This window comes from Pseudomonas sp. GM21 (assembly GCF_000282215.1).
Classification (GTDB): domain Bacteria; phylum Pseudomonadota; class Gammaproteobacteria; order Pseudomonadales; family Pseudomonadaceae; genus Aquipseudomonas.
The window spans coordinates 1-44,285 of sequence record NZ_AKJS01000097.1 but is presented as its reverse complement, the minus strand read 5'-3'; the positions used below and the strand labels follow the sequence as shown (position 1 = coordinate 44,285).

Below are 44,285 nucleotides of genomic sequence, written 5' to 3'. Positions count from 1 at the left end.
AGGCTCGGCAGCTGCTACGGGGTTGTGTTCGGTCAGTCGGTTTGCGGCAGAAGCTGAACACCGAGATACAGCGCAAGCATGCCGTCCAGTTTCAGCGGATCAACCCCACTCAACTCCGCAATCCGTTCCATTCGATACCGCAAACTATTGCGATGAATCCCCAGCGCATCGGCGCATGCCTGGCTCTGGCCATCGTGATCACACCAACTGCGCAAGGTCGCCAACAGTTGGCCGTTGCCGTCCTTGGCGATGACTTTGCGCAACGGGTTGAGCAATTCGTCCAGCGCGTCGTCGTTGCGATGCCGCCAGAGCATCACCGGTAATCGATAACGGGTCAGCGTCAGCAAGCGCGAACGCGGCAACACATCGCGCCCGTACGCCAGCAAGTCCCCGACACGTCGGTAACAGCGCCGCAGCCCCGACAATCCCTCGGCCTGGCCGCCCACCGCAATGCGCAGAATGTTCCAGCCCAAGCCATCGAGTTTTTCCAGCAGCCGTTCATTTTCGATTGTTTGTGAAGCCGGCCGGCACCACAGCAGCGACGACTTCGCCGAACTCACGCACCAACTGTCCGGGTAACGCGAGGTCAACCAGGCACTCAGCGCTTCAACGGTTTGCGCCGGGCCGTGTTCCATGCCCAATTCAAACAGATAAGGCACCCGCGTCATCTGCGGCTTGAGCCCCAACTGCTGCGCTTCATCGAGCAAGCGCGGCGAGTCCCCGGTTTCGCTCAGCAACAACGCCAGCAAATCATCGCAACGTTGACGCCGCCATTGCTGCTCGGCCTGCTGATTGCGCTGGCCGACCAGCATTTCCGCCGTCATTCGCACCAACTCGGCATAAGTGCGCAATGGCTCGGGCTCGCCGGTGATGCCTAGCACGCCAATCAAGCGCCCATCAAGCAGCAGCGGCAAATTGATGCCCGGTTGCACCCCCTTGAGATGGATCGCCGTCTGCGCGTCGATCTCCACCACCCGACCGTTGGCCAGCACCAGTTGCGCGCCCTCATGACGGGTATTGATGCGCTCTGGCTCGCCGCTGCCGAGAATCAACCCCTGGCTGTCCATGACGTTGACGTTGTAGGGCAGGATGGCCATCGCCCGGTCGACAATGTCCTGGGCCAGGTCGTGATCGAGTTCGAACATAACGGGGGGTCCTTGAAAACGGAGTGGAACGGGTTGTTCACCCGCACAGGCCTGGGTCTGAAACCCTGTGCTCAGGCACAAAGACAACGACCCGGAGCGTGACCGAGACTCTCTGGGCGATCACGTTACCCTCGCATCGCAAAAAATCATAATAAAGAGAGAGCCCGCCATGTCACAGAGCGCCGCCGCTACCCAGGCCATCGTTGACGAGAAAAACGCCGTCTACAAACGCATTACCCTGCGTTTGATCCCCTTCATCTTCATCTGCTACCTGTTCAACTACCTCGACCGGGTGAACGTTGGATTTGCCAAACTGCAGATGCTCGACGCCCTGAAATTCAGCGAAACCGTGTACGGCCTCGGCGCCGGGATCTTCTTTATTGGCTACGTGCTGTGCGGCGTTCCGAGCAACCTGGCCCTGACCAGATTCGGCCCACGGCGCTGGATCGCGCTGATGATGATCGTCTGGGGCACGCTTTCGACTTGCCTGCTGTTCGTCACCACGCCTACGGAGTTCTACACGTTACGCCTGTTTACCGGCGCCGCTGAAGCCGGGTTCTTCCCGGGCGTGGTGCTGTATCTCTCGCAATGGTTTCCGACCTTTCGCCGTGGCCGCATCATGGCGCTGTTCATGTCGGCAATCCCGGTGTCCGGCCTGCTCGGCAGTCCGTTCTCTGGCTGGATCCTCAATCACTTTGGCGCAGGCCAGGGCGGCCTGGCCGGCTGGCAATGGATGTTTTTGCTGCAAGGCATTCCGACCGTGATCCTTGGCGCCCTCGCCTATTTCCTGCTGAGCGACAGCTACGCCAACGCCAAATGGCTGACCCCGTTTGAGCGCTCGGTGCTGGAAGCGGATCACGCCCAAGACCTGGCCAACAAACCGAAAACCACCACCGACTCGCTGTCGGCGGTGTTCAAGAACCCGGCGATCTGGGCGTTCGGCCTGATCTATTTCTGCATCCAGAGCGGTGTGTACGCGATCAACTTCTGGCTGCCGTCGATCATCAAGAACCTGGGCTTCAGCGATAACCTTGTGATTGGCTGGCTGAGTGCGATTCCGTACCTGTTGGCGGCGGTGTTCATGTTGCTGGTCGGCCGCTCGGCGGACTTGCGCAAAGAACGCCGCTGGCATTTGGTGGTGCCAATGTTGATGGGCGCAGTGGGCCTGCTGATTGCGGTGAACTTTGCAACGACGCCGGCTATTGCGATTCTCGGCCTGACCCTCGCCACCATGGGCGCCCTCACCGGTTTGCCGATGTTCTGGCCAGTGCCGACGGCACTGCTGAGCGCAGGTGCGGCAGCGGGTGGTTTGGCGCTGATCAACTCAATGGGGCAGATGGCGGGTTTCCTCAGCCCTTACCTCGTAGGTTGGGTCAAGGACAGCACCGGTTCGACCGATGCTGCGCTTTATCTGCTGGCGGGTGTGATTGTGTGCGGCAGCTTACTGGCACTGCGCATGACGCGGACGTTGCGGGTGTAAACCTGTTCAATTTGCGGTAACGCAGTTTTTGTAGCAGCTGGCGGAGCCTGCGTTCGGCTGCGAAGCAGTCGTAAAACCGGAGCATGTGGTCTTCCTGAAACACCGCATTGTCTGATTTCACGACTGCTGCGCAGCCGAACGCAGGCTTCGCCAGCTGCTACAGGTTGCGTTATGGCTTAGCTGTGCGGGTCGACGTTATCCAGCATCCGGTTTACCGCCAGCTCACCCAGCATGACGGAGTGTTGAATGCCCAGCAGGGTATGGCGCTGCGTACCGTTCAGTTGCCCGGCGAAATCACTCAACATCACACTTGCTGACGCCAACGTCTCGCAGGCGTTGACCAGCAAGGTTTCGTTATCGGTCTCGGGGCCGACGAAGTAGATGGTGCTGGGTTTGCGGGGGGTGTCTTTGGGGATGACCGGTTTGAGGTAGTAGTCGAGGGCGCGGTCGGCGGCGGTGTTGAGTTTTTTGGGATCGGTGGATTCGTAGGGGGAAACGTCGTCGGTGTCGGTTTCTGGTGGGTTGGGTGTGATCTTGAACATAGATGTAACTCCAAATCAGAAAATAGGAGCCATCACTTTCGCTACCAAACGAAGAGGTGGTGACCATACGCGGGTTGGTAGACCGGTGACTTGGAAACCGGCGCGCTCGAAAGCGCCCTGCGCATGGCCACCATAAAGACACAGACCGCAGGGGCTGTATCAGGTGTGCTATGCACTAAGTCAACCGGGCTACCAAACCCGATCGCTGTTTTTCAGCGACGAGCAAACGATAGAGCCCAGCCCCAAGGCGCACAAGCCGGCGGATTCTGGCGCAGTCGTAGGCAACGGCGCAAGGTTATGTAGCCTCCAGCCCCATCGCTCCAGACCGTTTAAACATGTCTGTTTATTGCCGCCAATCCCCTGTAGGAGTGAGCCTTTCTCCCACAGGTAAAAGGATTTCCTCATGAGCTATCGCACGCTGGGTCATTCGGGTTTACAGGTCTCTACCCTGACCCTGGGCACCATGATGTTCGGCGAACAGACCAGCACCGAAGATTCCCTGCGAATCATCGACAAGGCCTGGGACCAGGGCATCAATTTCATCGACACCGCCGACGTTTACACCGGCGGGCGCTCTGAAGAAATCGTCGGCGAAGCGATTGCCGGCAATCGCCACGAATGGGTGCTGGCGACCAAGGTCGGTTTCGGCCCGGTCGACGGTGTGCCGAACCGCAGTGGCTTAAGCCGAAAGCACATTTTCAACGGCATCGACGCCAGCCTCACCCGCTTGGGCACTGACTATCTCGACATCTATTACCTGCACCGCGAAGACCACAACACGCCGCTGGAGGTGACGGTGTCGGCGATAGGCGATTTGATTCGCCAAGGCAAGGTTCGGTATTGGGGGTTGTCGAACTACCGTGGCTGGCGCATCGCCGAGGTGATTCGGGTGGCCGATCAACTCGGCGTAGACCGGCCGGTGATCAGTCAGCCGCTGTACAACATCGTCAACCGTCAGGCTGAAACCGAGCAAATTACCGCCGCGCACAATTATGGCCTCGGTGTGGTGCCTTACAGTCCGTTGGCGCGCGGCGTACTCAGCGGAAAATACGCGCCGGACATGAAGCCGGACGCCAACAGCCGGGCCGGGCGTGCAGACAAGCGCATTCTGGAAACCGAATGGCGGGTTGAGTCGTTGCGCATTGCCCAGCAGATTCAGCAGTACACCCAGGAACGTGGCGTGGGGATTGTCGAGTTTGCGATTGCCTGGGTGCTGAACAACGGTGCCGTCACTTCAGCCATTGTCGGGCCGCGCACCGAGGAACAATGGGATGCGTACACCAAGGCGCAAGCGGTGAAGATTACGGCTGAAGACGAGGCGTTTATTGATTCACTGGTGGTGCCTGGGCATTCGTCGACGCCGGGGTTTAATGATGTGAGCCATTTTGTGTCTGGCCGTAAACCCGGCACCAACTGAAGTAACACAATCCACTGTGGGAGCGAGCCTGCTCGCGATGGCGCCTTCACATTGATCGTTCCCACGCTCCGCGTGGGAATGCAGCCCGAGACGCTCCGCGTCCCTTCCTGGAGCTGGAACGCGGAGCGTCCCTTGAGGCATTCCCACGCAGAGCGTGGGAACGATCATTCACGGACAATATTTGATACGAAAACCACGTATCCTCTGCGCCCCGTTTTACGTTCAACCTCGCGAGGGCAGTTTGTCTAAAGGTATCGCTTTATCGGTTTCGGCCTCGGTGCTGTTTGCCGTCATGTATTACTACACGTCGTTGCTCACACCCCTGAGCGGCGTGGAAATTTTCGGCTGGCGGATGTTGTTGACCGTGCCCTGCATGACCGTGTTCATGGTGGTGTCCGGGGAATGGACGCGTGTGATCGAGATTGTTCGGCGCGCCACCGCACATCCGAAATTGATCGCCGCGCTGGTCGCCTCCTCGGCCCTGCTCGGTGTACAGCTCTGGCTGTTCATGTGGGCACCGCTCAACGGCTACAGCCTGGACGTGTCGCTGGGGTATTTCCTGCTGCCACTGACAATGGTGCTGACCGGGCGAATCGCCTACGGCGAGCGTCTGTCCTATCTACAGAAGATCGCGGTGTTTTTCGCCTGCCTCGGCGTGGCCAATGAGGTCTATCAGGTCGGAGGGTTTTCCTGGGCGACCTTGCTGGTGTGCATCGGTTATCCGACCTACTTCGTGCTGCGCAAGCGTCTGGCCACGGACAACCTTGGTGGCTTATGGATGGACATGGCTTTGACGCTGCCGTTGGCCTTCTGGTTTGTGCAGAGTGGTGAACAGGGCTTTGGCGTGTTCGATCAACACCCATGGCTGTCGCTGTTGATCCCGATTCTCGGGGTGATCAGCGCTTCGGCGTTGGTGGTCTACATCATCGCCAGCCGCTTGTTGCCGTTCAGTCTTTTCGGTCTGTTGAGTTATGTCGAGCCGGTGTTGTTGCTGGGTGTGGCATTGCTGCTCGGAGAAAGCATCAAGCCCGGGGAATGGTTGACTTATATTCCAATCTGGCTCGCGGTGGTGGTGCTGGTGTTCGAAGGCTTCAAACACCTGATGCGGCACCGCCGACCTTAAGCCACGCACAAAACCAAATGTGGGAGCGGGCTTGCCCGCGAAGGCGTCGTGTCAGTCAACTGATGTGTTGAATGAACGATTGCATTCGCGGGCAAGCCCGCTCCCACATTGTTTAGCGGTGTGGCGGATTAGTCGGTGGCGAGTACGCCACGACGAACCTGGTCACGCTCGATCGATTCGAACAATGCCTTGAAGTTGCCTTCGCCGAAACCATCGTCGCCTTTACGCTGGATGAATTCGAAGAACACCGGCCCCATCAGGGTTTCCGAGAAGATCTGCAGCAGCAGCCGTTTGTCGCCCGACTCGGACGAACCGTCCAGCAGAATCCCGCGCGCTTGCAGTTGATCAACCGGCTCGCCGTGGTTCGGCAAACGGCCTTCGAGCATTTCGTAGTAGGTTTCCGGTGGCGCGGTCATGAAGCGCATGCCGATGCTTTTCAGGTGATCCCAGGTCTTGAGCAGGTCATCGGACAGGAAAGCAACGTGCTGGATGCCTTCACCGTTGAACTGCATCAGGAACTCTTCGATCTGCCCGGCGCCCTTGGACGATTCTTCGTTCAGCGGGATGCGGATCATGCCGTCCGGCGCGGTCATGGCCTTGGAGGTCAGGCCGGTGTATTCGCCCTTGATGTCGAAGTAGCGAATTTCGCGGAAGTTGAACAGCTTCTCGTAGAAGTTGGCCCAGTAGGCCATGCGACCGCGATACACGTTATGGGTCAGGTGGTCGATGATCTTCAGACCGGCACCAACAGGGTTGCGGTCCACGCCTTCAATGAACACGAAATCGATGTCATAGATCGAGCTGCCTTCACCGAAACGGTCGATCAGGTACAGCGGCGCGCCGCCAATGCCTTTGATCGCCGGCAAGTTCAACTCCATCGGGCCGGTTTCTATGTGGATCGGCTGGGCGCCGATTTCCAGTGCGCGCTTGTAGGCGAGCTGCGAATCCTTGACCCGGAAAGCCATGCCGCAAACCGACGGGCCGTGTTCGGCCGCGAAGTAAGAGGCCACACTGTTCGGTTCGTTGTTGAGGATCAGGTTGATCGCGCCCTGGCGATACAGGTGCACATCTTTGGAACGGTGGGTCGCCACCTTGGTGAAGCCCATGATCTCGAAGATCGGCTCCAGGGTGTTCGGGGTTGGCGATGCGAATTCGATGAATTCAAAGCCCATCAGGCCCATTGGGTTTTCGTATAAATCTGCCATTTTGGCGCCTCATCATGCTTTTGGAATTAACAAATGTTAGTTATTAGCAATGCTGAGACCGGCGGGCGGCGCACAGGAAATGCCCCGCACACTGCGGGCGAGGAAGTCACCGTAGATCAATTGAAACCCGAAACTCTTCATTGTCGACCCAAGGCTCTTGCGGGCGAGGCTTCTGCTGCCAGAAGGCGTTTATTATTGTATGCGTAACCCGATTCTACACAGCGTAAAACGGTTTGTCCGCCTTCTGTATCAAATCCCCTATTTCCCTAATCGCGCAAGGGGTTTGTTGCAGAGGAAAATCCACGCCAGCATCAGCATGCCACCAAGGCACGATAGCGCCCCCCGTCAACCCGGCCTATGTCAAGCTGGCCATCAGATCAAACACCCGTTTAACGGCACAAGCGCCGAGGGCCGACTATTATGGCCATCAATTGAGCTTTTTTTGGGAGGCGTGTGGTCGTCCTGCCTGCATTATAGAGCCCTGCTTCTTCGTGAGAGATTTCCCGGATGCCATTGACAGCCAAAAGCCGTCGCCCGTTGCGCACCCGTATTATGGTGACCCTGCTGTGTGGGCTGCCCCCGGTAATACTGGGTTGTGCCATTCTATATATGCAGGCTGAACGGGCCCTTGAGCACAGCAGCCGACAGACCGCAGAGGAAGCCCTGCGCCAGTTCGATCTGATGCTCGACAATACGGCCCAGTCCGCTCGCGAACTGTTACCGCTGGCTGGCAAAAATTGCAACGACGTCAAGCTGGCCCTGCGCGAACAGGTCACCCGCCGCCCGTTCGTGCGCTCGGCCAGTCTGGTATGGGACGACACCATTTATTGCAGCTCTTTATTCGGCGATTCCCAGGAGAAGATCACTGCCGGCGACTATGCGCAAGGCAGGCTGTTACTCATGAGTGGCAACCCGGTCACCCCTAATACCGCATTGTTGGTGTATCGCCTGAGCGAGGGAAAACAGGGCGCACTGACGACCCTGGACGGTTACCACTTAAGTAATGTGCTGCGCCTGATTGGTCGCAAGACGTTGCTGCTATTGCAAGTGGGACCGAACTGGTTATCCGCCGACGGCCAAGTCCACAAAGCCCCCCTGCCCACCTTGCCCGTCGCCGAAAGCGAACTCACTTCCTCGCGCTATGGCTTTACCGTCGTCGCCGGTTACCCCGAGAGCGAAATCTGGCGCTACATGGCCGGCGAATACCCGCCGCTGTTCAGCCTGCTGATTTTTTTTGGTGTGGTCTCCGGCGCCATCGGACACGTCCTGCAGAAGCGCTCATGGTCGCCTACTCGCGAGATGCAGCGCGCCCTGGCCGCGGAAGAGTTTGTCCCGTATTTTCAGCCGGTTGTGCATGGCGATACCAGGAAGTGGTCCGGCACCGAAGTGTTGATGCGCTGGAAACACCCGAAGGAAGGCCTGGTACGCCCTGAGATGTTCATCCCGTTCGCCGAAGATTCCGGGCTGATCGTGCCCATGACCCGTTCACTGATGCGACAGACCGCCCAATGGCTGGGGCCTGTTTCCTCCTCCTTCAATGAACCCTTTCACATCGCCATCAACATCACCGCCAGTCACTGCAACGACCTGAAACTGGTCGAAGACTGTCGTGAGTTTCTCCGCGCCTTCGCACCCGGCTCCATCAACCTGGTGCTGGAACTGACCGAACGCGAACTGATCAAGCCGAGCGACGTTACGCTCCAGTTGTTCGAACAGCTTCATGCGCTGGGCGTTATGATCGCGATTGACGACTTTGGCACCGGGCACTCCAGCCTGGGTTATTTACGTCAGTTCAATGTGGATTTCCTGAAAATCGACAAAAGCTTCGTTGCCATGATCGGCATCGACGCGCTTTCGCGGCACATTCTGGATTCCATCATCGAACTCTCGGCCAAACTCGATCTGGGAATCGTCGCCGAAGGTGTGGAAACACAGGAGCAAAGTGACTATCTGAGCGCCCACGGCGTGAACTTCCTGCAAGGATATCTGTACGGTCGACCGATGCCCGGCGCAGAGTTCATTAACGCATTAACCCACCATTAACTAGTGACTTTAAGCGACGGGACATCGACAACCCGCACCAAATTGAATCAAAAGACTACGGTTGTTACATGAAGAAAACGTCAGGATTTACTCTTGGCCAATTAACTACTACAATTTTTCATGCCTGTGCAAATCTGGCAGGTGAGCCACTATCACCGAGTCGCTTCAAGGCTCTTGGCTTATAGCTTTGTTTGCGGTTGGTATCAGCCAAACACACTATTGGAGTAAAGATATTGTCCAGACTCGCTGAATTTCGCGCAGCTGAAAAGGCCCTTCAGGAACAGCTCAAGCAGCTGGAGTCGCTGAAGAACGATGCCGGGCTCAAGAAAGAAATCGAATTCGAAGAAAAGCTCCAGGGGCTGATGAAAACCTACGGCAAGAGCCTGCGTGACATCGTCGCCATTCTCGATCCGAACCCGGCAAAATCCGGTCTGCAACAAGCAAAAACACCTAAAACCCGCCGTGCTCGCGTGGTCAAGGTCTATCAGAACCCGCACACCGGTGAACTGATTGAAACCAAGGGTGGCAACCACCGTGGCCTGAAGGCTTGGAAGGAACAATACGGTGCATCCACTGTTGACTCCTGGCTGCGCAGCTAACAGCTAGCGGTTATAAAAAAGCCCTGCCAATGCAGGGCTTTTTTTATGGATGCCTTCTAAATGCAACGATCGGCGTGGATCAACTCGCAACTTGCCGATTAACTTTATGCTTAATGCCTTTGGGTATCTAAAAATGTCGAAACCCGCCCAAATCCGTCGCCACGTTAAACGCCGACACTAAAGTTTCAGGCTGTTACGGACTGCTTCAATTTCTTCCTGGCTTTCCTTATAAGCCTCGGCTTGCCCCGCGTACGAAAGAACATAGGCGTTATCGGCATCCACCGCCCCCACCAATGTTTGCGACAGCACATGTCGTCCGTTCTGAGTAATGGTGCAGGTAGTTTCCAGGGCCGACAGGCGGCTCAGTGTCGTGGGATGAACTTTGTTACAGACACTTTGGTAGCCGCTTTGAAAGAAGTCCTTTTGCACCGCTTTACGCATTTCAAGCAACACGCCTTGCACATTCACCTGGTGACCGCTTTCCACCTGAGTCATGGTCAATTCCATGACCATCACCGGCGTGCCGCTTTGATCGTTTTTGACCGCGCGCTGACGGGACACTTTAGCGCCGGCATCGTCCTGCGCAAGAGCTTCGACTTCCCAGCCACTGGGCCATATCACCTGAGGCACCTGTGCATGAGCGCTGGTAATCGCAGACAAGATGCCGAGCATGATGAACATCGAGTGACAGAATCGAACCATTGCAATAAACACTCACGGACTGAGCCGTAAAGTCTGAGCCTCGCCCGCCTGTCAGGCAATAGCTGACGGTTTTGGTTTGGTGATGTCTGAGGCGTTGCGTATCATTGTCGCCATTCGTTAGCCCCACTTATTTTCCGGAGGGCCCATGAGCCTGCACGAATTGAACACTTTCCCAGGCGTCACCGCCCAGCCTGACACCGCGACCCAGAAGTTCGTCTTCAACCACACCATGCTTCGGGTCAAGGACATCACTAAGTCCCTGGATTTCTACACGCGCATCCTCGGTTTCTCGCTGGTGGAAAAACGCGATTTCCCGGAAGCGGAATTCAGTCTGTATTTCCTGGCCCTGGTCGACAAAAACCAGATCCCGGCCGACGCCGCTGCACGCACCGAGTGGATGAAGTCGATCCCTGGCATTCTCGAACTGACCCACAACCACGGGACCGAGAACGACCCTGACTTCGCCTACCACAACGGCAACACTGACCCGCGTGGTTTCGGTCATATCTGCATTTCCGTACCGGACATCCGCGCAGCGTGCGAGCGTTTTGAAGCGCTGGGCTGTGATTTCCAGAAGCGCTTGAATGACGGGCGCATGAAAAGCCTGGCCTTCATCAAGGACCCGGATGCGTACTGGGTCGAGATCATTCAGCCTGCGCCACTGTAAGCCCCACTGAGCATTCCCCGATCGTTCCCACGCTCTGCGTGGTAACGCCTCCTGTGACGCTCTGCGTCACGCCTTTTTTGGACGCGGAGCGTCCCGGGCTGCATTCCCACGCAGAGCGTGGGAACGATCATGGGCAAGGCACAAAAAAACCCCATGATCACTCATGGGGTTTTTTTGTTCTCAGCGTCGGCGTTTACGCCGGGGCCGAGGTCCGGATCAGGTGATCGAACGCGCTCAGGGAAGCCTTCGCACCCTCGCCCACGGCGATCACGATCTGTTTGTACGGCACGGTGGTCACGTCACCGGCGGCAAACACGCCCGGCATCGAGGTTTCACCGCGAGCATCGACGATGATCTCGCCACGAGGCGACAACTCGACAGTGCCCTTGAGCCAGTCGGTGTTAGGCAGCAAACCGATCTGCACAAAGATGCCTTCCAGCTCGACCGTACGCAACTCGTCTGACTGACGATCCTTGTAGCGCAAGCCGTTGACCTTCTGTCCGTCTCCCAACACTTCGGTGGTCTGCGCACTGGTGATCACAGTGACGTTGGGCAGGCTGTGCAACTTGCGCTGCAAGACCGCGTCGGCGCGCAATTGCACATCGAACTCCAGCAGCGTTACGTGAGACACAATGCCGGCCAGGTCGATCGCCGCTTCAACACCGGAGTTACCGCCGCCGATCACCGCCACACGCTTGCCCTTGAACAGCGGACCGTCGCAGTGCGGGCAGAAACATACGCCTTTGGCTTTGTATTGCTGTTCGCCCGGCACACCCATTTCACGCCAGCGCGCGCCCGTGGCAAGAATCAGCGCCTTGGTTTTCAGCGTGGCACCGCTTTCGAACCGCACCTCATGCAACTCGCCGGGATTCTTCGCTGGAATCAACGCGGTAGCCCGCTGCAGGTTCATGATATCGACGTCGTATTGCTTAACGTGTTCTTCAAGGGCACTGGCCAGTTTCGGCCCTTCGGTTTCCTGCACGGAAATAAAGTTTTCGATGGCCATGGTGTCGAGCACCTGCCCACCAAAACGTTCCGCCGCCACACCAGTGCGAATGCCTTTACGCGCCGCGTAGATGGCCGCCGCTGCACCGGCCGGGCCACCGCCAACGACCAATACATCGAAGGCGTCCTTGGCGCTGAGCTTCTCGGCTTGACGCTCGATACCGCTGGTGTCGAGCTTGGCGAGGATCTCTTCCAGGCCCATGCGGCCCTGGCCGAAATTCACACCGTTGAGGTAGACACTGGGCACCGCCATGACCTGGCGCTCATCGACTTCGGCCTGGAACAGTGCACCGTCGATGGCGACGTGACGGATGTTCGGGTTCAGCACGGCCATCAGGTTCAACGCCTGAACGACGTCCGGGCAGTTCTGGCAGGACAGCGAGAAGTAGGTCTCGAAGCTGAACTCGCCTTTGAGTGAGCGAATCTGTTCGATCACTTCAGCACTGGCCTTCGAAGGGTGGCCGCCGACTTGCAGCAGCGCCAACACTAACGAAGTGAATTCGTGGCCCATCGGGATGCCGGCGAAACGCAGGCTGATATCGGCTCCCGGGCGATTGATCGAGAACGATGGCTTGCGTGCATCGTCACCGTTATCGAGCAAGGTAATTTGCGTGGAAAGACTGGCAACGTCTTTCAATAGTTCAAGCAATTCCTGGGATTTCGCACCGTCGTCGAGGGAAGCAACGATCTCGATCGGCTGGGTGACCCGTTCCAGGTACGACTTCAACTGGGCTTTAAGATTGGCGTCCAACATACGGGCGATTTCCTTTTGCTGTTTCATAAAAAGCAGGCATAAAAAAACGCCCGAGCGAATCTCGCCCGGGCGTTTTTGAGGGCGGTGCAGCTTACTGAGTAGGTGCGGCGTACCGCCCTGATGAAGCGCTCACAGACTTAGATCTTGCCGACCAGGTCCAGGGACGGAGCCAGAGTGGCCTCGCCTTCTTTCCACTTGGCTGGGCAAACCTGGCCCGGGTGAGCAGCGACGTACTGGGCAGCCTTGATTTTGCGCAGCAGCTCGGAAGCGTCACGGCCAACGCCGCCATCGTTCAGTTCAACGATTTTGATCTGGCCTTCAGGGTTGATCACGAAGGTGCCACGGTCAGCCAGGCCTGCTTCTTCAATCAACACGTCGAAGTTGCGGGAGATAGCGTGAGTCGGGTCGCCGATCATGGTGTACTGGATCTTGCCGATGGCTGGCGAAGTGTTGTGCCAGGCAGCGTGGGCAAAGTGGGTATCGGTGGAAACGCTGTAGATCTCGACGCCCAGTTTCTGGAACGCGTCGTAGTTGTCAGCCAGGTCTTCCAGCTCGGTCGGGCAAACGAAGGTGAAGTCAGCCGGGTAGAAGAAAACGACAGACCACTTGCCTTTCAGGTCAGCGTCCGACACGTGTACGAAGTCGCCATTTTTGAAGGCGTCAGCTTTGAATGGTTTAACTTGGCTGTTGATGATAGGCATCGATGACTCTCCGTCAGGGTTGAAAAGTTTGGTTAACAAGTTGATGGGGTGAATCCTACCCACTCGATCACCGGATGGCTCATTGGCAAACCTCATGCTGCTGATTTGTTTTCGCTATTAGCCGACGGTATTAATAGAAGAAAACGTGATCTACAGCGCCAACGGCTTTTCGGTGAGTCGAGCCATGCCGAGAAACGGGCTGGCTTCAACATAGCGCATGGCCGACTTCATATCCTTCCAGCCCACGTAACTCATCAACGACTTCAAGTCCCAACCGCTCTGATGCGCCCAACTGGCAAACCCGCGTCGCAAGGAGTGACTGGTGTAGTGCTCGGCGGGAATACCGGCACGCTCCAGGGCCTGCCGCAGTAGCGGGATGACGCTGTTGGCGTGCAGCCCCTCTTCGCTCAAGTGGCCCCAGCGGTCGATGCCTCGAAAGACCGGCCCGCGAACCAGGGCCGCTTCGGTGATCCACTGAATGTAGGCGTTCACCGGGCAAAGACGCTGTAAGGCTGGGGTCTGGTAGGTCTTGCCGAGGTTCTCGCGGTCGCTCTTGGTTCGCGGCAAATAAAGCGTGATGCCTGAGTTTGCGATCGCTTGAACGTGTTCGATCTGTACACGGCACAACTCATCACTTCGAAACCCGCGCCAGAATCCGAGGAGAATCAGCGCCATGTCGCGCCTTGCTCTCAGGAGAGTCGGTTGATCATCTTGAGATTTGGCGGTTTGTGCTTCCAGTTCCAGCCAGGCAACCACCTGCTCCAGATGCTGAAGCTGCAAGGGTGCGGCCTGTTTCTCCTGGGCCGGGTGCAACGCGCGAATGCCCTTGAAGACTTTACGTACCACCGGCGTTTTGGTCGGGTCGGGAAAACCCTGGCTGTTGTGCCACTGCGCCAGCGCCGACAAACGCAACTTCAGCGTGTTGATCGATAACTCCCCCGCATACGCCACCAGGTAGCGCGCGACGCTGTCGGCAGTCGCAGGCAGAAACCCGCCCCAACTAACTTCGAAATGCTCGATGGCCGCCCGGTAGCTGCGGCGGGTGTTGTCGCGCGTGGCGGCCTGTAGGTATCGATCCAGCTCGGTCATCGGTTCAACTCTCTAAAACGTACCGCTTTGGCGGGTGCAATCACATTGTACGGCTCATCACACGGGGTAATACCAGTATATCCCGCATGACAAACTGACATCATTTAACTTTATTTTTCAGATGGTACACTGCGTACTTTGGTGGCATGTACCACAGTACGAAATCGTAGGAGAACTCATGGCTCGTGGCGGCGTAAATAAAGCAGTGGTGCAAGCGGCACGGTTGGCGATACTTGCCCGAGGTGAAAACCCAAGCATTGATGCAGTACGGATCGAAATGGGAAACACGGGCTCGAAAACCACGATCCACCGCTATCTGAAAGAACTGGATGACGGCCGCGAGCGCGCCGAACCTGCGCCAGAACCTATCGATGACGAGCTGGCAGGCCTGGTGTCACGCTTGGCGCAACGTCTGAAGGAGAAGGCCCAGGAACCCATCGACCAGGCTCGCGAGGCATTCGAACAGCAGCGCAAAACGCTGGAAAGCCAGTTGGCAGAAGCGCAGGAGAGCAACACCGAATTGCATCAGCAGTACGAAATGCAAAGCCTGGCGCTGACACAGGAATCTGATTCGCTTCAAGAAACCCGCTCAATGTTGCAGACGGAACAAACCCGCAACGCCGGGCTGAATCAGGCGCTGGCCGGTTTCGAATTACGCTTGCAGGACAAGGACGAGCAGATCCGCTCGCTGGAAGAAAAACATCTGCACGCGCGCGAGGCATTGGAGCACTACCGTAACGCCGTCAAAGAACAGCGTGAGCAGGAACAAAGCCGCCACGAAAGCCAGGTGCAGCAGATTCAAATGGAGTTGCGCCAGGCGCAGCAAAGCGCAATGGTGCGCCAGGACGAGATCACTCAACTGCACCGCGACAATGAGCGCTTGTTCACCGAGAACCGTGGTGCCCAAAGAGAGTTGAGCCTGTTGCAGGACCAACTCAAGCAAACCAATAGTCGACAGGACCAATTGCTGGAACAGGTCCATCGCATCGACAGCGAACGCACCCTCCTCCAGGAACGTTTGCGCGTCGCACTGCTGGAAGGTCAGTCGTTGAAACAGAGTGTCGACGAACAGTCGCAGATAATCAAAGCGCTGGAAATCCAGTTGCTCAAGACTCAGGCAAGCCTGGATGAAAGCGTGCGCCTGGCGGCGGTCAGTGCGACAGCGCCAGACGCAGCGAAGGACGATTAACCTGCGACAGGTGTGCGCATGGTGACGAACTCTTCGGCGGCCGTCGGGTGCACGCCGATGGTTTCGTCGAAGTCGCGCTTGGTCGCCCCCGCCTTCAAGGCAATGGCCAGCCCCTGCACGATCTCGCCGGCATCCGGCCCGACCATGTGACAACCCAAAACCTTATCGGTCTTGGCGTCCACCACCAGCTTCATCAGCGTGCGTTCCTGGCATTCAGTCAAGGTCAGCCTCATCGGGCGGAAGCGGCTTTCGAAGATCACCACCTCGTGGCCAGCTTCGCGGGCATCTTCCTCGCTCAAACCGACAGTACCGATGTTTGGCAGGCTGAACACGGCGGTCGGAATCATCTTGTAGTCCACCGGACGGTATTGCTCAGGCTTGAACAAACGTCGCGCCACGGCCATGCCTTCCGCCAAGGCGACCGGCGTCAGCTGAACCCGACCAATCACATCGCCAAGCGCGAGGATCGAGGGCTCGGCCGTCTGATACTGCTCGTCGACCTCGATAAAGCCTTTCTTGTCGAGCTTGACCCCGGTGTTTTCCAACCCGAGATTATCGAGCATCGGACGTCGACCGGTCGCATAGAACACACAATCGGCCTCCAGCTCGCGACCATCCTTGAGCGTCACCTTCAGGCTGCCATCAGGCTGCTTGTCGATGCGTTCGATATCGCTATTGAATTGCAGGTCCATGCCACGCTTGGTCAGCTCTTCCTGCAGATGCTTGCGTACCGCCCCGTCAAAACCGCGCAGGAACAGCTCGCCGCGATACAGCAACGTAGTCTGGGCGCCCAGCCCGTGGAAGATGCCCGCGAACTCAACGGCAATGTAACCACCCCCGACTACCAGGACACGTTTCGGCAATTCCTTGAGGAAGAAAGCCTGATTGGAACTGATGGCATGCTCATGCCCCGGTATTTCCGGGATTTGCGGCCAGCCGCCGGTCGCAATCAGGATGTTTTTAGCCGTATGGCGTTCGCCATTGATCTCGACCGTATTCGGGTCGACGATTTTCGCGTGACCTTCATGCAAGATCACGCCGCTGTTGACCAGCAAATTGCGGTAAATGCCATTGAGGCGATTGATCTCGCGATCCTTGTTGGCGATCAGCGTGGCCCAGTCAAACTGCGCCTCGCCCAGCGTCCAGCCAAACCCGGACGACTGCTCGAAGTCTTCGGCGAAGTGGGCGCCGTAGACCAGCAATTTTTTCGGCACACAGCCGACATTCACACAGGTGCCGCCCAGATAGCGGCTCTCGGCCACGGCCACTTTCGCGCCAAATCCGGCGGCAAATCGCGCAGCGCGTACACCACCGGAACCTGCGCCAATCACATACAAATCAAAATCAAAGGCCATTTTCAATCTCCTCGGCAGTCCACAAGCATACCCGCAGACGTCCGCCGGGCAAGTACTGCAAACGATATGGGGCCAGAAAATGAAAAAGCCACCCAGAGGTGGCTTTTCAATACAAGCAGGTCAACAGCTATCAGTAAGCCTTGCCAGTCTTGTAGAAGTTCTCGAAGCAGAAATTGGTTGCTTCGATGTAGCCTTCGGCGCCACCGCAGTCAAAACGCTTGCCCTTGAATTTGTAGGCAATCACGCAACCGTTTTTCGCCTGTTTCATCAGCGCATCGGTGATCTGGATCTCGCCACCTTTACCAGGTTCGGTTTGCTTGATCAGCTCGAAGATGTCCGGAGTCAGGATGTAACGACCGATAATCGCCAGGTTCGATGGAGCGTCTTCCGGAGCCGGTTTCTCGACCATGTTGCGAACGCGGTACAGGTCGTCAGCGATCAACTCGCCAGCGATTACACCGTACTTGTTGGTTTCCTGCGGATCCACTTCCTGAATCGCGACGATGGTGCAACGGTACTGTTCGTACAGCTTGACCATCTGGGTCAGCACGCCATCGCCTTCGAGGTTGACGCACAAGTCGTCCGCCAGCACCACAGCGAACGGCTCGTCACCGATCAACGGGCGGCCCGTCAGGATCGCGTGGCCAAGGCCTTTCATTTCGGTCTGACGGGTGTAGGAGAACGAGCACTCGTCCAGCAGCTTGCGGATGCCGACCAGGTATTTTTCCTTGTCGGTGCCCTTGATCTGGTTTTCCAGCTCATAGCTGATGTCGAAGTGGTCTTCGAGGGCGCGCTTGCCACGACCGGTGACGATCGAGATTTCGTTCAGGCCAGCGTCCAGTGCTTCTTCGACGCCGTACTGGATCAGTGGCTTGTTCACCACCGGCAGCATTTCTTTGGGCATGGCTTTAGTCGCTGGCAGGAAGCGAGTACCGTAACCGGCTGCTGGGAACAAGCATTTCTTGATCATAAAAGTCCTTGAAAGGGCTGTGTGTACGAGTTCGGCGCAGTCTAATCAGGCGGCGCGCACCTTACAATGCCCCGCACTGGCTAACCGATGCCATCATAGAGAAATATTCCCGCAGATAGTTCCGCAGCGTCTAACAGATAGCAGATAACTTCAAACCTGCACTAGCAGCAATCGCACCACCATACGCCCATCGGCACTTCCCGAGTGCATTTGGCGCTATCATTGCCTAATTGAACCAGCCAACGAGGCAGATAGATGTCGGAAGCAAAAAGCGTCAACGGGTTCCTGATCAAACAGGCTGAAGACAGCCAGTGGTGGATACGCAACTTCGGCGATACCGAGAATATCGCCGGGCCTTTCACTACTGAAGCCACGGCGATTGAAGTGGCATCGGTATTGCAGCTTGAACACCCGCCCGTCGCACGTCGCGGAAAAGACAAAACTTGATCTGAACCCTTTGTGACCAAGCCCTGCCCCTGCGCAGGGCTTTTTTGTGTTTGTCTGCAATGACGTGGCCCTTCGCTATAACCTTTTGACGCCAGCGCTGTCACAGCGCTTAGCCCTATCATCCAGACGACGACAACAACATGACTAAATTTTTGCCATTGCTTGCAGTATTGACCTTGAGCGGCTGCGCCTCCTCGGAAACGACTTACCTGAATAATGGTGAACAGGGGCTGACCATCGACTGCTCCGGCGAAGCCAACTCCTGGGCCACGTGCTATGAAAAAGCCGATGCCTCCTGCGCTGGTACCGGCTACCGAATTGTCGGGACCGACGGCACGCCGGCACCCAAGGAAATCGACAAGACCCTGGGTGTCGACGTCGGCAATTTCAAGAACCGCAGCGTTGTTGTGGTCTGCAAGTAAGGCATCGACCTTACATGTGAATTTCAGCGAATTTGATCCCGAGGCCACGCACGGCCTCGATCAAGTCGTCGAGACGACTGAAAGATTCGACCTCATCGTTATCGTCCACCAGAAAATAACTGCGCCCGGCGCTTTTTTTGAAAAATACGATCCATTCGCCTGGATCCGCCGGATTCTGAATCACATGGGTGGCAGAGATGTGGCCCTCTGCATGGCGCTCCCGAACCTGCTCTCGCTTCATGCCTGACTCCAGAAATGACAATGCCGTCAAAGCACAGCTTTGACGGCATCAATGTTGTTCTTCGCTAGTCTATCAGCCGGAAATACAGGTATTGGCGGCTTTCTGTACGTCCATGGGCCGCACTGGCACATTGGACATCCGCTCATGCAGCTTGATGCTGCTGCCACTGGAGCGCTCTTCAATGTCAAAGACCGCGGCCGGGTCCGACGAGAACTTCGCCGGAACGATCACACGCATTCCGTCTTTTTGCGATTCCAACCGCAAGGCGCCACGACTCTCGGCCAATTGTACAACCAGGCACTGGGCGTATTCCTGGGGCTTCTTGCCTGAGATCACGCTCATGGTTGGTAGCGTCTTGTCGATCTCCGAAACATTCGCGCAGCCACTCACGACCAATGCTAACGGCAGCACTAACACACCCCACTTCATACAAAACCTCCGATAAAGACCCTCCGACAGCACAATGGCTGATTTTCTCCGAGGCTTATCACTTTTATCACTCATGGGAAGGCGAATAACCGGTTTTAATTGTCAAAGCGGAGCGCGACGACCGGATAATAACCTGTACGGGCTGATAAACTGCGCCCATCGCCCATGCTATCGTTTTGATTTTGTAGAAAAAGCCCTTCTGGAGGCGCCTCATGAAATTTATCCACCAGCGCGAGCACCTCAATGAAGACGACATCGTCGTCATCCAGTGCTCCCAAACGTGCAACATCCGCTTGATGAACGACGCCAACTTCCGCAGCTTCAAAAATGGCGGTCGTCACACCTACCACGGCGGCGCATTCGACACCTTCCCGGCTCGGATTACCGCACCGAGCACCGGTTTCTGGAACATCACCATCGACACGGTCAACCGCCGGCCGATCAGCGTGACCCGCAAACCGACCCTGACACACTCGATCAAGATCATCCGTCGCTCCAGCACGAAACTGAGCTGAGTAACGTCCGCACATGAAACAAGGCAGGTAAGACCGTGGCCCAAACGACCAAGTACGTCATCAAATACAAACTCAACGGTGAACGCCGCTTCGAGTTTGCCCACCTTGAAAACGGCACCGCCGAAGAAGCCAAGGCAGCGCTTGACGCCATTCATGGCCAGAGTGATGACGTCATCAGTGACATCAGCGTCAGCAAAGCGCTGTAACAGCCCGGAGCGACAGCATGGATGTCTGCTCCTGCTGCTGAAAATTTGACCGCAAGCACCGGAGTGTTCGCGCCTCCCCCGTCGCCTAGACTGCCCCATCAAACATCTGGTCAAGGCCTCAGAACATGTTGGAGCAACAACTCGATCAGGATGGCTGCGCCATAATCCGATCACTCCTGAGTGCCAAGGCCTGCGACGAAATCAGCGCCCTGTACGGGCAGCCTGAGCTCTTTCGCTCACAGGTGAACATGGCTCGTCACGGTTTTGGCCGCGGCGAGTACAAGTACTTCAAATACCCCCTGCCGGATCCTGTCGCCCGTTTGCGCAGCGAGCTCTACCCCGCACTGGTGCCGATTGCCAATCGCTGGTACGAATGCATGGACCTGCCGACGCGCTTTGCGGCCACGCACGAAGCATTTCTGCAACGCTGCCATGCCGCCGGGCAGGAACGCCCAACCCCCTTATTGCTGCAATATGGCCCTCAGGACTACAACTGCCTGCATCAGGATTTGTACGGCGAACACGTCTTCCCGCTGCAAGTGGCGATTCTTCTGTCAGCACCGGACGAGGATTTTACCGGTGGCGAATTCGTCCTGACCGAACAGCGCCCGCGCATGCAGTCACGTCCTCAGGTCATTGACCTGAAGAAAGGCGATGCCCTGATCTTTGCCGTCAGTCAGCGGCCGGTCAAAGGTGTTCGCGGCTATTACCGAGTGAACATGCGCCACGGTGTGAGTCGCGTGCACAGCGGAAAACGGCATACTCTTGGAATCATCTTTCACGATGCGTTATGACTCATGAGCCCCATCACCCTGGATTTGTTTGCCGACACAGAACCCGAGCAGCCACCCAGACGCGAGCAAATCGGCGAACAAGCCTGCGTCTTGCGTGGTTTTGCCCTGCCCTGGCTGGGTCCGTTACTGACCGCACTGGACGCGGTTTTAGCGGCCGCACCGTTTCGGCAGATGGTCACACCCGGCGGCTTTACCATGTCGGTGGCGTTAAGCAGTTGCGGAGACTTGGGCTGGACTACTGACCGAAGTGGCTACAAATACACGCGCAATGACCCACAGACCGGGCAACCCTGGCCCGCGATGCCTGAGGTGTTTTTCGAACTGGCCCAAGCAGCGGCGCGTGAAGCGGGATTCCCGGACTTCGTCCCCGACTCCTGCCTGATCAACCGTTATGTCCCAGGGGCCAGGATGTCATTGCACCAGGACAGAGACGAAGGTTCCTACGCAGCCCCGATTGTGTCGGTGTCGCTAGGATTGCCGGCGACGTTCCTGTTTGGTGGCTTTGAACGAAGCGATAAAAGCCGTCGCGTGCCGTTGCTGCATGGTGACATCGTGATCTGGGGTGGCGTGGACCGTTTGCGCTATCACGGCGTACTGCCGATCAAGGACGGTCATCATCCGAGACTGGGCGAACAAAGGATCAATTTTACGTTTCGCACGGCCGGATGAAGCGCTCGAATTTGACCGCAAGACCCGGAGTGCGATGCCCCTGCCGCCTGATTAATCTGAATGAAACGGGTCAATGGACATACAGACATGACAACTCATTCGACTAAAACAGCAACCGAGATCGATCCTCGCTGGGCCGCAGTCGTCGCCCGCGATCCGGCCGCGGACGGGCAGTTTGTCTATGGGGTAAAAACCACCGGCATCTACTGCCGCCCCAGCAGCCTGGCGCGCTTGCCGAAACCGCAAAATGTCGAATTTTTCGACACGCCGGAGCTGGCTCAAGCGGCGGGCTATCGTCCAAGCAAACGCGCCGCAAAAGATCAAAGTGACGTCACTGCCCAGCACGCGGCTACCGTTGCCGCCGCCTGCCGGCACATCGAATCCGCCGAAAACCTGCCGACGCTCAATGAGCTGGCAGAATCCGCGGGCCTCAGCAGTTTCCACTTCCACCGCGTGTTCAAAGCCGTCACCGGGCTGACTCCCAAGGGTTATGCCACGGCCCATCGCTCGCGCAAGGTGCGTGAACGCCTGATGGAGGGTGGCTCGGTCACCGACGCCTTGTATGACGCCGGCTTCAATTCCAATAGTCGTTTCTATGAAGCAGCAGATCATTTGTTGGGCATGAAGCCGGGGGACTACCGCGCTGAGGGGCACAATACCGACATCCGTTTTGCCGTCGGCCAATGTTCCCTGGGGGCCATTCTGGTGGCGCAAAGCGCACGCGGGGTTTGCGCGATTCTGCTGGGAGATGATCCGCATCAACTGGTCTGCGACCTACAGGACAAATTTCGCCGTGCCAACCTGATCGGTGCAGATCATGAGTTCGAGCAACTGGTCGCCCAGGTGGTGGGATTTATCGAAGCCCCAGCCGTCGGCCTGGACTTGCCGCTGGACGTGCGCGGCACGGCGTTTCAGGAACGCGTCTGGCAAGCCTTGCGCGAGATTCCCGCCGGCAGCACCGCCAGTTATGCCGAGATTGCCCAACGCATCGGCTCGCCAAAAGCCGTGCGCGCCGTGGCCCAGGCATGCGGCGCGAACAGTCTGGCGGTGGCGATTCCTTGCCACCGCGTGGTGCGTAGCGACGGCAACCTGTCAGGCTATCGCTGGGGGGTTGAGCGCAAGCGCCAATTGCTGGAACGCGAGACGCGCTGATCAGTGATTCACGTCGACCACCACCCGCCCGCGCAATTGCCCGGCAAGCAGACGCGGTGCCGCTTCGATCGCCTCGCTCAACCCGATTTCATGACTGATCAACGGCAACAACGCGAAGTCCAGATCCTTGGCCAGTCGATTCCAGGCCAGTACGCGTCTGGCCTTGGGCTGGGTCACGCTGTTGATCCCGGCCAATGTCACGCCACGCAAAATAAACGGTGCGACCGAAGCCGGGAAGTCCATGCCTTGCGCCAGACCACAGGCAGCGACCGTGCCGTTAGCCTTTGTACTGGCGCAGGCATTGGCCAGCGTGTGACTGCCGACCGAGTCTATGACCGCCGCCCAACGTTCCTTGGCCAACGGTTTGCCGGGTTCGGACAACGTGGCGCGGTCGATGATTTCACTGGCGCCTAGCTGTTTGAGGTACTCGTGCTCGGACGTACGACCGGTGGAGGCGACGACGCGATAGCCCAGCTTGCTCAGTAGCGCGATGGCGAAACTGCCTACACCACCGTTGGCACCGGTCACCAGTACGTCGCCTTGCTCCGGCGTCACACCGTTATGTTCCCGCGCCAGGATGCTCAGCATTGCCGTGTAGCCTGCGGTGCCGATGGCCATTGCTTGAGCCGTAGTAAATTCCTTCGGCAGCGGAATCAGCCAGTCACCGTTCAGGCGTGTCTTCTGCGCTAATCCACCCCAATGTCCTTCACCCACGCCCCAGCCATTGAGTACGACCTGATCACCGACCTTGTAGTCCGGGTGCTCACTGACTTCGACAGTGCCGGCCAGATCAATCCCCGGCACCATGGGGAATTTTCGCACCACCGGACTGCTGCCGGTGATTGCCAGACCATCCTTGAAGTTCAAGGTGCTGTACGCCACGCGCACCGTCACATCGCCCTCGGGCAGTTGATCGTCATTGATCTGTTGCAGTGTGGCCCGGTAACCGCTGTCGTCTTTATCGATCAAAATACCGTTGAACATCGTTGCCTCTCAATGGAATCAATCAGGATGTGGGACCCTTGAAATACCACAAACCAACATTTCGCCGTACAAGACTTTCAGCCAAACCGCAGGCCGGCCAAAAGTCGACTGGCCCTGCACCTGTGATAGCTGGTAAAAAACCGGTTCTACCGTCCCTGCCCTGTTTTGACGTCGGAGCATCAATGACATGAGCCAATGGCCAGACACCCGCATTCTCGACCTGCTCGGTATCGAACTGCCGATCATTCAGGCCCCCATGGCCGGCGCCAATGGATCGGCCATGGTCATCGCGACGAGCAACGCCGGCGGTCTGGGCTCGATGCCGGCTGCGATGCTCAGCGTCGAGCAACTGCGCGAAGAGTTGCAGACGATTCGCCAACATACCCAGCGCCCGTTCAACATCAACTATTTCTGCCATCAGGTTCCGGCTCCTGATGAGCAACGCGCTCGGGACTGGAAGGATCTGCTGGAACCTTACTACCGGGAACTGGGCGCCGATTTCGACGCGCCGACACCGGTTTCAAATCGAGCACCGTTCGATGCCGCTGCCTGCGAGGTCGTCGAAGCGTTTCGCCCTGAAGTGGTCAGCTTTCACTTCGGCCTGCCGGAAAAATCCCTGCTGGATCGGGTAAAAGCCACCGGCGCGAAAATTCTCTCCTCGGCCACCACGGTCGAAGAAGCCGTCTGGCTGGAACAGCAAGGCTGCGACGCAATCATCGCCATGGGTTACGAGGCCGGTGGTCATCGCGGGATGTTTCTCAGTGACCATCTGAGCAGCCAGGTCGGGACCTTTGCCTTGGTGCCGCAGATTGTCGATGCCGTGAACGTGCCGGTGATTGCAGCCGGCGGAATCAGTGATGCGCGGGGGGTGGCTGCCGCCTTTGTGTTGGGCGCCTCGGCGGTGCAGGTCGGTACGGCTTACTTGTTCACACCGGAAGCCAAGGTCAGCGGCTCACATTACAAAGCATTGCGCACCGCCAAAGAGAGTGAGACCGCCGTCACTAACATTTTCACCGGTCGCCCGGCGCGCGGCATCCTCAATCGGGTGATGCGCGAGCTTGGGCCGATCTGCGATAAAGCGCCGACCTTCCCACTCGCCGGTGGTGCGCTGATGCCGTTGCGAGCCAAGGACGAAGCGGATTTCAGCAATCTGTGGGCCGGGCAGGCATTCAGATTAGGCGCTGAAATGACGGCGGCAGAATTGACCCGACACCTGGCGGACGCCGGACTGGCCAAGCTGCTCCATCGATAACGCGATCCATGTAGCAACTGCCGAGCCCGCGAGGCTGCGTCCGGCGGCGCAGCCGTCGTAAACACTGTCTCCACGGTGTATCTGATACACCGAGTTGGCTGATTTTACGGCTGCTTCGCAACCGGACGCAGGCTTCGCCAGCTGCTACAGGTTTGTGCGCGTTCAGAACCAACACGTTCCGTTTGAAGGCCTTTCGCTATATATTTATTTATATAGCGTTAACCCCCCTTGCAGCACTTGCCTGTCACGGAGCCGTTTCATGACCATACGCGTCTCACGTTTTGCCCCTGCGTGCCTCGCCAGCCTGATCGCAACCTTCGCTCTCGGCACCGCCCAGGCGGACGAAGTCCAGGTTGCCGTCGCGGCCAACTTCACTGCGCCCATCCAGGCCATCGCGGCCGATTTCGAAAAAGACACCGGGCACAAACTGGTCGCAGCTTATGGTGCAACCGGGCAGTTCTACACCCAGATCAAAAATGGCGCACCGTTCGAAGTGTTCCTCGCGGCAGACGACACCACGCCGCAAAAACTTGAAGCTGAAGGCGACACGGTCAAGGGGTCGCGCTTCACTTACGCCATTGGCACCCTGGCCTTGTGGTCGGCCAAAGACGACTACGTCGATGCCAAGGGCAAAGTGCTCAGCGACAATCAATTTCAGCATCTGGCCATCGCCAACCCCAAAACCGCACCTTACGGCCTGGCCGCGACTCAGGTGCTGGCCAAGCTGGGCCTGACTGACAAGGTCAAGGCCAAAATCGTTGAAGGCCAAAACATCACCCAGGCCTATCAGTTCGTCTCCACCGGCAACGCCGAACTTGGCTTTGTAGCCTTGTCGCAAATCCTCAAAGACGGCAAAGTCATCGGCGGTTCGGCATGGATCGTTCCAGCCGAGATGCACGACCTGATCAAACAAGACGCAGTGGTCCTCAACAAAGGCAAGGACAACCCGGCCGCCCAAGCCCTGGTTGACTACCTTAAAGGTCCGAAAGCCGCCGCTGTCATCAAATCCTACGGTTACCAACTCTAATGACGCTGACGAGTGCCGACTTTTCCGCCATCTGGCTGACTCTCAAACTGGCGTCCCTGACGACGGCCATCCTGCTGGTCATCGGCACTCCGATTGCGTTATGGCTGTCGCGCACCCGCTCCTGGTTGCGCGGCCCGGTCGGGGCGATTGTCGCCCTGCCTCTGGTCCTGCCGCCCACCGTGATTGGTTTTTATTTGTTGCTGGCATTGGGTCCTCATGGCTTTGTCGGTCAGTTCACTCAATCACTGGGGTTGGGCACCCTGACCTTCAGTTTTGCGGGGTTGGTCGTTGGCTCAGTCCTGTATTCAATGCCGTTCGTGGTTCAACCGCTGCAAAACGCCTTTTCCGCCATTGGCACTCGCCCATTGGAGGTCGCCGCGACCTTGCGCGCGAATCCATGGGACACCTTCTTCAGCGTGATCCTGCCGTTGGCACGCCCCGGTTTTATCACTGCTGCGATCCTCGGCTTCGCCCACACCGTTGGCGAGTTCGGCGTGGTGTTGATGATCGGCGGCAACATCCCGGACAAGACTCGCGTGGTGTCGGTGCAGATCTATGATCATGTCGAAGCCATGGAATATGCCCAGGCCCATTGGCTGGCCGGGGCGATGCTGGTGTTCTCTTTTGCGGTGTTGCTGGTGCTCTACTCCGGCCGTAAAACCAAAGCGGGCTGGAGCTGATCGATGATCGATATGCGTCTGAAACTGAGTTATTCGGGCTTCGCCCTGGACGTGGACCTGCATTTGCCGGGCCGGGGCGTGACGGCGCTTTACGGACACTCGGGTTCGGGAAAAACCACCTGCCTGCGCTGCATCGCCGGTCTGGAACGCGCTGAACAGGGTTTTATCCGGGTCAACGATGAAGTCTGGCAGGACAGCGACAACAAGATTTTCGTGCCCCCGCATAAACGCGCGCTGGGTTACGTCTTCCAGGAAGCCAGCCTGTTTCCCCATCTGTCGGTGCTGGCGAATCTGGAGTTTGGCCTCAAACGCATTCCGAAACAGCAGCGTCGGGTGGACATGGGCCATGCCACGGAACTGCTGGGAATCGGGCACCTGCTGGAGCGTCACCCGCAGCACCTTTCCGGCGGAGAACGGCAGCGGGTCGGCATCGCCCGCGCGCTGCTCACCAGCCCGAGACTTTTGTTGATGGACGAACCGCTGGCGGCGCTGGACAGTCAGCGCAAAAATGAAATCCTGCCTTACCTGCAACGTTTGCACGATGAGCTGGACATCCCGGTGCTGTATGTCAGCCACTCACAGGATGAGGTCGCACGCCTAGCTGACCATATCGTCTTGCTGAGCGAAGGCAAGGCACTGGCCAGCGGCCCCATCGGCGAAACCCTCGCCCGTCTCGACCTGCCGTTGGCGCTGGGCGACGATGCAGGCGTGGTGATCGAAGGGCATGTCAGCGCGTATGACGCGCACTATCAGTTGCTGACCTTGCAGCTACCCGATACCGATCTGGGCATTCGCGTCGCCCACGCGCCCATGCCACTGGGCCAGGCACTGCGTTGCAAGGTTCATGCGCGCGATGTCAGCCTGAGCCTGCGAAGCATTGAGCAAAGCAGCATCCTCAATCGCTTGCCGGTGACGGTGATCAGTGAAATCGGTGCCGACAACGCCGCCCACGTGCTGATCCGCCTGAACGCCGCCGGCACGCCATTGCTGTCACGAATCACCCGCTACTCCCGAGACCAGCTGGGCCTGCATCCGGGCCAGCAACTCTGGGCACAGATCAAAGCAGTGGCAGTCCTGGCTTAAATCCGCTGGCACCACGGCAAATGCGTGCGGTCAATGGCTGTACTGGCCCTGATTTGTCGCCGAGGATGACTCGCCATGTCCGATACCGCGCTGCCCGATGTATTGCCACCCGACCTGCACTATGTCGATGACACGCAACCCGGAATCACCCGCAAACTGCTGCGTGGAAAGTTCTGCTACTTCGATCCTGCGGGCCAGCGCATTACCGAACCGGAGGAAATCAAACGTCTGAACGCCCTCGCCGTGCCACCGGCCTATACCAATGTATGGATTTGCGCTGACCCGTGCGGCCATCTGCAAGCCACCGGCCGCGACGCTCGCGGTCGCAAGCAGTACCGCTACCACCCGCGCTGGCGCGAAGTGCGTGATACCGACAAATACTCGCGTCTGCGGGACTTCGGCCTGGCGCTGCCGAAACTGCGCAAACAGCTGGAAACGCTATTGGCCGCGCCTGGCTTCAGTCGAGATAAAGTCTTGGCCACCGTCATCACCTTGCTCGACGCGACTCTGATCCGCGTCGGAAACACTCAATACGCCCGGGACAATCGCTCTTACGGCCTGACCACCCTGCGCAGCCGTCACGTGGAAGTCAACGGCAGTGCCATCCGGTTCCAGTTCCGTGGCAAAAGTGGTGTCGAGCACCAGATCACTGTGAAAGACCGACGCCTGGCCCGGATCATCAAGCGCTGCCAGGAAATCCCCGGACAGAACCTGTTTCAGTATCTGGATGAAAACGGCGAGCGACATACCGTCAGTTCCGCCGACGTCAACGCTTACCTGCAAACCCTCACCGGCGCCGATTTCACGGCAAAGGATTACCGCACCTGGGCGGGCAGTGTTCTGGCGTTGTCCGTGTTGCGCGAATTGCAGTGGGAACCCGAGTCTGATGCGAAGCGCCACGTGGTAGAGATGGTGAAGAACGTCGCCAGACAATTGGGCAACACGCCTGCGGTGTGCCGAAAATGCTACATCCATCCGGCGGTGCTCGACGCTTTTATGCTCGGAGCCTTGGCTGAGTTGCCTCGTCCAAGGTTGCGCAAAGGCCTCAAGTCAGAGGAAGTCGGACTGGCAATGTTCCTTGAGCGTATGCTCGCCAGTGCTGAAGCGACGAACTGACCTGCCTATTTTTTGCACGATTACAAAGAACTTCTATAGTTGATCTGAACACGTATCAGCTGCGGTGAAGCCATGGAAGACATTTTCGTTGTGAAGCGTTGCAACAAGATCATCATTCATGGCCGCCGAGCCGGAGAAACCGGTCACCCACCCCCTGACGCCACTGTCTGGTATCGCATTGCCGATACGCGCACGCAGGACTTCATCGGGGATGGTTTTGATGTTGAAGCAGATGCCAGACACGAATGCCAACGGCTGAACTCAACGTCGCAAGTGCTGGCCCGCCAAGGTTGATATTCACCTGTCGGCTACGGGTCTATACTGAAAAACAACTGAAGGAACAGCAACCCCAACGGCAAGCTCGCCTCACGCGGGCTTTTTGCTGCCTATGCCAGGTTTCTTCAACGGAGGTGTTTGCCATGTCCGAAAAAGAGTCCATCACCACCCTCCTCACCCTGCTCGACTCCCGGCAGGCTCGACTTGCCGCCGCGTGCAAGGAAATTGCCGACTGGGTCGATCATCAAGGGGGACACCCGACTGCCCTCAGGATTCGTGATCGACTGAACGACATCGAAAAAGACACACCGCTGATTCGAAACACGCTGTCGTCATTAAAACCTGTCGACCCGCCGCTCCCACGGTTCAGATGAGTCGATCCGGACACGCGAGGCAAGAACAGGGCCTGTTTCAGGCCCTATGAACGGTGACTCATCGTTACCGGGTTTGCGCATGACTGTCGATCTGCTGTTACCCCCCCAATCCGGCCTGATGCCGGGCTTTTTTGACACTCCTTTCACGTCGCGTTGACAACCCACGCCCTATAGTCAGTTACTCCTTTGAAGAATTACCTTGGTCTGCCCGCATGCAGGCCTTTTTTTTGCTCGCCAGGTAGCCAGCGAACGCTAGAGTTTACAGGGGGTCAAACGATTACACGTCGCGAAGGAGACGTTCCATGGTCACCCATTTCAAAGTCAGCGGGCATCTGGCCTGCGGTCACAAAGGCAGCAACCTCACGTCCACCCAAGAACTGAACCGTGTGAAATGCAGAAGTTGCCGAAACACCGATGCGTACAAGGAAGCGCGCAAGGCCCAGCGTAATGCGGCGCGCCGTGCCGCACGCAAAGCCAAAGCCACGCACACCGCCAATGACTGGCGTTCAGCCTGGACCGAGCGGCTTACCGCCATGGCGGGGTTGCAAAGACTACCTCGTGGATTTGCTGGCCAACCGTTTGTTTAAAAGGCTCAATCGACAGCTGGGTCGACTTCACTCGACCCACTGCCGATCAATGACTCAAGTGAATGCAGGCGCTCGGGCCGCATGATTTCTGCGAGCGATATGCGCTTGAACGCTTCGAACAATCGCCGCCCCTCTTCTGGTGCGCAGGTAATGGCCAATCGCATGGTCGCCTCACCCATTTGCCAAATCAGAAATGCGGTATCTGCGACCTGCTGAACCTCACTGCCTGGAAACACCCGAAGCATCGCATCGGCCAATAACCTGCCGGCGACACGACTCTCCTCCAACTCCAACGCCAGCAGTTGCTTGTCCGCCTGCATCCCCGACCAGATATCACGCATCACCGGCTCTGCCTGAACGATGTCGTAATACTGCTCGAGCAAGTCCGAATAGGCCGCACGCAATCCATGCGCGTCCTGGACCGCCACCAGTGCCGCTTCTATACACCGGCGGCTCTCGGCGTTATAGCGCTCGGCAAGCGTGCGAATCACTGAGCTCTTGTCTGGAAAGTATTGATAAAGCGACCCAATCGAGATTTCCGAGCGCTCGGCAATTTCACTCATCTTTAGCGAGTCGCTGCCTTTGCTCGCGATTAGCTGCGTCGCCACCGCCAGTATTCGCTCTTGCCGCTCGCGACTGCGTTGTTGCGTGGGGGTGCGTCGGGCAGGCTCTGAAAAGGGCTGTTCGCGCCCGGTGGTGGTTTTCTTCGGCACTGCATTTTCCCCGAAAAATAACATGACATGTACTCACCTTAGCACCGCCCTTTCTCGCACCCAAGGGGGCAATGCCTTACGTCGGTTTCCCCTTTGAGCTGGTTGACGGTAGAACATGAGCGTTTATCATCTTTTTAACGTGAGCATTACTCACCTTAACCCGATGGAGATGAACACGATGAACACTCAAGGCACCGTCCTCATTCTGGGCGCGACCGGTAAGACAGGGCGCAGGATTACTCAACGTCTTAAAGCCGCGGGACTGCCCGTGCGCCTCGGATCCCGGCAGGCGAATCCACCCTTCGACTGGGAGGATCGGACCACTTGGGAGGCAGCGCTGGATGGCGTTCACGCGATTTACATTTCCTACCAGCCGGACATCGCCGTACCGGGCGCAGTCGAAACGATTCAGGCGTTCACCGATCTGGCCGTCAAAAGCGGCGTCGGCAAACTGGTGCTGCTGTCGGGGCGCGGCGAAGTCGAAGCGGAACACGCCGAAAGCGTTATACAGAACAGCGGCATCGACTGGACCATCCTTCGTTGCAGCTGGTTCTCCCAGAACTTCAGTGAGGCGCATTTCCTGGAGCCCATTCTTCAGGGCGAACTGGCGCTTCCCGTCGGCAACATCGCGGAGCCCTTTGTCGATGTGGAAGACATTGCCGAAATTGCAGTCCAGGCGCTGACCCAACCCGGACATTCAAGCCAGCTTTATGAGCTGACCGGGCCGCGGGCGCTGACGTTTGCCGATGCTGTCGATGAGATCGCAAAAGCGGCCGGTCGCGATATCCGTTTCATCGCAGTCCCACCGAACGCATATCGTGCGGCGCTGGAGCAGGAACAATTGCCTACCGAGTTGATTGAGCTGGTGCACTACCTCTTTACCACTGTGCTGGATGGCCGAAACACACCCGTTACCGATGGCGTACAACAAGCACTGGGCCGGCCGGCTCGGGACTTCACTGACTATGCTCGACGGACCGCAAAAACGGGTATTTGGACGCCCGCCTAGAAACGCGCAGTGGGTTGGGCACGTTCGCACTTCGGCTCTCCAGCCTAGGGAGCCGTTCTTTACCAAAACCCCTGAATGAATCAACATGATGACTGAAGTCAAAATATTGACTATCAAAGGCAGGCAAACTTGTACGCGGTAGACAAAGAAATGGCTTTTAGCCAGACTCGCGACAATACGAGACCGCCTGTTGGTCGTTCACCGGTAGATCACCCTCAACTGAAGCCCCTATGAAAGACCCCATTCGTTACGCCGACTACTTGCATAAGATCGGAGCCGGTCGCCGCGAAATACCTATGCGTGATCTGGTATCCGCACCGGTTCGCAATGCCGAGGGCCGCTGGCAGGCCGCGCCGCACAAAGCTGCGAAATTGCGCGCAGGCGAGATCGCCGCCATCCTCAAGCCCTATCTCAATGTCCGGCTGATGGAGCAGCTTCGCGCCGTGGTACCGCTGGCCCTGTACCTGGTGCTGTTTCAGATCATCATCCTGCGCCAGTTGGTGGAGGACTCGCTGCTGGTCACGGGCGGCCTGTTCGCCGTGATCGTCGGACTGATGCTGTTCATGGAAGGGCTGAAACTCGGCCTGATGCCATTCGGCGAAATAATCGGCAGCAACCTTCCGCGCAAGTTATCCCTGCCGGTGGTGTTGTTGGTCACCCTGCTGCTGGGCATCGGGGTGACTTTCGCTGAACCCGCAATTGGCGCGCTGCGTGCCGCCGGGCAGAACGTTTCAGCGCAGAATGCGCCCTACCTCTGGGCGATACTCAACCAGTGGACGAGCGAACTGGTCCTGGTGGTGGGAGCCAGCGTCGGTCTGGCCGCTGTAACCGGCACGCTCCGTTTCATCTACGGCTGGAGCCTGAAGCCGCTGATCTATTTATCGCTGGCGCCCGTTCTGCTGCTGACGGTGTATATGAGCAGTGATCCCGAGCTTGCAAAGATAATCGGCCTTGCCTGGGATGCTGGCGCGGTCACCACCGGGCCAGTCACTGTACCGCTGGTGTTGGCGCTGGGCATCGGCATCGCGGCCGCCGCAGGCAAAGGCGGTTCCGGGCTGTCCGGGTTCGGTATTGTCACCCTGGCCTCGCTGTTTCCCGTCATCGGAGTCATGCTGCTGGGACTGTACGTGGCGGCTATCTCCTCGCCGGCGGAAATCATCGCCGCGGCGCAGGCCGCTTCCAGCGCCGCAGAGCTGGCTGCAGACTGGCACAGGGTCAGCCCCGGACTGGAGATTGTTTCGGGAATACGGGCCATCGTGCCTTTGGTGATCTTCCTGCTGATCGTACTGAAACTGCTGCTGCGCCAAAGCCTGCCCCGGCGCGGCGAAATCTTCCTGGGTATCGCCCTGACCGTGGTGGGCATGTGCGTGTTCAATCTCGGGCTGACTTATGGTCTGTCGAAGCTGGGTGGGAGCGCGGGCTCACTGATTCCGGCGGCCTTCATGCAGACTCCCGGCGTGGACGACTCCCCGCTCTACCTGTATCAGGTGGGGTTGGTACTGGCCTTGGCTTTCGCCTGGGTGCTCGGGTACGGGGCGACCGTTGCCGAACCCGCTTTGAATGCACTCGGTGTTACCGCAGAGACGCTTACCAACGGCTTCATCCGCAAGCGCAGCCTTATACGTGCAGTATCGATAGGTGTCGCCTGCGGTATTGCCGTGGGTGTGGCCAAGTTAGTGTTCGGCCTGCCACTGGTGTGGCTGGTGGTGCCGCCCTACCTGTTCGCGGTGGTACTGACGATTTTTTCGACCGAAGAGTTTGTCAATGTGGCTTGGGATAGCGCGGGTGTCACCACGGGGCCAATCACCGTTCCGCTCGTTCTGGCCATGGGGCTGGGACTGGGCAATGCCACCAACGCAGTCGAGGGTTTCGGCATTCTTTGTATGGCATCCGTCGGCCCGGTCATCAGCGTCATGCTCCTCGGACAGTGGGCGCGTTTCCAGTTGTGGAGACAGACAAAGGCCGCCACGAAACAGCCAGCGAATCAATTATTGGGCACGGGAGAAGCGGGATGAAAGCTGAAGGAATTACCTACCTTACTGACGTTGCACTGATCACCTGCATTGTCCCCGTCGGGCGCGCGGATCTGGTGATCCGGGCGGCCCAGGGCATGGGCGCGCCAGGCGCCATTGTCTATCACGCCAGCGGGCTTGGCCCCCGTGAGCGGCTTGGCCTGCTCAGCATCGCCATCGATGCGGAGAAAGAAGTGGTCAGCCTGCTGGTAGCTGCCGACTACCAGGATGCGGTACTCGAGGCCATCTATCATGCGGCCAGCCTGGATGTTCCCGGTGCCGGCATGATCTACGCGACACCGGTGGAAAAAGTGGCCACCTACATCCCCCGCGAAATGCTGGAACAAGGGAGATCCTCGTGAGAATGGTTGCACCGGGTATACCGGGCGGCGCTGCAAAACTCATTACCTGTGTGTTGCCCGACGATGGCACGGAGCGCAGGTTGCTGATGCTGTTGCGGGAGGCCCACGGCATTACGCGCGCCGACAGCGTCAACTGCCGCAGCGTGGCCATACTGCAGGCGGCCAAAGCCCCCCGCAACGAAGTGCCAGAGGCGGTTCTCTCCCGGGTGGTCAACGTGGTGGTGGATGAAACCCAGGCCGATGCGGTATTCGACTTCATCTGTGCACACGCCGGGCTGACCGAGCCGGGCCAAGGTATGGCGTACATGGTTGCCTTGAATTTCGCGACGCCACTGGCGATGCCCGCTGGCTTGACGCAAGAGCCCGGCGCGAAAAAAGTAGAGGGATAGGTGACAGCTCTGCCCTCCGAGCCCGGCAGCTTAGTTTGATTTCCCACCTATACTTATTGAGTCGCTCGGGTTTGCCATTCTTGGCGTGCCTCCCCTCGCACAATGTCACACCCGCAGTGACCACTCTCAAGAAAATCAATGATTTGCAACGATAAGGATCGTCATTCCATCACCGTTTTCGACCGCTGCCGGGAGAATCGTCGATGCGAACCGTAACTGTCCTGTCAACTGCCCTTGCTGTCGTTATTTCAAGTTGTGCCTCAGCCCAATCGGGTACGCACACGGAAACTTGCAAGGCAACCAATGAGCAAGAAATCTCGGCCTTGTTTGACCGATGGAATCGCTCGCTGCAAACCGGTGACCCACACCAGGTTGTCGCCAACTATGCCGAGCACTCGGTCCTTCTTCCCACCGTGTCGAACAAACCGAGACTAACCCCGGCCGAGAAGGAGGACTACTTCCAACACTTCCTGGAAAACAAGCCCCAAGGCGTGATCAACTCAAGGACAATAGAGATTGGTTGTAACTCTGCGGTTGACGCAGGACTCTATACGTTCACCTTTGGAACTACGGGTGCTCAAGTCAAAGCTCGCTACACATACACCTATAAGTGGGACGGAAAGCAGTGGTTGATTACTAGTCATCACTCTTCTGCCATGCCGGAGAAGAATTGAGGCGGCGATCACTTCGGCACTCACATCAAGGATGCCTTCGACTTGCTGTGGCAAGATGGCGCGCAACATCCGAAGATGATGAGCGTCGGCCTGCACGGCCGGATCAGCGGCCACCCAGCGCGCGCGATGGCGTTGGCGCGCTTTATCGATTACGTGCAAGGCCACGGCTCGGCGTGGATCTGCCGGCGAGAAGAAATTGCCAGGCACTGGATAGCTGAATTCCCTGCTTAGGGGACGCCTTGATGACGCACCGCTGTACCCTTGCTCTCATGATTGGGCCGGCATGCAATTTCGAGTTGCTAAGCAACCTTCTAGCTCGAACCTCCATAGTAAAAACGACGCCCTGATTCAAAGGGCGCCGTTTTTGGTTTAAAGCCCTATACCACGCCGACAAAATCGCTCGCTGTCAGGGCGACATGCCCGACCAGATCAATTTGAAAATCGGCGCCATTACCACTGTTGACATTGCCCTCCACATACGTGTGATCAACCCCGCCGACATTGGCGAAGTGGAACTTCAATTGCGCTTGGTTACTGAACTCAGTGCCGACGCCATTCCACTCGCCGAGGAAGGCAAAGTCCTGATTACCGGCAGAACCTGCGCCGGAGGTCCGGGCATCGATCAGCGATAGATCGATGTGGTCAGCTCCCTGCGCAAAGTCGGTGATTACATCGCGGCTTGCGGTCGAAGTACCGGAGTCGTTCAATGCGCTGAACATAAAGATGTCCGCCCCCGCCCCACCGGTCAAAATGTCGCGATTGCCATTGCCAGTCAGCGTATCCGCGCCGCCTCCACCGCTGAGGGTGTCGATGCCGCCTTGCCCGGTCAGGGCATTGTTGGCGTTATCGCCGGTCAAGCTGTTGGTGCCGCTGCTGCCGAGGACATTCTCGATGCCGCTCAAGGTGTCATTACCGGTTTGCGAACTGCTCGCCAAGCCAGTAGACAGGTTGACCGTGGCGTTGGCCGTGGTCCCCGACAGGTCGTAGGTATCGGTATCGCCACCACCGTCGTAGCTGTCATTGCCATCATTGACCGACGCCCGGAAGGTGTCGTTGCCAAGACCACCAAACAGGCTGTCCAGGCCTTGCCCACCTACCAGGATGTCGTCACCGCTGCCACCGTCCATCCAGTCGTTGCCGCCCTGGCCTTGTAACAGGTTGCTGACGCCGTCGCCCTGGATGTGATCGTCGCCAGAACTGCCGGTGACGTTCTCGATGCCGGTCAGGGCGTCATTGCCGGTCTGGGTGCTGGTTGACGTGCCGTCAAGCAAATCGACCGTGGCCGACGCCGATGTGGCCGATAAGTCATAGGTGTCAGTGCCGGTGCCGCCGTCATAGTGGTCGTTGCCGTCGTTCAGCGATGCCAGCAGCGTATCGTTGCCTGCCTCACCAAAGACGGTGTCGTTGCCGGCCACGCCGCTAAGTTGGTTGTTACCGCTATTGCCATGGATGACGTTGTCCAGCCCGTTACCCGCGCCGTTACTGTTGTTCGTCCCCAGCAATGTCAGGTTCTCGACGTTGGCACCCAAGGTGTAGCTGACCGAGGACATGACCGTGTCGGTGCCTTCGTTCAGATTTTCCTGAACCGCATCGCCATTGGCATCCACCCTGTAAGTGTCGTTGCCGGCGTTACCCCGCATCGTGTCGTTACCACTGCCGCCGTCCAGTAAGTCGGAGCCCAGTCCGCCGTTGAGGACGTCATTGCCCGAGTAGCCCATCAGGATGTCCTGATAGCTGGTGCCATTGAGCGTGTTGCCGAAGAAATTGGTGCCTTCGATGAAGCGCCCTACCGCTTCCGAAGGGGCGGACGTCAGTTGTTCCACTGTGCCGTTGTTGTCGGTGTAAGTGGTGATGACCCGTAGCTGCTGGCCGAATTGCGTCGAGGTGGGCGCAAAGGTCGAAGCATTCGCCCCGCCAATACTGATCCAGGCCGCGCCCACCAGTGCTTGCCACTGGAAGGTGAACCCGCTTGGCCCAGGCAAGCCGTCGGCATCCTGTATGGTCGAGATATTGGCGGTCAACCGGTATTGAGCCGGCACCGGACGGCCAGGTGGGGTCGGCGCAGTGGCAAAACCCGACAGTACCGCATTGCCGGTTGGCAGACTGTTGTTGATGTTCAGGTTGACTGTGCGGTCGGCGAAGCGCAGTTTTTCAATGCCAGTCACGATATCGGTGCCATCGACATTCGCCACCCCGACCCGCAAATCCACCACTTTGAACGCTGTGATCAACTCGCCTCCGGGGCGGGTATCGGTGAACTTGGTGATGCTGTAGTTGGCAAAATTGCCACTGTACAGCGCTTCATCGGCTGCGCCGTCGGCCGTGCCTGGGGCTGCGTGGTTGTCACCTATAATGAAGTCCGGACGGGTTGCTTGCAGGCCAACAAAGTGCTGAGCGAACCCCTGACTGGCGAGCAAGTGATTCAGATCGGCGAGTTTGATCGAGTCACCGACGATTACGTCATTTCCGCCATTACCTTGGGAAACATCATCGCCACTGCCGCCTATCAACCAGTTTTCCGTGGCATTACCGATCAGACCCGCCAGAGGGCTGGCCGGAGTCGTCGTGTTTGGACGGCTATCGCTGAAGCGTGAACCGATCAAACCCTCAATGTCTGCCAGCAAGGCGTTGAACGGCTGGAACAGCACAGCGGTGCCCGGCGCCGCCACGATATTCTGATTGTTCAGGTCTGCCGCCGCATCCAGGGCAATGTTCACATCGCTGAAGGCCGCGATGTCGAAGCCCACGTCACCGAGGGCTTCATCACCGTCACCTTGACCCGGAGCGCCACCCAGGCCAGGCAACAGAATGTCGTCACCGACACCTCCAAACTCCTGGTCACCCGTGGAACCGCCGGAAATGATGTCATCGCCGTCCTCACCAAACAGAGTGTCCGGGCCGTCGCCACCGTAGATCTCGTCGTTACCGTCACCGGCATGCACTAGATCAGTGTCGCCGCCTGCATCGATGTAGTCATTGCCAGCGCCACCGTACAACTCGTCGATCCCGGCTTCACCGTAGAGGTGATCGTTACCGTTACCGCCAATCACCACATCGAGGGCACCTGCGCTGGTCCCGGCATAGATGGTGTCGTCCCCTTCCCCGCCATCGAGGAAGTCTTCGATATCACCGCCGTAGATTACATCGTTGCCGTCACCGCCATAGATATGGTCGGCACCGGCCTTGCCATCGAGGATGTCATCGCCACCTTCGCCATAGATCGTATCGTCGCCATCGCCGGCGTCTAGCCAGTCGTTGTAGTCGGTGCCAGACAATACTTCGTGAGAGTTGTAGCCCACTGCCGCGGTTCCATCAGGGTTCTCGCCCTGGTCCGGACGGTAGTCACGGATATAGGTTTGAGCGGTATGCGTTTCCGCATTGGTCAGGCTGACCAGCAAGCCGTTACCGCCAATCCCGCCCGCGCCACCGGTTGAGTAAACGCCGACATGGTTCGCCGCAATCAGAGTGCCGTATTTGTGCTCGCTCTTGTACACCGTCGCACTGGCGCCGGAGTCGGTGTTGCTCAGTTCGATGTAGCTGTCGGCGTAACCGAATACATCACCGGCCAGGTGCCGGGCATCGGTGGTGCGTTCAATGATGTCCTTGAATTGCTCGGTCACTACCTGTTCGTTGAGGTTGGTCATCGCCGGCAAGCCGAGGTCGAGGCGGAACAGGTAATAGAAACGGTCGCCATCCATCAACCGTTCCATCTGATCCTCGAAGATAGCGTTGAAGGTGGTGCCCAGTTGCCCGGTGTAGACGTGTTTTTCCGCGAGGCCTCCGATCCACAGATCAATCGCGTTGTAGCCGTCGAAACCGGCCACATGATTGCCGTTGGCATCTGCCGCACCGGAAAGGAAATAGGCCGCCTCTTCAGCCGTGACGCTGCCACCGGCATAGTTGGTGGTAACACCTGAGGTATCGGCATCGATGATGGCCTGGGCATGGGCCACGTCACCATCAAATGAATAGGCAGCGATGAAGTTCACCAGTGACTCGGGGTGAATCATGTTGTTGGCGAAGTCACTCCAACTGGTATAGGGCGTCAAGCCATCCACGATCAGGTTCGTGTGATGCTGCGCGCCTGCCGGTGATGCCCTCTCCTCGATGAGCGCATCGTGAATCTGCTGACGCGCCTGGTTCAGTGTAGGCAGGCCCAAGTCGCGACCACGAGCCAGGTTGATGGTCGCCAGGTCCAGCGGTTGACCGAGCAAGCCTTGTTGCAGGGCCGGGGTCACGAATTCGTCGATTTCGTTGCTGATCTGCCGGGTCATGCCCAGGGCAATGGCTGTCGGCCCCACCTCGGCAAAACCGCCGGGGTTGAGAAAAGCCTGCTCCAGCGCGTAGTGAGTGATTGCACCGGTCAGGTCGTAGCCACCACTGGCATTTTTTTCCAGGGCATCGATGGTTTCGCGCAGTTGCGAGTGGCCGAAACGAAACGCGGCCTGGCCATACTCCAGCGAAATATTGGTGTTAATGCCCGAGTCATAGGTCACAAACTCTGGCAAATCCGGGGTGATCAAACGCGCGTATTGGTCGATCGCAACGTGCTGGTATTCCATTTCCACGGTCAACTTGGCGGCGTAGAACAGTTTGTCCTGATCCCAGGACACGGTGACGCCATCGGCCAGTGTGAAATTGCCGTTGGCATCGGTGTAAAAACCGCCGCTGCCGTTGCTCACCTGGACTTGCCAGTTGTGTCGCACGTTGACGTCTGTCTGCCCCAGCACCTCGTTCTGCAGGTTGATCAGCTGCACGTTGTGGTCTTCATGGAAGACGTGGTGAATGGCGGTGAGGCCGAAGTTTTCGTTCACCCGACCATCACCGGCAATGTAGTGATCGCCCACCGATTGCAGCAGCAACTCGTTGGCCACCGCAAAATCGGCACTGCCGGGAGCCGCGCTGATGGAGAAGTCGGAAAAGTTGACGAAGCTGAACAGGTTTTTCGGCCCCGAATTGTCATAGTTGATGACCATTCCATAAGGGTTGTTCGAGTCGAAGGTGATGCTGGTGATGTGCGCATCCAGCGACATCAGCTTCGCTTGATCGATATGCACATCATCAAAGTGCGGGTTCATGTCCAGCAGGATCGCTTCGCGGGTGTACACCGCTTGAATGCCGGCGGTCCCAGGGTCGGCATCCAGTACATGGCCGTGGGCATCCCGCACGCGGAAGTTCGCAATGTCGTCCCAAGTCAGATCGTCGCGACCGGTGGCCAGCACATGCGCGCGCAATTCGCTCAGGGTCGGCAACGTCTGGTGGGTCAGAACACCGTTGAGGGTCCAGGCGGCTTCGTCGCTCAAGGTGGTGCCGTCAAATAGCGCAGCACCCGCGATGAACTGGCCGGGGTGATTCGGGTCCGCCACCCACTGGCGCAGCAATTGAGTCACAGTCTCATTGGAGCCGTAAGTCTGATTCTGATCGATGTAGGGCGAGTCAAGGTTGACGTATTGCGCCTGGCCTTGACCGTCCATTTCACTGACCGAAGCCCGATGCACTTTGATCGAGTAAACCGGCTGCCCGTCCGGGCCGATGGAGCCATACAGCGGATCATCCGGCGCCAGAGGAATGGTGATCGTCGCGTTCTGATTGGGTTTGTTGATGAAGTCCAGCCCATGGTCAAAGAACTGCCCGAACAAGGTGAACCAGCCGGTCGTCGACGGGTCACCGCTGACGGTGTTCTGGTTGCGAGTGTAGTACTGGCCGGAATCCGGTGAGGTGGTATCCACCTCGCCAATGGTGCCAAGAATCCCCGGATCAGTAACGATCGCTACGCCCGTGGCGGTATGCTGGATGTGCCCATTGGCATCGGTAGCAAAAGTTACCCCGCCACTGACAATGGTCTGGCTGATCATCCGGGGGGTGTAGTCCACTAGCGAAGCTGTCGGATCGCTATACAGTGAACTACTGTCAGCCATGGGCGTGACACCAGCGGGAACGCCCGGTCCGGCCAATGCGCCGTTAGCCAGATTCTGATGAACGTAGTGCGTGTAGTCCGAGTGGGTCAGGCGAATGAAATTCTGACCAAAACTGCCCCAGCTCTGTCCGTCCTGGGTCAGGTTATTGAAGTGGCCGGAAACGTCGCGCAAGCCGATCGGGTCCCGTGCGCCGTTGTACCAGCGGGTTTCGCCGACCGGAATATCCAGGGGGTTGAAACTGCCGAGAATACCGAGCACATGGACATTGCCGTCCGAACCGCTGTAGCCGTAAAGAGGATCACCGGCGGCGCTATAACCCACGACATGAATGGTGGGAAACGTAACCTGCTGATCAAGAAACGAAATGTCTTTTTGATTGAGTGTGAAGCGTTTTAGCTCATACATGTCAGTCTCCAGATATCCGCTGAGTTGCTGGGTTTTCCAAGCGACTTATCACGATGATCAGGGAACCAAGCCAATGGCAAAAGATGCAAAAGTCGAATCAAAAAATGAGACTTCTATCGCGGATAAGGCTGAGACTTTGGTCGAACCAGCCTCTCCTGTTTGCGAGGAGGTTCGCAATGGAATCTGGCGCACCCGGATCAAGGGTCGGGCGCGCAAGCTGAGTCACACGACCCAGTTTGTCATTGCCGCTACGGTGATCCTGGGACTGACCATGTTCTCTGTTGGCAAGCTGGTGAGCGAACGAATAGAAAGTGCCGCAGTACAGAGCGCTGCAGAAGCAGGCGCCCACTACATGGAAGCGTTTCTGGAGCCCTATGTGCAGGAGATGAGCCGGGACAACAGCCTCTCGACAGCAAGTGTCCAGTCCCTGGACCGCCTCATGGAAAGTCGTGCGCTGAATCAGCACATTGTCTCGATCAAGATCTGGCGAGCGGATGGCACGGTGGTCTACAGCACGAATAAAGCCATCACCAACCGCAAATTCCCAATCAACGAGATCACCGAGGCGCTTAAGGGCAAAGTGGTCACCGACCTTGAAGAGTTGAGCGAAGATGAGAACGAGTTCGAGCGCAATCTAAACGTTCCGCTCTATGAGATCTACGCGCCCCTGCGGGATTTCAGCACCAGGAAAGTCATTGCGGTGGGCGAATTTTATGAAAAGGCCGATCGTCTGGAGCGCGAGATCAATCGTGTCCGACAGCAGGTTTGGGAGGTTGTCGGCGCCGCGACGCTGGCAATGCTGACGCTGCTATTCTTCATCGTGCGACGCGGTGAAAAAATTATCCAGCGCCAACAAGTGGCACTGCACTTACGGCTGCAGGAGCAAACCCGTTTGCACATCAGCAATGCCGAACTACAGCGCAAGATGGCGACGGCGACCCAGGAGTTTTCCCGGGTCAACGAACTCAACTTGCGGCGCATTGGTGCAGACCTGCACGATGGACCGGCGCAGTTATTGACCTTGATTCTGATCTGGCTCGACGAGTTGACCGAAAACGGCTCGGCTGTCGATCAGGAGGCACTGGAAATCATTCGTGGTGCCGCCACCGACGCATTGCGTGAGGTCCGCGAATTATCCCGAGGCCTGGCACTTCCGGAAATTAACGACTTGAGCCTGGAGGAAGATTTGCATCTGGTGGCGCAACGGCACGAGCAACGCACCGGCACCAGGGTCACCTTAAATCTGGGGCCGCTACCAGAGGCCACGCCGCTGCCGCTCAAACTTTGTTTGTACCGCTTCGTGCAAGAAACCCTCAACAACGCTTTCCGTCATGCTAACGGCGAAGGTCAGGTCATCCAGGCGCAATACATTGATCACGTATTAAATATTAGCGTCAGGGATAGTGGTCCGGGTATGGCGGCGGACGCCATGCAACTCGATACATCCGGCAGAACCCGATTGGGGCTCGCCGGTTTGCGTTATCGCGTTGAGTCTCTGGGCGGGTTGTTCAGTATCGACTCTCAAACCTCAGGAACGTCGGTCAATGCCCAGTTCAAACTTTAATCAGAAGCGGCACCGGGCATCAATTGGTGTTTTCCCTGCGGTGATGTGAAATCGCCCGAGCGCTTCGCGCTCCCTGTAATGCCGTAGGGCCGTGACCGCTTCGACACGATTTCGGGCGTGCAGTTTCTGCATCACACAGGTCATGTAGTGCTTGACGGTTTTTTCGCTAATCAACAGCTTTGACGCAACCTCCCTATTGGTCAGTCCCTTTGAAACTTCATAAATAACCTGCTCCTCGCGCAAGGTCAGATCAAACGTATGAATCTGCGTTTCGTGTTTCTTGAAGTTACTCAGCAGTTTGTTGACAAAATCGGGGGTGATATACGTCTGCCCCTTGGCAACTAACCTGATTGCCATGACCAGTTCCCGTCCGCTGACACCCTTCAACACATACCCGAGCGCGCCGGCCTCCAGCGCCAAAAAGGCATCATTTTCGGACTCTGAAACTGTCAGCATCAGCACCTTCACATTCGACAACTCAGTGGAAATGAACCGCACCGCGGCGAAAACATCACCCGGCATATTGACGTCCATCAGCATCACATCCGGACGCACCCTCTGGGCTATATCCCTGGCATCTTGCGCACTGGCGCCCTGCTCCATGACCTGAAGATCCGGCCGTCTTCTCAATATGTTGGCAACGCCCTCACGCAACAACGGATGGTCGTCGACGATGCAGATACGAATGAACGGATTCATGACGCGCTCCCGAAAGGATTAGCACTCGAATGACCGATCATTCATTAATAGCAGGAAACATGGGATGACACCGGTCACCCGTCATGCGTCCCAGGCTCCGGGCGCTCGAATATCAGACTTAGGTCTTACCGTCAACAAACAATCATCATTACAACAATACAAGAATTTGCACCGCATCCTATTGTTTTTAAAGACCTCTAAAAACGTCAAAAAACAGACAGCCTCACAAAATCCGGACCCATATTTATCCGACCAACAGTCGCTTTTCTAAGCTCAGGACGGCGTTTTTCAAGGTAGTTG

Annotated in this window: 43 protein-coding genes and 1 pseudogene; 29 read left to right on the top strand and 15 right to left on the bottom strand. The window is 57.7% G+C overall.

What is annotated here, in order from left to right; all coding sequences use genetic code 11:
• Nucleotides 1–32: 32 nt before the first annotated feature.
• Nucleotides 33–1,145 carry a sugar diacid recognition domain-containing protein gene (locus tag PMI22_RS13520; protein ID WP_007946212.1) on the bottom strand — a complete coding sequence of 371 codons (1,113 nt, stop codon included), beginning with the start codon at nt 1,143–1,145 and terminating at the stop codon, nt 33–35.
• Between the two features lie 169 nt (nt 1,146–1,314).
• Between PMI22_RS13520 and PMI22_RS13525 the strand changes: the two genes are divergently transcribed.
• Nucleotides 1,315–2,625, top strand: a complete 1,311-nt coding sequence (locus tag PMI22_RS13525; RefSeq protein ID WP_007946211.1) for an MFS transporter — start codon at nt 1,315–1,317, stop codon at nt 2,623–2,625.
• 176 nt (nt 2,626–2,801) lie between these two features.
• Here PMI22_RS13525 and PMI22_RS13530 read toward each other — a convergent pair whose 3' ends face one another.
• Nucleotides 2,802–3,167, bottom strand: a complete 366-nt coding sequence (locus tag PMI22_RS13530) for a DUF6124 family protein (RefSeq protein WP_007946210.1) — start codon at nt 3,165–3,167, stop codon at nt 2,802–2,804.
• 403 nt (nt 3,168–3,570) lie between these two features.
• Here PMI22_RS13530 and PMI22_RS13535 point away from each other — a divergent pair, with 403 nt between their 5' ends.
• Both PMI22_RS13535 and rarD read left to right on the top strand, forming a co-directional pair.
• Nucleotides 3,571–4,584 (top strand): aldo/keto reductase, encoded by a 1,014-nt coding sequence (locus PMI22_RS13535; RefSeq protein WP_007946209.1) that lies wholly within the window; start codon nt 3,571–3,573, stop codon nt 4,582–4,584.
• Between the two features lie 241 nt (nt 4,585–4,825).
• Nucleotides 4,826–5,707 (top strand): EamA family transporter RarD, encoded by an 882-nt coding sequence (gene rarD, locus PMI22_RS13540; RefSeq protein WP_007946208.1) that lies wholly within the window; start codon nt 4,826–4,828, stop codon nt 5,705–5,707.
• A 128-nt stretch (nt 5,708–5,835) separates the two neighbouring features.
• Here the strand turns inward: rarD and hppD are convergent, their stop codons facing one another.
• Complete coding sequence (hppD, locus tag PMI22_RS13545; RefSeq protein ID WP_007946206.1) at nt 5,836–6,912, bottom strand: 4-hydroxyphenylpyruvate dioxygenase; 1,077 nt, start codon at nt 6,910–6,912, stop codon at nt 5,836–5,838.
• Between the two features lie 507 nt (nt 6,913–7,419).
• On the opposite strand from hppD, the gene PMI22_RS13550 reads away from it, so the two are divergent.
• Entirely contained in the window at nt 7,420–8,955 is a 1,536-nt protein-coding gene (locus tag PMI22_RS13550; RefSeq protein ID WP_007946205.1) for an EAL domain-containing protein, read from the top strand.
• A 233-nt stretch (nt 8,956–9,188) separates the two neighbouring features.
• A complete protein-coding gene (locus tag PMI22_RS13555; protein ID WP_007946204.1) occupies nt 9,189–9,554 on the top strand; it encodes a histone-like nucleoid-structuring protein, MvaT/MvaU family in 366 nt (121 codons plus the stop codon).
• A gap of 177 nt (nt 9,555–9,731) precedes the next feature.
• On the opposite strand, the gene PMI22_RS13560 is transcribed toward PMI22_RS13555, so the two are convergent.
• The gene (locus PMI22_RS13560; protein WP_007946203.1) at nt 9,732–10,256 is read right to left on the bottom strand and encodes a DUF4946 domain-containing protein; all 525 of its coding nucleotides are present in this window, start codon (nt 10,254–10,256) and stop codon (nt 9,732–9,734) included.
• Nucleotides 10,257–10,401: 145 nt separating this feature from the next.
• Here PMI22_RS13560 and gloA point away from each other — a divergent pair, with 145 nt between their 5' ends.
• Nucleotides 10,402–10,923, top strand: coding sequence for a lactoylglutathione lyase (gloA, locus tag PMI22_RS13565; RefSeq protein ID WP_007946202.1), 522 nt, complete (start codon nt 10,402–10,404; stop codon nt 10,921–10,923).
• 193 nt (nt 10,924–11,116) lie between these two features.
• Here the strand turns inward: gloA and ahpF are convergent, their stop codons facing one another.
• The 3 genes from ahpF to PMI22_RS13580 form a co-directional block, all read right to left on the bottom strand.
• Nucleotides 11,117–12,682, bottom strand: coding sequence for an alkyl hydroperoxide reductase subunit F (gene ahpF / locus PMI22_RS13570; protein WP_007946201.1), 1,566 nt, complete (start codon nt 12,680–12,682; stop codon nt 11,117–11,119).
• A 137-nt stretch (nt 12,683–12,819) separates the two neighbouring features.
• Nucleotides 12,820–13,383: an alkyl hydroperoxide reductase subunit C gene (gene ahpC / locus PMI22_RS13575; RefSeq protein WP_007946199.1), complete on the bottom strand. Its 564-nt coding sequence runs from the start codon at nt 13,381–13,383 to the stop codon at nt 12,820–12,822.
• Nucleotides 13,384–13,533: 150 nt separating this feature from the next.
• Nucleotides 13,534–14,472 (bottom strand): site-specific integrase, encoded by a 939-nt coding sequence (locus PMI22_RS13580; RefSeq protein WP_007946197.1) that lies wholly within the window; start codon nt 14,470–14,472, stop codon nt 13,534–13,536.
• 178 nt (nt 14,473–14,650) lie between these two features.
• On the opposite strand from PMI22_RS13580, the gene PMI22_RS13585 reads away from it, so the two are divergent.
• The gene (locus tag PMI22_RS13585; protein WP_007946196.1) at nt 14,651–15,661 is read left to right on the top strand and encodes a DNA-binding protein; all 1,011 of its coding nucleotides are present in this window, start codon (nt 14,651–14,653) and stop codon (nt 15,659–15,661) included.
• Here the strand turns inward: PMI22_RS13585 and gorA are convergent.
• Both gorA and galU read right to left on the bottom strand, forming a co-directional pair.
• Nucleotides 15,658–17,016 (bottom strand): glutathione-disulfide reductase, encoded by a 1,359-nt coding sequence (gene gorA, locus PMI22_RS13590; protein ID WP_007946195.1) that lies wholly within the window; start codon nt 17,014–17,016, stop codon nt 15,658–15,660. The genes PMI22_RS13585 and gorA overlap by 4 nt on opposite strands.
• A gap of 130 nt (nt 17,017–17,146) precedes the next feature.
• Nucleotides 17,147–17,986, bottom strand: coding sequence for a UTP--glucose-1-phosphate uridylyltransferase GalU (galU, locus tag PMI22_RS13595; RefSeq protein WP_007946194.1), 840 nt, complete (start codon nt 17,984–17,986; stop codon nt 17,147–17,149).
• Between the two features lie 255 nt (nt 17,987–18,241).
• Here galU and PMI22_RS13600 point away from each other — a divergent pair, with 255 nt between their 5' ends.
• Entirely contained in the window at nt 18,242–18,433 is a 192-nt protein-coding gene (locus tag PMI22_RS13600; RefSeq protein ID WP_007946193.1) for a hypothetical protein, read from the top strand.
• Nucleotides 18,434–18,573: 140 nt separating this feature from the next.
• On the top strand, nt 18,574–18,855 hold the full coding sequence (locus PMI22_RS13605; RefSeq protein ID WP_007946192.1) for a hypothetical protein: 282 nt from the start codon (nt 18,574–18,576) through the stop codon (nt 18,853–18,855).
• 10 nt (nt 18,856–18,865) lie between these two features.
• Here the strand turns inward: PMI22_RS13605 and PMI22_RS13610 are convergent, their stop codons facing one another.
• Nucleotides 18,866–19,096 (bottom strand): hypothetical protein, encoded by a 231-nt coding sequence (locus PMI22_RS13610; RefSeq protein WP_007946191.1) that lies wholly within the window; start codon nt 19,094–19,096, stop codon nt 18,866–18,868.
• A gap of 72 nt (nt 19,097–19,168) precedes the next feature.
• Nucleotides 19,169–19,525 carry a hypothetical protein gene (locus PMI22_RS13615; RefSeq protein WP_007946190.1) on the bottom strand — a complete coding sequence of 119 codons (357 nt, stop codon included), beginning with the start codon at nt 19,523–19,525 and terminating at the stop codon, nt 19,169–19,171.
• Between the two features lie 212 nt (nt 19,526–19,737).
• Here PMI22_RS13615 and PMI22_RS13620 point away from each other — a divergent pair, with 212 nt between their 5' ends.
• The 5 genes from PMI22_RS13620 (at nt 19,738) to ada (ending at nt 22,861) form a co-directional block, all read left to right on the top strand.
• Nucleotides 19,738–20,040: a DUF1883 domain-containing protein gene (locus PMI22_RS13620; protein WP_007946189.1), complete on the top strand. Its 303-nt coding sequence runs from the start codon at nt 19,738–19,740 to the stop codon at nt 20,038–20,040.
• Nucleotides 20,041–20,075: 35 nt separating this feature from the next.
• On the top strand, nt 20,076–20,246 hold the full coding sequence (locus tag PMI22_RS31620; protein ID WP_007946188.1) for a hypothetical protein: 171 nt from the start codon (nt 20,076–20,078) through the stop codon (nt 20,244–20,246).
• Between the two features lie 125 nt (nt 20,247–20,371).
• Nucleotides 20,372–21,040 carry a 2OG-Fe(II) oxygenase gene (locus tag PMI22_RS13625; RefSeq protein WP_007946187.1) on the top strand — a complete coding sequence of 223 codons (669 nt, stop codon included), beginning with the start codon at nt 20,372–20,374 and terminating at the stop codon, nt 21,038–21,040.
• Between the two features lie 3 nt (nt 21,041–21,043).
• Nucleotides 21,044–21,709, top strand: a complete 666-nt coding sequence (alkB, locus tag PMI22_RS13630; protein ID WP_007946186.1) for a DNA oxidative demethylase AlkB — start codon at nt 21,044–21,046, stop codon at nt 21,707–21,709.
• A gap of 87 nt (nt 21,710–21,796) precedes the next feature.
• Entirely contained in the window at nt 21,797–22,861 is a 1,065-nt protein-coding gene (gene ada, locus PMI22_RS13635; protein ID WP_007946185.1) for a bifunctional DNA-binding transcriptional regulator/O6-methylguanine-DNA methyltransferase Ada, read from the top strand.
• Here ada and acuI read toward each other — a convergent pair whose 3' ends face one another.
• Nucleotides 22,862–23,845, bottom strand: coding sequence for an acrylyl-CoA reductase (NADPH) (gene acuI / locus PMI22_RS13640; protein WP_007946184.1), 984 nt, complete (start codon nt 23,843–23,845; stop codon nt 22,862–22,864).
• Between the two features lie 187 nt (nt 23,846–24,032).
• On the opposite strand from acuI, the gene PMI22_RS13645 reads away from it, so the two are divergent.
• The 8 genes from PMI22_RS13645 to PMI22_RS13680 all read left to right on the top strand — a co-directional run bounded on the left by PMI22_RS13645 (nt 24,033) and on the right by PMI22_RS13680 (nt 30,240).
• Nucleotides 24,033–25,097, top strand: coding sequence for an NAD(P)H-dependent flavin oxidoreductase (locus PMI22_RS13645; protein ID WP_007946183.1), 1,065 nt, complete (start codon nt 24,033–24,035; stop codon nt 25,095–25,097).
• 259 nt (nt 25,098–25,356) lie between these two features.
• Nucleotides 25,357–26,124, top strand: a complete 768-nt coding sequence (gene modA, locus PMI22_RS13650) for a molybdate ABC transporter substrate-binding protein (protein WP_007946182.1) — start codon at nt 25,357–25,359, stop codon at nt 26,122–26,124.
• Entirely contained in the window at nt 26,124–26,804 is a 681-nt protein-coding gene (gene modB, locus PMI22_RS13655; RefSeq protein ID WP_007946181.1) for a molybdate ABC transporter permease subunit, read from the top strand. The genes modA and modB overlap by 1 nt, the downstream gene beginning before the upstream one ends.
• 3 nt (nt 26,805–26,807) lie before the next feature.
• Nucleotides 26,808–27,887 (top strand): molybdenum ABC transporter ATP-binding protein, encoded by a 1,080-nt coding sequence (gene modC, locus PMI22_RS13660; protein WP_007946180.1) that lies wholly within the window; start codon nt 26,808–26,810, stop codon nt 27,885–27,887.
• A gap of 75 nt (nt 27,888–27,962) precedes the next feature.
• Nucleotides 27,963–29,003: a DNA topoisomerase IB gene (locus tag PMI22_RS13665; protein ID WP_007946179.1), complete on the top strand. Its 1,041-nt coding sequence runs from the start codon at nt 27,963–27,965 to the stop codon at nt 29,001–29,003.
• Between the two features lie 72 nt (nt 29,004–29,075).
• Nucleotides 29,076–29,297, top strand: coding sequence for a hypothetical protein (locus tag PMI22_RS13670; RefSeq protein ID WP_007946178.1), 222 nt, complete (start codon nt 29,076–29,078; stop codon nt 29,295–29,297).
• A gap of 125 nt (nt 29,298–29,422) precedes the next feature.
• Nucleotides 29,423–29,653 carry a hypothetical protein gene (locus PMI22_RS13675; RefSeq protein WP_007946177.1) on the top strand — a complete coding sequence of 77 codons (231 nt, stop codon included), beginning with the start codon at nt 29,423–29,425 and terminating at the stop codon, nt 29,651–29,653.
• Between the two features lie 302 nt (nt 29,654–29,955).
• A complete protein-coding gene (locus PMI22_RS13680) occupies nt 29,956–30,240 on the top strand; it encodes a hypothetical protein (protein WP_007946176.1) in 285 nt (94 codons plus the stop codon).
• Between the two features lie 5 nt (nt 30,241–30,245).
• Here PMI22_RS13680 and PMI22_RS13685 read toward each other — a convergent pair whose 3' ends face one another.
• Nucleotides 30,246–30,977: a TetR/AcrR family transcriptional regulator gene (locus PMI22_RS13685; RefSeq protein WP_007946175.1), complete on the bottom strand. Its 732-nt coding sequence runs from the start codon at nt 30,975–30,977 to the stop codon at nt 30,246–30,248.
• A 154-nt stretch (nt 30,978–31,131) separates the two neighbouring features.
• Between PMI22_RS13685 and PMI22_RS13690 the strand changes: the two genes are divergently transcribed.
• From PMI22_RS13690 to PMI22_RS0129435, 6 genes and pseudogenes are all read left to right on the top strand, one after another.
• Nucleotides 31,132–31,962, top strand: coding sequence for an NAD(P)H-binding protein (locus tag PMI22_RS13690; RefSeq protein ID WP_007946174.1), 831 nt, complete (start codon nt 31,132–31,134; stop codon nt 31,960–31,962).
• A gap of 296 nt (nt 31,963–32,258) precedes the next feature.
• A complete protein-coding gene (locus tag PMI22_RS13695) occupies nt 32,259–33,977 on the top strand; it encodes a DUF1538 domain-containing protein (protein WP_202949213.1) in 1,719 nt (572 codons plus the stop codon).
• Nucleotides 33,974–34,336: a P-II family nitrogen regulator gene (locus tag PMI22_RS13700; RefSeq protein WP_007946171.1), complete on the top strand. Its 363-nt coding sequence runs from the start codon at nt 33,974–33,976 to the stop codon at nt 34,334–34,336. Before PMI22_RS13695 ends, PMI22_RS13700 begins: the two co-directional genes overlap by 4 nt.
• Complete coding sequence (locus PMI22_RS13705) at nt 34,333–34,725, top strand: hypothetical protein (RefSeq protein WP_202949212.1); 393 nt, start codon at nt 34,333–34,335, stop codon at nt 34,723–34,725. Before PMI22_RS13700 ends, PMI22_RS13705 begins: the two co-directional genes overlap by 4 nt.
• Before the next feature lie 203 nt (nt 34,726–34,928).
• Complete coding sequence (locus PMI22_RS13710; RefSeq protein ID WP_007946169.1) at nt 34,929–35,399, top strand: SgcJ/EcaC family oxidoreductase; 471 nt, start codon at nt 34,929–34,931, stop codon at nt 35,397–35,399.
• Between the two features lie 21 nt (nt 35,400–35,420).
• Nucleotides 35,421–35,630 (top strand): annotated as a pseudogene (locus PMI22_RS0129435) (chitin deacetylase); the annotation flags it as partial.
• Nucleotides 35,631–35,776: 146 nt separating this feature from the next.
• Here PMI22_RS0129435 and PMI22_RS13715 read toward each other — a convergent pair.
• Nucleotides 35,777–41,722, bottom strand: coding sequence for a peroxidase family protein (locus tag PMI22_RS13715; RefSeq protein ID WP_007946168.1), 5,946 nt, complete (start codon nt 41,720–41,722; stop codon nt 35,777–35,779).
• 73 nt (nt 41,723–41,795) lie between these two features.
• Between PMI22_RS13715 and PMI22_RS13720 the strand changes: the two genes are divergently transcribed.
• On the top strand, nt 41,796–43,286 hold the full coding sequence (locus PMI22_RS13720; protein ID WP_007946167.1) for a sensor histidine kinase: 1,491 nt from the start codon (nt 41,796–41,798) through the stop codon (nt 43,284–43,286).
• Here PMI22_RS13720 and PMI22_RS13725 read toward each other — a convergent pair whose 3' ends face one another.
• Nucleotides 43,287–43,985, bottom strand: a complete 699-nt coding sequence (locus PMI22_RS13725; protein WP_007946166.1) for a response regulator — start codon at nt 43,983–43,985, stop codon at nt 43,287–43,289.
• Nucleotides 43,986–44,285 lie beyond the last annotated feature (300 nt).

Excerpts from the sequence above, each read along its gene's own strand:
- PMI22_RS13585 (WP_007946196.1), top strand. The coding sequence starts at position 14,651 with ATGGCTCGTGGCGGCGTAAATAAAGCAGTGGTGCAAGCGGCACGGTTG.
- ahpF (WP_007946201.1), bottom strand. The coding sequence starts at position 12,682 with ATGTTGGACGCCAATCTTAAAGCCCAGTTGAAGTCGTACCTGGAACGG.
- PMI22_RS13675 (WP_007946177.1), top strand. The coding sequence starts at position 29,423 with ATGTCCGAAAAAGAGTCCATCACCACCCTCCTCACCCTGCTCGACTCC.
- ahpC (WP_007946199.1), bottom strand. The coding sequence starts at position 13,383 with ATGCCTATCATCAACAGCCAAGTTAAACCATTCAAAGCTGACGCCTTC.
- PMI22_RS13665 (WP_007946179.1), top strand. The coding sequence starts at position 27,963 with ATGTCCGATACCGCGCTGCCCGATGTATTGCCACCCGACCTGCACTAT.
- PMI22_RS13710 (WP_007946169.1), top strand. The coding sequence starts at position 34,929 with ATGCGAACCGTAACTGTCCTGTCAACTGCCCTTGCTGTCGTTATTTCA.
- PMI22_RS13525 (WP_007946211.1), top strand. The coding sequence starts at position 1,315 with ATGTCACAGAGCGCCGCCGCTACCCAGGCCATCGTTGACGAGAAAAAC.
- gorA (WP_007946195.1), bottom strand. The coding sequence starts at position 17,016 with ATGGCCTTTGATTTTGATTTGTATGTGATTGGCGCAGGTTCCGGTGGT.
- PMI22_RS13530 (WP_007946210.1), bottom strand. The coding sequence starts at position 3,167 with ATGTTCAAGATCACACCCAACCCACCAGAAACCGACACCGACGACGTT.
- PMI22_RS13715 (WP_007946168.1), bottom strand. The coding sequence starts at position 41,722 with ATGTATGAGCTAAAACGCTTCACACTCAATCAAAAAGACATTTCGTTT.
- gloA (WP_007946202.1), top strand. The coding sequence starts at position 10,402 with ATGAGCCTGCACGAATTGAACACTTTCCCAGGCGTCACCGCCCAGCCT.
- modA (WP_007946182.1), top strand. The coding sequence starts at position 25,357 with ATGACCATACGCGTCTCACGTTTTGCCCCTGCGTGCCTCGCCAGCCTG.
- modB (WP_007946181.1), top strand. The coding sequence starts at position 26,124 with ATGACGCTGACGAGTGCCGACTTTTCCGCCATCTGGCTGACTCTCAAA.
- modC (WP_007946180.1), top strand. The coding sequence starts at position 26,808 with ATGATCGATATGCGTCTGAAACTGAGTTATTCGGGCTTCGCCCTGGAC.
- PMI22_RS13520 (WP_007946212.1), bottom strand. The coding sequence starts at position 1,145 with ATGTTCGAACTCGATCACGACCTGGCCCAGGACATTGTCGACCGGGCG.
- PMI22_RS13560 (WP_007946203.1), bottom strand. The coding sequence starts at position 10,256 with ATGGTTCGATTCTGTCACTCGATGTTCATCATGCTCGGCATCTTGTCT.
- PMI22_RS13625 (WP_007946187.1), top strand. The coding sequence starts at position 20,372 with ATGTTGGAGCAACAACTCGATCAGGATGGCTGCGCCATAATCCGATCA.
- PMI22_RS13720 (WP_007946167.1), top strand. The coding sequence starts at position 41,796 with ATGGCAAAAGATGCAAAAGTCGAATCAAAAAATGAGACTTCTATCGCG.
- PMI22_RS13690 (WP_007946174.1), top strand. The coding sequence starts at position 31,132 with ATGAACACTCAAGGCACCGTCCTCATTCTGGGCGCGACCGGTAAGACA.
- PMI22_RS13600 (WP_007946193.1), top strand. The coding sequence starts at position 18,242 with ATGTCGGAAGCAAAAAGCGTCAACGGGTTCCTGATCAAACAGGCTGAA.
- PMI22_RS13645 (WP_007946183.1), top strand. The coding sequence starts at position 24,033 with ATGAGCCAATGGCCAGACACCCGCATTCTCGACCTGCTCGGTATCGAA.
- PMI22_RS13700 (WP_007946171.1), top strand. The coding sequence starts at position 33,974 with ATGAAAGCTGAAGGAATTACCTACCTTACTGACGTTGCACTGATCACC.
- galU (WP_007946194.1), bottom strand. The coding sequence starts at position 17,986 with ATGATCAAGAAATGCTTGTTCCCAGCAGCCGGTTACGGTACTCGCTTC.
- alkB (WP_007946186.1), top strand. The coding sequence starts at position 21,044 with ATGAGCCCCATCACCCTGGATTTGTTTGCCGACACAGAACCCGAGCAG.
- PMI22_RS13550 (WP_007946205.1), top strand. The coding sequence starts at position 7,420 with ATGCCATTGACAGCCAAAAGCCGTCGCCCGTTGCGCACCCGTATTATG.
- acuI (WP_007946184.1), bottom strand. The coding sequence starts at position 23,845 with ATGTTCAACGGTATTTTGATCGATAAAGACGACAGCGGTTACCGGGCC.
- PMI22_RS13605 (WP_007946192.1), top strand. The coding sequence starts at position 18,574 with ATGACTAAATTTTTGCCATTGCTTGCAGTATTGACCTTGAGCGGCTGC.
- PMI22_RS13615 (WP_007946190.1), bottom strand. The coding sequence starts at position 19,525 with ATGAAGTGGGGTGTGTTAGTGCTGCCGTTAGCATTGGTCGTGAGTGGC.
- PMI22_RS13695 (WP_202949213.1), top strand. The coding sequence starts at position 32,259 with ATGCGTGATCTGGTATCCGCACCGGTTCGCAATGCCGAGGGCCGCTGG.
- PMI22_RS13685 (WP_007946175.1), bottom strand. The coding sequence starts at position 30,977 with ATGTTATTTTTCGGGGAAAATGCAGTGCCGAAGAAAACCACCACCGGG.
- PMI22_RS13670 (WP_007946178.1), top strand. The coding sequence starts at position 29,076 with ATGGAAGACATTTTCGTTGTGAAGCGTTGCAACAAGATCATCATTCAT.
- PMI22_RS13580 (WP_007946197.1), bottom strand. The coding sequence starts at position 14,472 with ATGACCGAGCTGGATCGATACCTACAGGCCGCCACGCGCGACAACACC.
- ada (WP_007946185.1), top strand. The coding sequence starts at position 21,797 with ATGACAACTCATTCGACTAAAACAGCAACCGAGATCGATCCTCGCTGG.
- hppD (WP_007946206.1), bottom strand. The coding sequence starts at position 6,912 with ATGGCAGATTTATACGAAAACCCAATGGGCCTGATGGGCTTTGAATTC.
- PMI22_RS13725 (WP_007946166.1), bottom strand. The coding sequence starts at position 43,985 with ATGAATCCGTTCATTCGTATCTGCATCGTCGACGACCATCCGTTGTTG.
- PMI22_RS13680 (WP_007946176.1), top strand. The coding sequence starts at position 29,956 with ATGGTCACCCATTTCAAAGTCAGCGGGCATCTGGCCTGCGGTCACAAA.
- PMI22_RS13610 (WP_007946191.1), bottom strand. The coding sequence starts at position 19,096 with ATGAAGCGAGAGCAGGTTCGGGAGCGCCATGCAGAGGGCCACATCTCT.
- PMI22_RS13535 (WP_007946209.1), top strand. The coding sequence starts at position 3,571 with ATGAGCTATCGCACGCTGGGTCATTCGGGTTTACAGGTCTCTACCCTG.
- PMI22_RS13620 (WP_007946189.1), top strand. The coding sequence starts at position 19,738 with ATGAAATTTATCCACCAGCGCGAGCACCTCAATGAAGACGACATCGTC.